The organism is Pseudomonas trivialis, assembly GCF_001439805.1.
Classification (GTDB): domain Bacteria; phylum Pseudomonadota; class Gammaproteobacteria; order Pseudomonadales; family Pseudomonadaceae; genus Aquipseudomonas; species Aquipseudomonas trivialis.
Genome location: NZ_JYLK01000005.1, coordinates 230,687 through 287,808, shown reverse-complemented (window position 1 = coordinate 287,808; position 57,122 = coordinate 230,687). Strand labels below are relative to the sequence as shown.

General features: G+C 62.0%; 54 protein-coding genes and 1 pseudogene (2 of these 55 running past the window's edge). 31 read left to right on the top strand and 24 right to left on the bottom strand.

Annotated features, from left to right (window positions below; genetic code table 11):
• Positions 1-620, top strand: partial view of a PAAR domain-containing protein gene (locus TU79_RS10200; protein ID WP_057007869.1) — the end only. The gene continues 796 nt to the left of window position 1, outside the view; the window shows 620 of its 1,416 coding nt (coding positions 797-1,416); its start codon lies off the left edge, out of view; it ends in the stop codon at positions 618-620.
• Entirely contained in the window at positions 617-1,006 is a 390-nt protein-coding gene (locus tag TU79_RS10195; protein WP_057007868.1) for a hypothetical protein, read from the top strand. Before TU79_RS10200 ends, TU79_RS10195 begins: the two co-directional genes overlap by 4 nt.
• A gap of 65 nt (positions 1,007-1,071) precedes the next feature.
• On the opposite strand, the gene TU79_RS10190 is transcribed toward TU79_RS10195, so the two are convergent.
• Together TU79_RS10190 and TU79_RS10185 are read right to left on the bottom strand one after the other, a co-directional pair.
• Positions 1,072-1,386 (bottom strand): hypothetical protein, encoded by a 315-nt coding sequence (locus tag TU79_RS10190; RefSeq protein WP_057007867.1) that lies wholly within the window; start codon positions 1,384-1,386, stop codon positions 1,072-1,074.
• Complete coding sequence (locus tag TU79_RS10185) at positions 1,383-2,456, bottom strand: serine hydrolase domain-containing protein (protein ID WP_057007866.1); 1,074 nt, start codon at positions 2,454-2,456, stop codon at positions 1,383-1,385. The genes TU79_RS10190 and TU79_RS10185 overlap by 4 nt, the downstream gene beginning before the upstream one ends.
• A gap of 184 nt (positions 2,457-2,640) precedes the next feature.
• On the opposite strand from TU79_RS10185, the gene olsB reads away from it, so the two are divergent.
• Positions 2,641-3,396: an L-ornithine N(alpha)-acyltransferase gene (olsB, locus tag TU79_RS10180; protein ID WP_003233840.1), complete on the top strand. Its 756-nt coding sequence runs from the start codon at positions 2,641-2,643 to the stop codon at positions 3,394-3,396.
• Positions 3,396-4,187 (top strand): lysophospholipid acyltransferase family protein, encoded by a 792-nt coding sequence (locus tag TU79_RS10175; protein ID WP_057007865.1) that lies wholly within the window; start codon positions 3,396-3,398, stop codon positions 4,185-4,187. The genes olsB and TU79_RS10175 overlap by 1 nt, the downstream gene beginning before the upstream one ends.
• A 109-nt stretch (positions 4,188-4,296) precedes the next feature.
• Here TU79_RS10175 and TU79_RS10170 read toward each other — a convergent pair whose 3' ends face one another.
• Positions 4,297-4,881 carry an acyl carrier protein phosphodiesterase gene (locus TU79_RS10170; RefSeq protein WP_057007864.1) on the bottom strand — a complete coding sequence of 195 codons (585 nt, stop codon included), beginning with the start codon at positions 4,879-4,881 and terminating at the stop codon, positions 4,297-4,299.
• Positions 4,882-5,035: 154 nt separating this feature from the next.
• Between TU79_RS10170 and TU79_RS10165 the strand changes: the two genes are divergently transcribed.
• Genes TU79_RS10165 through TU79_RS10155 form a run of 3 tightly spaced genes read left to right on the top strand, consistent with a single transcriptional unit; the run spans position 5,036 to position 7,633 of the window.
• Positions 5,036-5,350 (top strand): ArsR/SmtB family transcription factor, encoded by a 315-nt coding sequence (locus TU79_RS10165; protein ID WP_057007863.1) that lies wholly within the window; start codon positions 5,036-5,038, stop codon positions 5,348-5,350.
• A gap of 14 nt (positions 5,351-5,364) precedes the next feature.
• Positions 5,365-6,531, top strand: coding sequence for an MFS transporter (locus tag TU79_RS10160; protein WP_057007862.1), 1,167 nt, complete (start codon positions 5,365-5,367; stop codon positions 6,529-6,531).
• Between the two features lie 46 nt (positions 6,532-6,577).
• Complete coding sequence (locus TU79_RS10155; RefSeq protein ID WP_057007861.1) at positions 6,578-7,633, top strand: alkene reductase; 1,056 nt, start codon at positions 6,578-6,580, stop codon at positions 7,631-7,633.
• A 288-nt stretch (positions 7,634-7,921) separates the two neighbouring features.
• On the opposite strand, the gene TU79_RS10150 is transcribed toward TU79_RS10155, so the two are convergent.
• On the bottom strand, positions 7,922-8,554 hold the full coding sequence (locus TU79_RS10150; RefSeq protein ID WP_057007860.1) for a TetR family transcriptional regulator: 633 nt from the start codon (positions 8,552-8,554) through the stop codon (positions 7,922-7,924).
• Positions 8,555-8,837: 283 nt separating this feature from the next.
• Between TU79_RS10150 and TU79_RS10145 the strand changes: the two genes are divergently transcribed.
• From TU79_RS10145 to TU79_RS10120, 6 genes are all read left to right on the top strand, one after another.
• Entirely contained in the window at positions 8,838-9,983 is a 1,146-nt protein-coding gene (locus TU79_RS10145; protein WP_057007859.1) for an efflux RND transporter periplasmic adaptor subunit, read from the top strand.
• 3 nt (positions 9,984-9,986) lie between these two features.
• Positions 9,987-13,148 carry an efflux RND transporter permease subunit gene (locus tag TU79_RS10140; RefSeq protein ID WP_057007858.1) on the top strand — a complete coding sequence of 1,054 codons (3,162 nt, stop codon included), beginning with the start codon at positions 9,987-9,989 and terminating at the stop codon, positions 13,146-13,148.
• Positions 13,145-14,602, top strand: a complete 1,458-nt coding sequence (gene adeC, locus TU79_RS10135) for an AdeC/AdeK/OprM family multidrug efflux complex outer membrane factor (protein WP_057007857.1) — start codon at positions 13,145-13,147, stop codon at positions 14,600-14,602. The genes TU79_RS10140 and adeC overlap by 4 nt, the downstream gene beginning before the upstream one ends.
• A 183-nt stretch (positions 14,603-14,785) precedes the next feature.
• A complete protein-coding gene (locus tag TU79_RS10130) occupies positions 14,786-16,036 on the top strand; it encodes an OprD family porin (protein ID WP_057007856.1) in 1,251 nt (416 codons plus the stop codon).
• A 259-nt stretch (positions 16,037-16,295) separates the two neighbouring features.
• Positions 16,296-16,934: a calcium-binding protein gene (locus tag TU79_RS10125; protein WP_231986785.1), complete on the top strand. Its 639-nt coding sequence runs from the start codon at positions 16,296-16,298 to the stop codon at positions 16,932-16,934.
• 267 nt (positions 16,935-17,201) lie between these two features.
• Positions 17,202-18,086 (top strand): polysaccharide deacetylase family protein, encoded by an 885-nt coding sequence (locus tag TU79_RS10120; protein WP_057007942.1) that lies wholly within the window; start codon positions 17,202-17,204, stop codon positions 18,084-18,086.
• 66 nt (positions 18,087-18,152) lie between these two features.
• On the opposite strand, the gene pcaC is transcribed toward TU79_RS10120, so the two are convergent.
• The 11 genes from pcaC to pcaR all read right to left on the bottom strand — a co-directional run bounded on the left by pcaC (position 18,153) and on the right by pcaR (position 29,037).
• Complete coding sequence (pcaC, locus tag TU79_RS10115; RefSeq protein WP_057007855.1) at positions 18,153-18,557, bottom strand: 4-carboxymuconolactone decarboxylase; 405 nt, start codon at positions 18,555-18,557, stop codon at positions 18,153-18,155.
• Positions 18,558-18,734: 177 nt separating this feature from the next.
• Entirely contained in the window at positions 18,735-19,526 is a 792-nt protein-coding gene (gene pcaD / locus TU79_RS10110) for a 3-oxoadipate enol-lactonase (protein ID WP_057007854.1), read from the bottom strand.
• Between the two features lie 10 nt (positions 19,527-19,536).
• Complete coding sequence (locus TU79_RS10105; RefSeq protein ID WP_057007853.1) at positions 19,537-20,901, bottom strand: 3-carboxy-cis,cis-muconate cycloisomerase; 1,365 nt, start codon at positions 20,899-20,901, stop codon at positions 19,537-19,539.
• A gap of 10 nt (positions 20,902-20,911) precedes the next feature.
• Positions 20,912-22,207, bottom strand: a complete 1,296-nt coding sequence (locus TU79_RS10100; RefSeq protein WP_057007852.1) for an MFS family transporter — start codon at positions 22,205-22,207, stop codon at positions 20,912-20,914.
• Positions 22,208-22,395: 188 nt separating this feature from the next.
• Complete coding sequence (gene pcaG / locus TU79_RS10095) at positions 22,396-22,962, bottom strand: protocatechuate 3,4-dioxygenase subunit alpha (RefSeq protein WP_057007851.1); 567 nt, start codon at positions 22,960-22,962, stop codon at positions 22,396-22,398.
• Between the two features lies 1 nt (position 22,963).
• Positions 22,964-23,668 carry a protocatechuate 3,4-dioxygenase subunit beta gene (gene pcaH / locus TU79_RS10090; RefSeq protein WP_057007850.1) on the bottom strand — a complete coding sequence of 235 codons (705 nt, stop codon included), beginning with the start codon at positions 23,666-23,668 and terminating at the stop codon, positions 22,964-22,966.
• Between the two features lie 17 nt (positions 23,669-23,685).
• On the bottom strand, positions 23,686-24,888 hold the full coding sequence (gene pcaF / locus TU79_RS10085) for a 3-oxoadipyl-CoA thiolase (protein ID WP_173670292.1): 1,203 nt from the start codon (positions 24,886-24,888) through the stop codon (positions 23,686-23,688).
• On the bottom strand, positions 24,885-25,664 hold the full coding sequence (locus TU79_RS10080; protein ID WP_057007848.1) for a CoA-transferase subunit beta: 780 nt from the start codon (positions 25,662-25,664) through the stop codon (positions 24,885-24,887). Before TU79_RS10080 ends, pcaF begins: the two co-directional genes overlap by 4 nt.
• A complete protein-coding gene (locus tag TU79_RS10075) occupies positions 25,664-26,521 on the bottom strand; it encodes a CoA transferase subunit A (RefSeq protein ID WP_057007847.1) in 858 nt (285 codons plus the stop codon). Before TU79_RS10075 ends, TU79_RS10080 begins: the two co-directional genes overlap by 1 nt.
• Positions 26,522-26,708: 187 nt before the next feature.
• Positions 26,709-28,049, bottom strand: a complete 1,341-nt coding sequence (gene pcaK, locus TU79_RS10070) for a 4-hydroxybenzoate transporter PcaK (RefSeq protein WP_057007846.1) — start codon at positions 28,047-28,049, stop codon at positions 26,709-26,711.
• Positions 28,050-28,194: 145 nt separating this feature from the next.
• The gene (gene pcaR, locus TU79_RS10065) at positions 28,195-29,037 is read right to left on the bottom strand and encodes a pca regulon transcriptional regulator PcaR (protein WP_057007845.1); all 843 of its coding nucleotides are present in this window, start codon (positions 29,035-29,037) and stop codon (positions 28,195-28,197) included.
• Positions 29,038-29,558: 521 nt separating this feature from the next.
• On the opposite strand from pcaR, the gene TU79_RS10060 reads away from it, so the two are divergent.
• Together TU79_RS10060 and TU79_RS10055 are read left to right on the top strand one after the other, a co-directional pair.
• Positions 29,559-29,759: a hypothetical protein gene (locus tag TU79_RS10060; protein WP_057007844.1), complete on the top strand. Its 201-nt coding sequence runs from the start codon at positions 29,559-29,561 to the stop codon at positions 29,757-29,759.
• Between the two features lie 260 nt (positions 29,760-30,019).
• Complete coding sequence (locus TU79_RS10055; RefSeq protein WP_057007843.1) at positions 30,020-31,495, top strand: inorganic phosphate transporter; 1,476 nt, start codon at positions 30,020-30,022, stop codon at positions 31,493-31,495.
• Between the two features lie 460 nt (positions 31,496-31,955).
• Here TU79_RS10055 and TU79_RS26285 read toward each other — a convergent pair whose 3' ends face one another.
• Together TU79_RS26285 and TU79_RS10050 are read right to left on the bottom strand one after the other, a co-directional pair.
• Positions 31,956-32,117 carry a hypothetical protein gene (locus TU79_RS26285; protein ID WP_169793792.1) on the bottom strand — a complete coding sequence of 54 codons (162 nt, stop codon included), beginning with the start codon at positions 32,115-32,117 and terminating at the stop codon, positions 31,956-31,958.
• 70 nt (positions 32,118-32,187) lie between these two features.
• Complete coding sequence (locus TU79_RS10050) at positions 32,188-32,529, bottom strand: hypothetical protein (protein ID WP_057007842.1); 342 nt, start codon at positions 32,527-32,529, stop codon at positions 32,188-32,190.
• Positions 32,530-32,748: 219 nt separating this feature from the next.
• On the opposite strand from TU79_RS10050, the gene rapA reads away from it, so the two are divergent.
• Positions 32,749-35,595 carry an RNA polymerase-associated protein RapA gene (gene rapA / locus TU79_RS10045; protein ID WP_057007841.1) on the top strand — a complete coding sequence of 949 codons (2,847 nt, stop codon included), beginning with the start codon at positions 32,749-32,751 and terminating at the stop codon, positions 35,593-35,595.
• A gap of 174 nt (positions 35,596-35,769) precedes the next feature.
• Here the strand turns inward: rapA and TU79_RS10040 are convergent, their stop codons facing one another.
• Positions 35,770-37,113 (bottom strand): spinster family MFS transporter, encoded by a 1,344-nt coding sequence (locus tag TU79_RS10040; protein WP_057007840.1) that lies wholly within the window; start codon positions 37,111-37,113, stop codon positions 35,770-35,772.
• 255 nt (positions 37,114-37,368) lie between these two features.
• Between TU79_RS10040 and TU79_RS10035 the strand changes: the two genes are divergently transcribed.
• Complete coding sequence (locus TU79_RS10035) at positions 37,369-37,737, top strand: YkgJ family cysteine cluster protein (protein WP_057007839.1); 369 nt, start codon at positions 37,369-37,371, stop codon at positions 37,735-37,737.
• Between the two features lie 141 nt (positions 37,738-37,878).
• Positions 37,879-40,122, top strand: a complete 2,244-nt coding sequence (locus tag TU79_RS10030) for a putative bifunctional diguanylate cyclase/phosphodiesterase (protein ID WP_057007838.1) — start codon at positions 37,879-37,881, stop codon at positions 40,120-40,122.
• Between the two features lie 331 nt (positions 40,123-40,453).
• Here the strand turns inward: TU79_RS10030 and TU79_RS10025 are convergent, their stop codons facing one another.
• Positions 40,454-40,759, bottom strand: coding sequence for a DUF2288 domain-containing protein (locus tag TU79_RS10025; RefSeq protein ID WP_057007837.1), 306 nt, complete (start codon positions 40,757-40,759; stop codon positions 40,454-40,456).
• Between the two features lie 338 nt (positions 40,760-41,097).
• Here TU79_RS10025 and TU79_RS10020 point away from each other — a divergent pair, with 338 nt between their 5' ends.
• From TU79_RS10020 to TU79_RS09980, 9 genes are all read left to right on the top strand, one after another.
• Positions 41,098-42,225, top strand: a complete 1,128-nt coding sequence (locus tag TU79_RS10020; RefSeq protein ID WP_057007836.1) for a branched-chain amino acid ABC transporter substrate-binding protein — start codon at positions 41,098-41,100, stop codon at positions 42,223-42,225.
• 229 nt (positions 42,226-42,454) lie between these two features.
• On the top strand, positions 42,455-43,378 hold the full coding sequence (gene livH, locus TU79_RS10015; RefSeq protein WP_003231100.1) for a high-affinity branched-chain amino acid ABC transporter permease LivH: 924 nt from the start codon (positions 42,455-42,457) through the stop codon (positions 43,376-43,378).
• Positions 43,375-44,628 (top strand): high-affinity branched-chain amino acid ABC transporter permease LivM, encoded by a 1,254-nt coding sequence (locus TU79_RS10010; RefSeq protein WP_003231103.1) that lies wholly within the window; start codon positions 43,375-43,377, stop codon positions 44,626-44,628. The genes livH and TU79_RS10010 overlap by 4 nt, the downstream gene beginning before the upstream one ends.
• Positions 44,625-45,392, top strand: a complete 768-nt coding sequence (gene livG, locus TU79_RS10005) for a high-affinity branched-chain amino acid ABC transporter ATP-binding protein LivG (RefSeq protein WP_057007835.1) — start codon at positions 44,625-44,627, stop codon at positions 45,390-45,392. The genes TU79_RS10010 and livG overlap by 4 nt, the downstream gene beginning before the upstream one ends.
• A gap of 1 nt (position 45,393) precedes the next feature.
• Positions 45,394-46,095, top strand: coding sequence for an ABC transporter ATP-binding protein (locus tag TU79_RS10000; RefSeq protein ID WP_057007834.1), 702 nt, complete (start codon positions 45,394-45,396; stop codon positions 46,093-46,095).
• 180 nt (positions 46,096-46,275) lie between these two features.
• Complete coding sequence (gene bufA1, locus TU79_RS09995) at positions 46,276-46,560, top strand: BufA1 family periplasmic bufferin-type metallophore (RefSeq protein WP_057007833.1); 285 nt, start codon at positions 46,276-46,278, stop codon at positions 46,558-46,560.
• A gap of 21 nt (positions 46,561-46,581) precedes the next feature.
• The gene (gene bufB / locus TU79_RS09990; RefSeq protein ID WP_057007832.1) at positions 46,582-47,460 is read left to right on the top strand and encodes an MNIO family bufferin maturase; all 879 of its coding nucleotides are present in this window, start codon (positions 46,582-46,584) and stop codon (positions 47,458-47,460) included.
• Positions 47,457-48,212 carry an HvfC/BufC N-terminal domain-containing protein gene (locus TU79_RS09985; protein WP_057007831.1) on the top strand — a complete coding sequence of 252 codons (756 nt, stop codon included), beginning with the start codon at positions 47,457-47,459 and terminating at the stop codon, positions 48,210-48,212. Before bufB ends, TU79_RS09985 begins: the two co-directional genes overlap by 4 nt.
• Positions 48,209-48,694 carry a DoxX family protein gene (locus TU79_RS09980; protein WP_057007830.1) on the top strand — a complete coding sequence of 162 codons (486 nt, stop codon included), beginning with the start codon at positions 48,209-48,211 and terminating at the stop codon, positions 48,692-48,694. Before TU79_RS09985 ends, TU79_RS09980 begins: the two co-directional genes overlap by 4 nt.
• Here TU79_RS09980 and TU79_RS25185 read toward each other — a convergent pair.
• Positions 48,691-48,861, bottom strand: a pseudogene (locus tag TU79_RS25185) (LysR family transcriptional regulator); the annotation flags it as partial. The gene TU79_RS09980 and the pseudogene TU79_RS25185 sit on opposite strands and share 4 nt — an antisense overlap.
• A 176-nt stretch (positions 48,862-49,037) precedes the next feature.
• Here TU79_RS25185 and TU79_RS09970 point away from each other — a divergent pair.
• Positions 49,038-49,709 carry a COG3650 family protein gene (locus tag TU79_RS09970; protein WP_057007828.1) on the top strand — a complete coding sequence of 224 codons (672 nt, stop codon included), beginning with the start codon at positions 49,038-49,040 and terminating at the stop codon, positions 49,707-49,709.
• A 106-nt stretch (positions 49,710-49,815) separates the two neighbouring features.
• A complete protein-coding gene (locus TU79_RS09965) occupies positions 49,816-51,429 on the top strand; it encodes an NAD(P)/FAD-dependent oxidoreductase (protein ID WP_057007827.1) in 1,614 nt (537 codons plus the stop codon).
• A gap of 198 nt (positions 51,430-51,627) precedes the next feature.
• On the opposite strand, the gene TU79_RS09960 is transcribed toward TU79_RS09965, so the two are convergent.
• Positions 51,628-52,725: a PLP-dependent cysteine synthase family protein gene (locus TU79_RS09960; RefSeq protein WP_173670291.1), complete on the bottom strand. Its 1,098-nt coding sequence runs from the start codon at positions 52,723-52,725 to the stop codon at positions 51,628-51,630.
• A 213-nt stretch (positions 52,726-52,938) separates the two neighbouring features.
• Here TU79_RS09960 and nhaA point away from each other — a divergent pair, with 213 nt between their 5' ends.
• The gene (gene nhaA / locus TU79_RS09955) at positions 52,939-54,114 is read left to right on the top strand and encodes a Na+/H+ antiporter NhaA (RefSeq protein ID WP_057007825.1); all 1,176 of its coding nucleotides are present in this window, start codon (positions 52,939-52,941) and stop codon (positions 54,112-54,114) included.
• A gap of 297 nt (positions 54,115-54,411) precedes the next feature.
• Positions 54,412-54,747 carry a hypothetical protein gene (locus TU79_RS09950; protein ID WP_057007824.1) on the top strand — a complete coding sequence of 112 codons (336 nt, stop codon included), beginning with the start codon at positions 54,412-54,414 and terminating at the stop codon, positions 54,745-54,747.
• Between the two features lie 90 nt (positions 54,748-54,837).
• Here TU79_RS09950 and TU79_RS09945 read toward each other — a convergent pair whose 3' ends face one another.
• The 3 genes from TU79_RS09945 to TU79_RS09935 all read right to left on the bottom strand — a co-directional run.
• Positions 54,838-55,302 carry an outer membrane lipoprotein gene (locus TU79_RS09945; protein ID WP_057007823.1) on the bottom strand — a complete coding sequence of 155 codons (465 nt, stop codon included), beginning with the start codon at positions 55,300-55,302 and terminating at the stop codon, positions 54,838-54,840.
• 263 nt (positions 55,303-55,565) lie between these two features.
• Positions 55,566-56,213, bottom strand: a complete 648-nt coding sequence (gene pdxH, locus TU79_RS09940) for a pyridoxamine 5'-phosphate oxidase (RefSeq protein ID WP_057007822.1) — start codon at positions 56,211-56,213, stop codon at positions 55,566-55,568.
• Positions 56,214-56,240: 27 nt separating this feature from the next.
• Positions 56,241-57,122: the 3' portion of an OmpA family protein gene (locus TU79_RS09935; protein ID WP_082638449.1), read on the bottom strand. The gene runs 303 nt beyond the window's last position; only the last 882 of its 1,185 coding nucleotides appear in the window; its start codon lies off the right edge, out of view; the stop codon is at positions 56,241-56,243.

The window sequence follows — 57,122 nt, the reverse complement described above, 5'->3', positions numbered from 1 at the left end:
TAGAACGCTTGCATCAGGAGAGCTATCGCCAGCAGGGTCATCTTAAATCGCCGCAGTTCTTCGCCGAACGCCAGCGCCTGCTCGCTCAGTTGGACGCTCACCTGATGAACTCCACTCGTCTGCGCGGCCACACCACATTGGGCGATCATCCCAAGCTGAAAACGGCCCTCGGAATTTCCAGCCGAAGTCTGGTGCATCACTGGGACAAGGCCGGTGCGCCAGGGCAGATTCCGGGGTATTGCGCCCATGTGGAGGCGGTCAGTCGTGCTACCAAATATATGAAGATGGGGGGCTATCTCGCCATTGGCATTGGCGGTGTTTCTTCGGTGCTGGCTATTCAGCAGGTGTGTGGCGGCGACACAAGGGCGGCCTGTGAGAACATCACGTTTACTGAAGGCGGGAAATTCATTGGGTCCACTGGTGGTGGCGTTGCGGGTGGTGTGATAGCCGGTTCTGCCAGTGGTCCGATCTGCTTGGGAATTGGCGTAGCGACAGGAGGTATCGGAGGCGTTGTCTGTGTCGCGGCCATAGTGGGGACTGGCGCATGGGTGGGCACGACTGTCGGAGGGAGGGCTGGTGAAACTATCGGTGAGAAACTTTACGAAGTTACTCAACCATGACCAGTATCGACAATTGGCACCCTTGGGTTGCGATCATTTTTATGGGATGTCCAATTTTGCTTGCCTATCTAACTCTTGCATACAGCCTGTACCTGAGCCGCTGTCACCTGGACGCCATAAAGGATGCCTTAAAAAACAGCCGTTATATTTATCTCTGGGGGCCAAGTCTTGGGAAGCGAGGTTTGATTTGGTCGCTCCTGGAAATATCGAAAATCACTGGAATGGTGGCGTGGCCAAAGGCTTCGATCCAAGTCGGAGAACTGGATCCGGTTGATCTTGAAAACTTCCCACCCCATCTGAAACGTCGCCTGATCATCAACTTGACGGTGATGACCATCGGCTTTATTTGGATGATCGTCATAGCCGTTTTATTGGAGTTCAGGTGATCCAGACCGGGCCTCACCAGAGGCCCGTCTATTGGGTTAATTAAGTGGAAGTGCCCAATGGGCCCTCACGGCAACAACCGACACCCCTGCCTCTCCCCCAACCACCGTGCACTGTGCGTGCGCCCCAACCCACTCGCCGTCACCTCACTGCGCTCCGGGTTGTCACGAAACGCACTGGTGGGCACGTATTGTTTCACGTAGCCCCGGCAATACTGCGCAGGGTTATTCGCCACATAGCGGCACGAGCAATATTCCTTGGCGGTGTAGGCCGCAATGATGTCGGGGAAGGCTTGCAGATTGACGCGCTCATGCCACACCCAGCCGAGCAGGACGAGCAGCAGCACGGCAAAGAGGCTGAGAATCGGATGACGACGGATCATGGCTGCACCGCCGCAAGCACGCGTTTGAGCAGTTCGTTGTGGCCGTAGGTGCCGTCGCGGTCGTCGCCGTAGCGCACGATCACCAGGTGTGCGTCGGGCAGGACGAACAGCGCCTGGCCCCAGTGGCCCAGTGCGGCGAAAGTGTCGGCGGGGGCGTCAGGCCAGGGGCGTGGCGTGCCCTGGTTGAGCCACCACTGACCACCCGGTACGGCTTCATCCTGGCCGGCTTTATAGCCGTCGAACGGTTTGCGGTTGAACGCCACCCAGTCCTTGGGCAGCAGTTGTTCATCGCCCCATCGCCCCTCGCGTGCCATCAGCAGGCCGACCCGCGCCAGATCGCGGGCGGTGAGGTAGGCATAGGAGGAGGCAACGAAGGTTTCATCGGCGTCGGTTTCCCAGGTGGCCGAGCGAATGCCCAGCGGCTCGAACAGCGCATCCCACGGGTAACTCATGTACGCCTTGTGGCCCAGCATGCCCCTGAGCGCGGCGGAGAGAATATTGCTGTCGCCGCTGGAGTAACGAAAGGCCTTGCCGGGTGCCACGGCGGCATCGGTTTCAGCGGCGAACTCGGCCATGTCGCCATGGCCACGGGTGTAGAGCATCGCCACCACCGAGGACTTCAGCGGCGCGTATTCGTAGTCTTCCTGCCAGTCCAGGCCCGAGGCCCAGTGCAGCAAATCGGCCAGGGTCACCTTGGGGTGCTGTTTCATCGGCGGGTAAAAACGTGCGGCGGGGTCGCTCAGCTTGAAGCGATTTTGCCCGTAGGCCACGCCGAGCACCGTGGCCATCAGGCTCTTGCTGATGGACCAGGTCAGGTGCGGCGTGCTGGCGCTGGTGGGTGCGGCGTAGCGTTCATAGACGATCTGGCCATCGCGGATCACCAGCAGCGCGTCGGTGCGAACGCCCTGACGGGTCGCGTCGTCGCGCGCGGGAAATGCGTAGGCCTCCAGGGCCTCGACGGCGGGCCCGGCCAGTGGCTCACCTCTGGCCCACTCCTTGCCGGGCCAGGTTTCTGCATGGGCGGCAGCGGTGACTAACAGCAGGGCAACACACAACAGGCCTCTGACCATGGACGCAGACTCAAGGGGGCATTCAAGCCCGCGAGGCTAGCCCAGGCCCATGACAGTTTGGCGACACGGGGCGTGTCACCCAACCGTCACCGTAGCTTCATGGAGATGACACCGAGCCTACATAGCCTGAGTTTGGACAAACAAGTCGACCGGCCGAAACGTGGCTGGCACTCGGAGATTCGCCATGACTCAGATCGCCCGCATCAGCGACACCGGCAATGAACGCCGTCTGCAAGCCGAACGCCTGGTTGGCGCACAGGCTTTGCAGGAAGCACAGGCCCTGCGGTTCAACGTGTTCAGCGGCGAATTCAACGCCAAGCTGAAAGGCGCGGAACTGGGCCTGGACATGGATGACTATGATGTTCACTGCAGCCACATCGGCGTGCGGGATTTGAACAGTGGTCGACTGGTCGCCACCACCCGCCTGCTCGATCACCAGGCCGCCAGCACCCTGGGTCGGTTCTACAGTGAAGAAGAGTTCAGTCTGCATGGCCTGCTGCACCTGCAGGGCCCGATCCTGGAAATCGGCCGAACCTGCGTCGACCCGGCCTACCGCAACGGCGGCACCATCGCCGTGCTCTGGGGCGAGTTGGCCGAAGTGCTCAACCAGGGCGGCTACAGCTACCTGATGGGCTGCGCGAGCATTCCGATGCACGACGGCGGCATCCAGGCCCACGCCATCATGCAGCGCCTGCGCGAACGCTACCTGTGCAACGAACACCTGCGCGCCGAACCGAAAAAACCGCTGCCGGCGCTGGACCTGCCGTCCAACGTCATCGCCGAAATGCCGCCGCTGCTCAAGGCCTACATGCGACTGGGCGCGAAGATCTGCGGCGAACCCTGCTGGGATGAAGACTTCCAGGTGGCCGATGTATTCATCCTGCTCAAGCGCGACAACCTCTGCCCGCGTTATGCGCGCCACTTCAAGGCGGCTGTGTAATGGGCCGCCTGCGGGTGTACGGGCGCATTGCCCGGGTGCTGCTGGTGGTGGCGCTGGGGTTGAGCATGGCCAGTGTGTTCGGCCTGTTCGAGCGCCTGGGCGTGGCCAACTCGATGGTGCGGCGCCAGCGTTGGTCGCGGTTTTTCATGGCGCGCTTGAGCAATGCCCTGCCCTTTCGCGTGACGGTGCACGGCGAACTGCCGCGCACGCCGATGCTGTGGGTGAGCAATCACGTGTCGTGGACCGATATTCCGCTGCTGGGCATGGTCACGCCATTGTCGTTTCTGTCCAAGGCCGAAGTGCGCACCTGGCCGGTGGCCGGCTGGCTGGCAGCCAAGGCCGGCAGCCTGTTCATTCGCCGGGGCTCGGGCGACAGTCAGTTGATTCGCAAGCAGATGACCCGTCATCTCGAGCAACAGCACCCACTGCTGATGTTCCCCGAAGGCACTACCACCGACGGGCGCAGCCTGCGCACGTTCCACGGGCGTTTGCTGGCCAGTGCGATCGATGCCGACGTGTCGCTGCAACCGGTGGCGATTCGTTACCTGCGCAACGGTCAGGTGGACCCGCTGGCACCGTTCATTGGCGATGATGACCTGCTGTCGCACCTGATGCGCCTGTTTGCCAACGACCAGGGCGACGTCGAGATTCATGTGCTCAAGCCGATTGCCTGCGCCGGGCAGGAACGCGCGGCACTGGCGTATCAGGCACAGCAGGCGGTGCAAAAGGCGTTGTTTGGGCCGTTGCCGGAGGCTGAGCACGTGGCGGCGCGACCTGCTTATGCTGCCTGAAGCGGGCACGATCAAAAATGTGGGAGGGGGTTTGCCCCCGATGGCGGCGTGTCAGTCACTGCATGTGCTGGCTGAACCCTTGCTATCGGGGGCAAGCCCCCTCCCACATTTAGTCTTGTGTGGTCAGTTGAGACTGTGCAAACACCTGCAATTGAGGGTAGAAGCGCCGGAAGTCGTCACTCAACGGTTCGTATAACGTGCGCAACTCCTGCATGGCATGGCTCAGCTCTTCGGGCTGCGTCAGCCGCCGCGAAATCCCGCGCAATACCTGGTCCATCACCGCAAATTCGCGGTACGAACCCAACCAGTCATCCGCTGCCATCCAGGGCGCAATCTGCGCCAGCCGCCCCGGCAGTTGCGGTTCAGCCGCCAGCACGCGGTACACCTGGGCAGTGAAATGCTCCAGCGGCTGGTCGGCATACAACGCCCAATCCCGCGCCAGGCAGTGATCGAAAAACACATCGAGGACGATCCCGGCATAACGCCGACGGGTGAGGCTGAAGCGCGACAACGCCTCCCCTATTAACGGATGGCTGTCGGTGAAACGGTCGATGGAACGATGCAACTGGATCGCCGCTTCGATTTGCGGACTGTACTGGCCCTGCAGGCGGCCTTTGACAAAATCGCCATAGAGGCTGCCCAGCAGTTGCGCAGGAAGTTGGCCGCCCAGGTGCAGATGTGCGAGATAATTCATGGCGCGCAGTCTAGCACTGCCGTCAACGTATCGTTATAACCCGATATACCGATTTGAGCTGACCTCAGAGCAAAATCATATTGGTATATCGGGTTATAACGATTTAAGGTTCGCCTCATCGCGATATAACGCTGCACGACACCGAGCACCTTCCATGTCCATCGACCTCGACGAAATAATAAAAGCCCTGGCGCACCCGGTACGACGAGACATCCTCACCTGGCTCAAAGACCCGAAAGTGCAGTTCCCCGAGCAACTGCACAACCACGAATACGGCATCTGTGCCGGGCAGATCGACCAGCGCTGCGGCTTGTCCCAGTCGACCGTGTCGGCCCACCTGGCCACCTTGCAACGGGCGGGTTTGATCAGCAGCCAGAAGGCCGGGCAGTGGCACTTTTTCAAACGTAATGAGGAAGTGATCCAGGCTTTCCTCACGGCGCTCATCGCTGAACTCAGCGCAGCGCACTAACCAAGGACACCCCAATGCCCCTCTCGCTACTCATCCTGGCCCTGAGCGCCTTCGCCATCGGCACCACCGAATTCGTCATCATGGGCCTTCTGCCCGATGTGGCGGCGGACCTCGGCGTATCGATCCCCGGTGCCGGCTGGCTGGTGACCGGCTACGCCCTCGGCGTGGCCATCGGCGCACCGTTCATGGCGCTGGCCACCGCCAGGCTGCCGCGCAAGGCGGCGCTGGTGGCGTTGATGGGCATCTTCATTGTCGGCAACCTGCTCTGCGCCCTGGCCAGCGACTACAACGTGCTGATGTTCGCCCGGGTGGTCACGGCGCTGTGCCACGGCGCGTTCTTCGGCATTGGTTCGGTGGTGGCGGCCAACCTGGTGCCAGCCAACAAGCGCGCTTCAGCGGTGGCCCTGATGTTCACCGGCCTGACCCTGGCCAACGTACTCGGCGTGCCGCTGGGCACCGCGCTGGGCCAGCAGGCCGGCTGGCGCTCGACCTTCTGGGCGGTGACGGTGATTGGTGTGGTGGCGCTGATCGGCCTGATCCGCTTTCTGCCGGCCAGGCGTGACGAAGAAAAACTCGACATGCGCGCCGAACTGGCCGCCCTCAAGGGCGCCGGCATCTGGTTGTCGCTGAGCATGACCGCGCTGTTCGCCGCCTCCATGTTCACCCTCTTTACCTACGTTGCCCCGCTGCTGGGCGATGTCACCGGCGTCTCGCACCACGGCGTGACCTGGACCCTGCTGCTGATCGGCCTGGGCCTGACCCTGGGCAACATCATCGGCGGCAAGCTGGCGGACAAGCGTCTGGCGGCCACCCTGATCGGCGTGTTCATCAGCATGGCGGTGGTCTCCACGGCACTGACCTGGACCAGCGTCGCGCTGATCCCCACCGAAATCACCCTGTTCCTGTGGGCCACCGCCTCATTTGCCGCGGTACCCGCGCTGCAGATCAACGTGGTGACGTTCGGCAAGGCGGCGCCAAACCTGGTGTCCACCCTCAACATCGGCGCCTTCAATATTGGCAATGCCCTGGGCGCCTGGGTCGGCGGCAGCGTGATCGCCCACGGTTTCGGCCTCACCAGCGTGCCCCTGGCGGCTGCGGCCCTGGCGATCCTCGCGCTGCTGGTGACCCTGCTGACTTTCCGTCAGAGCGGCGATGCCGACCTGGCCCCTGCGACTCATTGATCCACTTGAACAGACTGATCCACTTAAACAGAAAGGTATTTTCCCGATGACGACTATTTTCGATCCGATCAAACTGGGCGACCTGGAACTGTCGAACCGCATCATCATGGCGCCGCTGACCCGCTGCCGCGCCGATGAAGGCCGTGTGCCCAATGCGATGATGGCCGAGTACTACGTGCAACGCGCCTCCGCCGGGCTGATCCTCAGCGAAGCGACGTCCGTGGCTCCGATGGGCGTGGGTTACCCGGACACGCCAGGCATCTGGTCCAACGACCAGGTACGCGGCTGGGCCAATGTGACCAAGGCGATTCACGGCGCGGGCGGCAAAATTTTCCTGCAACTGTGGCATGTCGGCCGCATTTCCCACCCGTCCTACCTGAACGGCGAAGCTCCGGTGGCGCCGAGCGCCGTACAGGCGGCGGGCCACGTCAGCCTGGTGCGTCCACTGGCCGATTACCCGACTCCGCGCGCCCTGGAAACCGCTGAAATCGCCGACATCGTCGACGCCTACCGCACCGGCGCCGAGAACGCCAAGGCCGCAGGCTTTGACGGCGTCGAGATCCACGGCGCCAACGGCTACCTGCTCGACCAGTTCCTGCAGAGCAGCACCAACCAGCGCACCGACCAGTACGGCGGCTCCCTGGAAAACCGCGCACGCCTGCTGCTGGAAGTGACCGACGCGGCCATCGACGTGTGGGGCGCCGGCCGCGTGGGCGTGCACCTGGCACCGCGCGCCGACGCTCACGACATGGGTGACGACAACCCTGCCGAGACCTTCACCTACGTGGCTCGCGAATTGGGCAAGCGTGGCATCGCGTTCATCTGCTCCCGCGAAAAGGAAGCCGGCGACAGCCTCGGCCCGCGCCTGAAGGAAGCCTTCGGCGGTGTGTACATCGCCAACGAACGCTTCACTAAAGAGAGCGCCAATGCCTGGCTGGCGTCGGGCAAGGCCGACGCGGTGGCGTTCGGCGTTCCGTTCATCGCCAACCCGGACCTGCCGGCGCGCCTGAAAACCGACGCACCGCTGAACGAAGCGCACCCGGAAACCTTCTACGCCAAGGGCCCGGTCGGCTATATCGATTACCCAACCCTGGCGCTGTAACCAAATAGGAGGGGGCTTGCTTGCGATAGCCGTGTGCCCGTCAGCTGATTTACTGCGGGTATACCGCCATCGGGAGCAAGCCCCCTCCCACATTTTTAAACCTGATGTGTCCTTTTGGAAACATTGCTTCACAGAACCGAAACAATAACGCTACAAAATACTTAGCCGGCTACCTATCAACTGCGCGCCAGCCCGTATATAAAGTCACCCCACGAATCAGGCAGAGGGACGATTGACCGCCCCTGCGCTTTACTGTTGACACAACCTGATGCAATTACGCATTTTGTCTCAATTGCGCAGGCTGGGGCTCAGGCGCAGCATGTCCAGCCCTGCATCGACCCAACGCTCGGCGTCCTGATGCAGCTGAAAACTGTCAGGCACCAACAACCATTGACCGATCAAGCCGTGAATATAGGCGTGGATACACACCGCGCCGCGCGCCGTGTCGAGGTTTTCCGGGAGCTGCCCGCGATGCACCGCGTTACGCAATGTGAGGCCGATGCGCAGGTTGCATTCGAGCGTGTGCGTCTGGCGCTGGCGGCGCATGTCGCACATCTCGTCGGTGAACTCGCATTTATGAAACAGGATTTCGTTGATACGCCGGGTTTTCGGGTCCAGAGCCACTTGATGATAAAGACGAATCAGCAACTTGCGCATGCAGCCCAACGGGTCGAGTTCATCCTCGCTTTCACTGGCCCGGGCCAAGTCATCCAGGGGTTCGTGCAGCGTGTCGAGCAGCGCCTGCAGCAGGTCGGATTTGTTGCTGAAATGCCAGTAAATGGCGCCCCGCGTGACACCCGCCAGCGAGGCGATATCCGCCAGCGTGGTGCGCGCCACGCCTCGCTCGTAAAAAGCGTGTTCGGCGGCGTCGAGAATCTGGCTGCGCGTTTCCTGAGCTTCCTCTTTGGTGCGACGAACCATGGCAGTAAAACCTCAATCAGGGCACTTCAGACTATCGTTAATGCGCAATTAATAGACGCTAACGATCATCCGTATATTTTTGGGACGACACCGTCATGGGCACCGAACGTAATGAAATCGAGGCTTCGCACGTTGCTTTGTCAACATTTCACGAAGCCTGTCAAGAGTTTACAAACAACCATGAACGTAAGTATATTGCGTAGCAAGCTACTTATCCACTCACTTGTTTTCCACCTTTCCACACTTCTTGTGCGCACTTTGCGCGCCTGACCCGAGGATCTTCATGCAACTTAAGCCAGCTGTTACCGCTCTGGTCACTGCCGTCGCCCTGGCATCGCTGCTCAGCGGATGTAAAAAGGAAGAGGCGGCGCCGCCCGCTCAACCCCCTCAGGTCGGCGTGGTCACTATTCAACCGCAAGCCTTCACCTTGACCACCGAACTGCCAGGCCGCACCACGGCCTACCGCATCGCGGAAGTTCGGCCACAGGTCAACGGCATCATTCTCAAGCGCCTGTTCAAGGAAGGCGCGGACGTGAAGGAAGGCCAGCAGCTTTATCAGATCGACCCGTCGGTGTATGAGGCCACGCTGAAAAGCGCCCAAGCCAAGTTGACCCAGACCAGGTCGATCACCGACCGCTACAAGCAGTTGGTCGATGAGCAAGCCGTCAGCCGCCAGGAATACGACACTGCCCTGGCCAACCGCATGACCGCCGAAGCCGATATGCAAACCGCGCAGATCAACGTGCGCTACACCAAGGTGTTGGCGCCGATCTCCGGGCGCATTGGCCGTTCCGCTGTCACCGAAGGCGCGCTGGTCAGCAATGGTCAAGCCGACGCCATGGCTGTGATCCAGCAACTGGACCCAATCTACGTCGACGTCACCCAGTCTTCGGCCGAAATGCTGAAACTGCGCCGCGACCTGGAAAGCGGCCAGCTGGAAAAAGCCGGCGCCAACGCTGCCAAGGTCAAGCTGACCCTCGAAGACGGCAGCGACTACGGCCATGACGGCAAGCTGGAATTCTCCGAAGTATCGGTCGACCAGACCACGGGTTCCGTGACCCTGCGCGCCGTGTTCCCCAACCCTGACCACACCCTGCTGCCCGGCATGTTCGTGCACGCCCAGTTGCAGGCCGGTGTGAACAGCAAGGCCATCCTCGCGCCGCAACAGGGCGTAACCCGTGACCTCAAGGGCATCCCGACCGCGCTGATCGTGAACAAGGACAACAAGGTCGAGCAACGCACCCTGGTCGCCAACCGCACCGCCGGCGCCTACTGGCTGGTGGAAAAAGGCCTCGACGCCGGTGACCGTGTGATCACCGAAGGCCTGCAGTACGTCAAGCCGGGTGCCGAGGTGAAGGTCAAGGAGGCTGACAACGCCAAGCCTGCCGGCGCTGCCACTCCTGCCGCCGCAGCCGGCAAAGGGGAGTAATCCATGTCGAAATTTTTTATCGACCGTCCCATTTTCGCCTGGGTGATCGCCCTGGTGATCATGCTGGTCGGGGCGCTGTCGATCCTGAAGCTGCCCATCAACCAATACCCGGCCATCGCGCCAACCGCCATCGACATCCAGGTGACCTACCCGGGCGCGTCCGCACAAACCGTGCAGGACACCGTGGTGCAGGTCATCGAGCAACAGCTCAACGGTATCGACAACCTGCGCTATGTGGCCTCGGACAGTAACTCCGACGGCAGCATGACCATCACTGCGACGTTCAACCAGGGTACTAACCCGGACATCGCCCAGGTGCAGGTGCAGAACAAGCTGAACCTGGCGACCCCATTGCTGCCGCAGGAAGTGCAGCAGCAGGGTATCCGCGTGACCAAGTCGGTGAAGAACTTCCTGATGGTGATCGGTCTGGTGTCCGAAGACGGCAGCATGACCAAGGACGACCTCTCCAACTACATCGTGTCCAACATCCAGGACCCGATTTCGCGTACTTCGGGCGTCGGTGACTTCCAGGTGTTCGGCTCGCAATACGCGATGCGCATCTGGCTGGACCCGGCCAAGCTGAACAACTTCCAGCTCACCCCGGTTGACGTCAGCAACGCCATTGGCGCGCAGAACGTGCAGGTGGCCACCGGCCAACTGGGCGGCCTGCCTGCCCTGCCCGGCACCCAGCTGAACGCGACGATCATCGGCAAGACCCGTCTGCAAAACGCCGAGCAGTTCGGCAATATCCTGATGAAGGTAAATGCCGACGGCTCCCAGGTGCGCCTGCATGACGTGGCCCGCATCGAACTGGGCGGCCAGAACTACAGCATCAGCGCGCAGTTCAACGGCAACCCGGCATCCGGCATGGCGATCAAGCTCGCCTCGGGCGCCAACGCCCTGGACACCGCCAAGGCCATCCGCGCCACGGTGGCGTCGCTGGAACCGTTCTTCCCGCCAGGCATGAAGGCAGTGGTGCCGTATGACACCACGCCAGTGGTCACCGAATCGATCTCCGGTGTCGTGCACACCCTGATCGAAGCGATCGTGCTGGTGTTCCTGGTGATGTTCCTGTTCCTGCAGAACTTCCGCGCCACCATCATCACCACCATGACCGTACCGGTGGTATTGCTGGGCACTTTCGGCATCCTCGCGGCGTTCGGTTTCACCATCAACACCCTGACCATGTTCGGCATGATCCTGGCCATCGGCCTGCTGGTGGACGATGCCATCGTGGTGGTGGAAAACGTCGAGCGGGTGATGGCCGAGGAGCACCTGTCGCCCAAGGAGGCGACGGTCAAGTCCATGGGCCAGATCCAGGGCGCTCTGGTGGGTATTGCCCTGGTGCTCTCGGCGGTACTGCTGCCGATGGCATTCTTCGGCGGCTCCACCGGTGTGATCTACAAACAGTTCTCCATCACCATCGTCTCGGCCATGGCGCTGTCGGTACTGGTTGCGCTGATCTTCACCCCGGCGCTGTGCGCCACCATGCTCAAGCCGATCGATCCCGAAAAACACGGCCAACCCAAGCGCGGTTTCTTCGGCTGGTTCAACCGCACCTTCGACCGTGGCGTACTGAGCTACGAGCGCGGCGTGGGCAACATGATCAAGCACAAGATCCCGGCGTTCCTGGTGTACCTGCTGATCTTCGCCGGCATGATCTGGCTGTTCATGCGCATCCCGGCCGCGTTCCTGCCCGACGAAGACCAGGGCGTGATCTTTGCCCAGGTGCAGACCCCGGTCGGCTCCACGGCTGAACGCACGCAAAAAGTCATCGACGACATGCGTATCTACCTGCTCAACAACAAGGAAGGCGAGCCGGGCGAAGGCAAGGGCGTGAAATCGGTGTTTACCGTGAACGGCTTCAACTTCGCCGGTCGCGGCCAGAGCTCGGGCCTGGCCTTTGTGATGCTCAAGCCGTGGGATGAGCGTGACGATTCCACCTCGGTGTTCGAAATCGCCAAGCGCGCCCAAGGTTACTTCATGCAGACGTTCCAGGACGCCATGGTGTTTGCCATCGTGCCGCCGTCGGTACTGGAGCTGGGTAACGCCACCGGTTTTGACGTGTTCCTGCAGGACCAGGGGGGTGTCGGCCATGAGAAGTTAATGGCCGCACGCAACCAGTTCCTGGGCATGGCCGCCCAGAGCAAGATCCTCGCCGGTGTGCGCCCCAACGGCGTGAACGATGAGCCGCAGTACGAGCTCACCGTCGACGACGAGAAGGCCAGTGCCCAGGGGATCACGCTGTCGAACATCAACCAGACCCTGGCGATTGCCCTGGGTGGCAGCTACGTCAACGACTTCATCGACCGTGGCCGTGTGAAGAAGGTGTACGTGCAAGGTGAAGCGGCCAGCCGCATGTCGCCTGAAGACCTGAACAAATGGTACGTGCGCAGCGACTCCGGAAAGATGGTGCCGCTGTCGGCCATCGCTTCGGGCAAGTGGATCTACGGCTCGCCGAAACTGTCGCGCTATAACGGCGTGGCGGCGATGGAAATCCTCGGCACCCCGGCACCGGGCTACAGCACCGGTGACGCGATGACCGAGGTCGAGCGCATCGCCAAGCAATTGCCGGCCGGTATCGGCTACGCATGGACCGGCCTGTCGTATGAAGAACGCCTGTCCGGCTCCCAGGCGCCTGCGCTGTACGCGCTGTCGCTGCTGGTGGTGTTCCTGTGCCTCGCGGCGCTGTACGAAAGCTGGTCGATCCCGATAGCGGTGGTCCTCGTGGTGCCGCTGGGTGTGGTGGGGGCGTTGATCGCCACCAGCATGCGCGGCTTGTCCAACGACGTGTTTTTCCAGGTGGGCTTGCTGGTAACGGTGGGCCTGGCGGCGAAAAACGCCATCCTGATCGTGGAGTTCGCCAAGGAACTCCACGAACAGGGCAAGGGCATCGTCGAGGCGGCCATCGAGGCCTCCCGCATGCGTCTGCGCCCGATCATCATGACCTCCATGGCGTTCATCCTCGGCGTACTGCCGCTGGCGATCTCCTCGGGCGCAGGCTCAGGCAGCCAACATGCCATCGGTACCGGCGTGATCGGCGGTATGATCACCGCCACCGTGCTGGCGATCTTCTGGGTGCCACTGTTCTTCGCAACCGTGTCGGCCATCGGCAAGCGCAAAAAGACTGAAACCACGCACACTCCTAACGAGGCTGGTCAATGAGCAAGTCGCTACTTTCCCTAGCCGTCACCGCCTTCGTGCTCAGTGGCTGCTCGCTGATACCTGACTATCAGCGCCCCGAAGCACCGGTGGCCGCGCAGTACCCGCAGGGGCCGGCGTATTCGTCGGCCCAGGCGCCGGGCCAGGCGGCTGCCGAACAGGGCTGGAAGCAGTTTTTCCATGACCCTGCCCTGCAGCAGCTGATCCAGACCGCCCTGGTGAACAACCGCGACCTGCGCGTCGCGGCGCTGAACATCGACGCGTATGCCGCGCAGTACCGCATCCAGCGTGCCGACCTGTTCCCGGCCGTGTCGGCCAACGGTGCCGGCAGCCGCCAGCGCACCCCGGCACGTATGTCGCAGACCGGTCAATCGGGCATCACCAGCCAGTACTCGGCCACCCTCGGGATCAGCGCCTACGAGCTGGACCTGTTCGGCCGCGTGCGCAGCCTGAGTGAAGAGGCCCTGCAAAAATACTTCGCCACCGAAGAAGCTCGGCGCAGCACGCAGATCAGCCTGGTGGCCAGCGTGGCCAACGCCTACCTGACCTGGCAGGCCGACAAGGAACTGCTCAAGCTCACTCAGGACACCCTGGGCGCGTTCGAACAGAGCTTCAAGCTCACCTCGCGCAGCAGCGAAGTCGGCGTGGCCTCGGCCCTCGACCTCAGCCAGGCGCGCACCTCGGTGGAAAACGCCCGGGTGCAACTGGCACGCTACACGCGCCAGGTGGCCCAGGACGAAAACAGCCTGACCCTGCTGCTGGGCACCGGCCTGCCGGCGAATATCGCCAGCAAGCCACTGTCCGATGACCTGCTCGCCGAAGTGCCGGCCGGGTTGCCCTCGGACCTGCTGCAACGTCGTCCCGACATCGTGCAGGCCGAATACAACCTCAAGGCGGCCAACGCCAATATCGGCGCAGCCCGCGCGGCGTTCTTCCCGAGCATCAGCCTGACGGCCAACGCCGGCACCCTGAGCCCGGACCTGGGCGGCCTGTTCAAGGGCGGCTCGGGTACCTGGTCGTTTGCCCCGCAGATCAACATCCCGATCTTCAATGCCGGCAGCCTGCGCGCCAGCCTGGACTACTCGAAGATCCAGAAAGAAATCAACGTGGCCAACTACGAGAAGGCCATCCAGACCGGCTTCCAGGAAGTGTCCGACGGCCTCGCCGCGCGTGAGACCTACAAGCAGCAACTGGACGCCCAGCGCGGCTTCGTCGCGGCCAACCAGGATTACTACCGCCTGGCCGAGCGTCGCTACCGCATTGGCGTGGACAGCAACCTGACCTTCCTCGACGCCCAGCGCCAACTGTTCAGTGCCCAGCAATCGCTGATCACCGATCGCCTGGCGCAGCTCACCAGCGAGGTCAACCTGTACAAGGCCCTCGGCGGTGGCTGGAACGCGCAGACCGCGCAGAACGAGCCCGTGAAAGAAGAAGCCCCGACGTTGAAGCTGTTCTGACCGCCCGGGTGTAATCAAAAACCGCTTCCGTCATCGGAAGCGGTTTTTTTTGCCCCTCTTTTAACCGCGGCAACTTGCGTTCGATCATCGCCCAAAACCCGCCCTGCCCCACTTTCATCGCTCCCGCACCGCCCCGCACCATGCGCGCACCTGCATAACCCCAATAACAACAGGTCCTACGCCATGAGCACATTTCGCCCGCGCCAGCTATTGCTGGCAACCGCTGTCGCAAGCCTTGCCCTGCCCGTCTGCGCCGAGGAGCACGGCTTTCTCGAAGACGCCAGCGCCAACCTCAACTTGCGCAACTTCTTCTTCAACCGCAATTTCACCAACCCGACCAGGGCCCAGGGCGGCGCGCAGGAGTGGACGCAGAGTTTCATCCTCGATGCCCGCTCCGGCTTCACCCAGGGCACAGTCGGCTTTGGCGTGGATGTGCTGGGCCTGTACTCGCTCAAGCTCGATGGCGGGCGCGGCACTGGCGGCACCCAGTTGCTGCCGCTGGACCGTGATGGCCGCCCGGCGGACGACTTCGGGCGCTTGGGCGTGGCGTTCAAGGCACGCATTTCCAAAACCGAAGTGAAGGTCGGCGAATGGATGCCGGTGCTGCCGATCCTGCGCGCAGACGATGGCCGCTCCCTGCCGCAGACCCTGCGCGGCGGGCAGATCACCGCGAAGGAAATCGACGGACTGACCCTGTATGGCGGCCAGTTCCGCGCCAACAGCCCGCGCGACGACAGCAGCATGACCGACCTGTCGATGGTCGGCAGAACCGCATTTACCTCCGACCGCTTCAACTTTCAGGGCGGCGAATACGCGTTCAACGACAAACGCACCCAGATCGGCCTGTGGAATGCCCAGCTCAAGGACATCTACAGCCAGCAGTTCATCAACCTGATCCACAGCCAGCCCCTGGGCGACTGGACCCTGGGCGCCAACCTCGGTTTTTTCTACGGCACCGACGACGGCAGCGCCCGCGCCGGCAAGCTGGACAACAAGACCTGGTCCGGCCTGTTCTCCGCACGCTACGGCGGCAACACCTTCTATGTGGGCCTGCAAAAACTCAGCGGCAACAGCCAATGGATGCGCGTCAACGGCACCAGCGGCGGTACCCTGGCCAACGACAGCTACAACTCCAGCTACGACAACGCCGAGGAAAAATCCTGGCAGGTGCGCCACGACTACAACTTTGCCGCCCTCGGCGTGCCAGGGCTGACCTTGATGAACCGCTACATCAGCGGCAGCAACGTGCACACCGGCAGCGTGACGGACGGCAAGGAATGGGGCCGCGAAAGCGAATTGGGCTACACCGTGCAAAGCGGCGGCCTGAAAAACCTGACGATGCGCTGGCGCAACTCCAGCATGCGGCGTGACTACAGCAACACTGAGTTCGACGAAAACCGCTTGATTGTCAGCTACCCCATCAGCCTGTTGTAAACAAATCCGTGACAGCCACGAGCTGATGGATCGTGGCTGTTTTCGTCGCAAATTGGCTCATTTAAGGCATGAACGCTTCCTGCCATTGCACGACTGAAGGACATGCGTCGCAAGACGACGCTGCACATCACTTTCAGACACACAGGTACAGGTAATGACAACAGTCACGTCTCATCACAACTACGCCATGGCGCCCAGGCAACCGTCGGCCAACACACCGTCCGGCCCCCCGCCTGTTCAGACCTATAGAAGAGTGTGGGTGGATGATGGAAATCTGCGCGCCGGTCAGGCACTCACCCTGGGCCTGAAAAACCCTGAGCGTCCAGAGACGCTGGCGAATGTTCTGTTCCTCGAAACAGGTGAACGCGCCGACCGGATTCATATCAGCCAACGCCCTGATGGCCAGCTGTACGCTCAGGTGAACGGTCGTGATTACCTGCTCGATACCCCAGACGGACGCTCGAACATTCCAACCCTGCTCCACATCAAGTCCGCCGCGGGCGACGACCGTATTACCATTGCCCCCAACGTCAACGTACGTGTCGAGATCGACGCCGGAGACGGCAATGATGTGGTCCAGGCGGGCGGCGGCAAAACCTGTGTATATGGCGGACGTGGCGATGACGATATTACCCTCGGCAGCGACACCGGCTACGCCGAAGGCAACGACATACTCAAAGGTGGCCGGGGCCACGCGGTCATGTACGGCAATGCCGGCAATGCCGGCAATGATCGCCTGTACGCCGGCAGCGGGCCAGCCGACAAACAAAGCCACCTCGATGGCGGCGCCGGTAACGACCAGCTGTACGCAGGCAATGGGCACACGGTGCTCAACGGTCACCCGTGTGACACCTACCGACGCAGGCCGACAAGCCTTCAGTATCCAGGGGCCACCTGACTTCGTTGCGCGGGTCGAAGACGATCTGACCTTGCTTCGCGCATCGCCACGAGGGCAAAAGATGCTGACCCGCCCCGTTTACCGAAAACACGCTAAACGCAGAAATGGGCCTGCCACTACGAACCCGCTACGCCTGAATCAGACTCGCCCAGCCAGGTGGGCATTTATACCGGTGATCGCGGCGTGCGCATGCTGTATCGTGCACGCGCCCTCACCCGGTACAGGGACCTCAACGACACGGACGCCTACCTCTTCGCCAAGGCCGCCATGAAATACCTCATTGTCCTTTTGTCGGTTCTGCTCAGCGGCTGCATCGGCCCGCCTATCGCCCTCACGCCGCAGACGGCGCAGCGTTTGCAGGCCCAGGCGCCGATCCGTTTTCTCATCACCTTCGATGACGGACCCAGCGCCTCGGGCTACAACAACCCGAGCCGTTCGGTGCTGGCTGACTTGGCGCATAACCCGATTTTGCCGGGCATCAAGGCGGTGTTTTTCGTGCAGACCGAAGGGGCGCGTTCCGGTGGCAGTGCGCGCGGGCGCAAAACCATGGTGCGTGAATATGCCGCCGGCCATGTGCTGGGCTTCCACACCGCCACCGCGTTCCACACCAACCACCGCTGGTTGAGCGATGCCGAACTGCAGCGCACCCTCAGCCTGGGCGCGGCGGACATTGCCGGGATCACCGGCACACCGCCCGTGCTGGTGCGTCCGCCGTTCTGGAATTACGACAAGCGTACCTTCGCCGCCTACCAGCGCCATGGCATGGGCGTGTTGCTCACCGACCTGAGCGCCAACGACGGCAAGATCTGGGGCTTCAACGCCAGCCCCCGGCGGCGCGCCAACCTGTACCGGCAGTTGTCGGTGGTGCGCGAACACATTGCCCTGGGCGAGCTGCCGACAGTGGATGGGGTGATTCCGGTGGTGGTGACCTTCCATGACATCAACCGCTATACGGCGCGGCACATGCAGGAATATCTGCAGATCCTGCTCGACAGCGCGCGAATCAATGGCATGAGGACCGCCGCCGAGCCGTTCTACACCGACACCGCCGCCCTGCAACGCGCGGCGCTGGCACGCACGGTCAAGGATGTGAATGCGCCGGTGCACCTGCCAGGGGTGTGGAATTGGGTGTGGGATGCAGATTCACACTGATGTGTTGAGCATGTGAGGATCACCTGTGGGAGGGAGCAAGCCCCCTCCCACCTTTCTGAGCGTATTTCACGTCGGATCTTGTTGGCGAGACTCAACCCCCAACTCATCCCACACCGACTCGGCCAGGTGAAACGTTGCATTCGCCGCCGGAATACCGCAGTAGATCGCGCTCTGCATCAGCACTTCCTTGATCTCGGCACGGGTCACACCATTGCTCGCGGCGGCGCGCAGGTGCAGTTTCAACTCTTCACTGCGGTTCATGCCGATCAGCATGGCGATGGTGATCAGGCTGCGGGTATGCCGAGGCAGGCCCGGGCGGGTCCAGATATCGCCCCAGGCGTGACGGGTGATCATCTCCTGGAACTCGCCGTTGAACTCGGTCAGGGCATTGAGGCTGCGATCGACATGGGCATCGCCCAACACTTCGCGGCGCACCTTGAGGCCCTCGGCATAACGTTGTTTCTCGTCCACAAAAAGCTCCTCTGAACAGGAAATATGGCGCGCGTTTTTTTTGTGGCGAGCGGGCTTGCCCCGCGTCGGGCTGCGCAGCGGCCCCAAAAATCCTGGGAGCGCTGCGCACTCCAACGCGGGGCAAGCCCGCTCGCCACAGCGATACCGCTCGCCATTGCAAGACCAGCCATCACTGGGTCAGTGGGCCAGCAGAAATGCGCTAACGCGGTCGCTGAACGCGGCGCCCGCTTGAACGTTGGACAGGTGCGCCGCATAGAACTCGGCGTACTCGGCACCCTGCACATGGTTCTGGATAAAGTGGCCGCCGGCGGGCGGCGTCACGGCATCTTCGGTACCGGCGATCACCAGGGTAGGCACCTTGATCGAGGCCAGTTGCGCACGGAAATCCGCGTCGCGCACGGCGGCGCAGTTGGCGGCGTAGCCCTCGGGCGAGGTGTCGGCGAGCATGTCGGTGATCTGTTGCGCCTGGTGCGGATTCGCCGCCGCAAAATCAGCAGTGAACCAGCGGGCAATCGACGCATCACGCAAGGCCACCATCGCCGCCGCGCCGTCACGCAGCACGGTCTCGATGCGCGGGTCCCACACCTCGGGGGTGCCGATCTTCGCGGCGGTGTTGCACACCACCAGGCGCTGCAGGCGCGCGCCAGCGTTGATGCCCAGCCATTGGCCGATCAACCCGCCCATGGACAGACCGCAAAAATGCGCGCGCTGAATACCCAGCCCATCCAGCAGCGCCAGCACGTCGCGGCCCAGTTGCTCGATGCTGTAGGGCCCCGGCGTGACCAGTGACTTGCCATGGCCACGGGTGTCGCAGCGCAGCACGCGAAAATGCCGGGTAAACGCCGGCATCTGGATATCCCACATATGCAGGTCGGTGCCCAGGGAGTTGGACAGCACCAGCACGGGTGCATCGGCAGGCCCGTCGAGTTGGTAATGCAGTTCGCCGTCGGCGAGTTGGACAAAGGGCACGGCAGCCTCCTCAGGCGTTCAAGGCAAAATGTTCGGTGACGGCGCGGGTGACCCAGGTGTGTGCCTGGCCCAGGTAGTGCGCCGGATCGAGCAAGCGATCCAGTTCGGCCGCTGACAGCTCGGCGGTGATCTGCGCTTCATCGGCCAGCACTGCACGCAAATGCCGACCCTCGGCGACCGCACGCTGGCAGCATTGCTCCAGCAGATGATGCGCGGTGTCGCGGCCCAGGCGCTGGGCCAGTACGATGCTGACCGCTTCGGCCAGCACCAGGCCCTGGGTGAGGTCAAGGTTGCGCGCCATGCGTTGCGCGTCGACCTCCAGGCCCTCACTCACCAGCAACGCCTGCTTCAGCGCACCGGACACCAGCCGGCAGATGTCCGGCAGGGTTTCCCATTCGGCGTGCCACAGGCCCAGGCTGCGTTCGTGTTCCTGGGGCATGGCACTGAACATGGTCGCCACCAGCCCCGGCACGCGGGTGGCGGCACTGATCAGCACGGCGGCGCCCACTGGATTGCGTTTGTGCGGCATGGTGGATGAACCGCCCTTGCCCGGCGCCGACGGTTCGAAGACTTCAGCGGCTTCGGTCTGCATCAGCAGGCTGATGTCGCGGCCCAGCTTGCCGAGGCTGCCGGCGATCAGGCCAAGCACCGCAGCGAACTCCACCAGACGGTCACGCTGGGTATGCCAGGGCTGTTCGGGCAGACTCAATTGCAACTCTGCCGCCAGCGCCTCGGCCACTGGCATGGCCTGCTCACCCAGCGCCGCCAGGGTGCCGGACGCCCCGCCGAACTGCAGCACCAGCAAGCGCGGCTTCAACTGCGCCAGACGCTGGCGACTGCGAGTCACCGCGCCCAGCCAACCGGCGATTTTCATCCCCAGGGTGACCGGTGTGGCGTGCTGCAGCCAGGTGCGCCCGGCCAGTGGCACCGCTGCGTAGCGCTGGGCCTGGGCGGCGAGGACGTCACCCAGACGCGCCAGGTCCACGTCGATCAGTGCCAGCGCCTGGCGCACCTGGAGAACCAGACCAGTGTCCATCACGTCCTGACTGGTCGCGCCCAAATGCACATAACGCTCAGCCCCGGCGTCCTCGCTGGCGATCAACTTGCCCAGCGCCTTGACCAGCGGAATCGCCGAGTTGCCCGCCGTGGCAATCGCCACGCTCAGCGCATCGACGTCGTACAGCGAGGCCAGGCACGCCTGGGCAATCGGCGCGACGGCGGCCTGCGGAATCAACCCGACCCGGGCCTGCGCGCGGGCCAGCGCCGCCTCGACATCCAGCATGCCCTGCAAGCGGCCCTGGTCGCAGAACACCTCGGCCATGCTGTCGGCGGTGAAGTAAGCGTCGAACAATTGGTTGCTCGTGCGCAGCGTCATAACGGATCCCTTACAAATCGTGGTGCAGGTACTCTGCCTGTTTCGGCAGGCGCAGGCTGAACAGGAACGCCACCGCCATCATGGCGGTGACGTACCAGTAGAAGGTGTTTTCCATGCCCATGGACTTGAGGCCCAGCGCGACGTACTCCGCCGAGCCGCCGAAGATCGCGTTGGCCACGGCGTAGGCCAGGCCCACGCCAAGGGCGCGCACGTGGGGCGGGAACATCTCGGCTTTGACCAGCCCGCTGATCGAGGTATAGAAGCTGACGATAGCAAGCGCCAGGGTGATCAGCACAAATGCCAGAAACGGGCTTGTCACGGTTTTCAGGGTCAGCAGGATCGGCACCGTGCACAGGGTGCCAAGGGCGCCGAACCAGAGCATCGAATTGCGCCGGCCGATCCGGTCCGAGAGCATGCCAAACAGCGGCTGCATGCACATGTACACGAACAGTGCGCCGGTCATGATGTAGCTGGCGGTCTTGGCATGCAGGCCGGCAGTGTTCACCAGGTACTTCTGCATGTAGGTGGTGAAGGTATAGAAAATCAGCGAGCCGCCGGCGGTGTAACCGAGCACGGTGATGAACGCCGCTTTATGGTGGCGAAACAACGCGCCGATGCTGCCGGCGTCCTTGTCCTGACGCATTTCCTTGCTGGTGGTTTCCTTGAGGGTGCGGCGCAGCAGCAGGGAGATCACCGCCGCAATGGCGCCGATCACGAACGGAATCCGCCAGCCCCAGGCGCGCAGCTCTTCTTCGCTGAGAATCTGTTGCAGGATCACCACCACCAGCACCGCCAGCAGTTGCCCGCCGATCAGGGTCACGTACTGGAACGAGGCGAAGAAACCGCGCTGGCCCTTGAGCGCGACTTCACTCATGTAGGTCGCGGTGGTGCCGTATTCCCCCCCCACCGACAAACCCTGGAACAGCCGCGCCATCAACAACAGCGCCGGCGCCCAGGCGCCGATGTCCTTGTAGGTGGGCAGGAACGCAATGACCAGCGAGCCGGCGCACATCATCAGCACCGAAATCATCATTGAGTTCTTGCGCCCGTGCTTGTCGGCCACCCGACCAAACAGCCAGCCGCCGATGGGCCGCATCAGGAACCCGGCGGCGAACACACCGGCGGTGTTGAGCAGTTGCACCGTGGGGTCGTCCGAGGGGAAAAACGCCGGGGCAAAGTAGATGGCGCAGAAGGCGTAGACGTAGAAGTCGAACCATTCGACAAGGTTGCCGGAGGACGCGCCGACGATTGCGAAAATACGTTTGCTGCGCTCTTCTCCGGTGTAGTGACTGGCTTTTGTTGTCATGGTTTTTTACTCAGTGGGAGCGGGTATCGCCTAGACATACTTTGCAATATCCATGTCTTGCAAGCAGAGTTTGAAGATGTTTTGACACAAAGGGCCTCATCGGGAGCAAGCCCCCTCCCACATTTTGATTTGTGAATACATTCAAAAATGTGGGAGGGGGCTTGCTCCCGATTGGATTTCAGGCCAACTCAATAATCGAAAAACACCGTTTCCTTGTCGGTGCCCTGCAAAATCACATTCCACTGGTACACACCTGCCGCGTCCTGCTCGGCAATCAACGTCCCGCGCCGTTCAGCCGGCACACAGGCCAGCAACGGGTCGTCTCCATTCAACGCCTCACCCGCAAAATAAATCCGCGTAAGCAAGTGCTTCACCAGGCCCCGCGCGAATACCAGCACTACCAGGTGCGGCGCCTGGGTTGTGCCCTTCAGCCCCGGCACGCTGCCCGGTTTGATGGTGGTAAAGCGAAACCGCCCCTCGGCATCCACCGGCACGCGGCCAAAGCCTTCGAAGTTGGGGTCGACGGGCTTGGCCTGCTCATCCTCCGGGTGGTCGTACTTGCCGGCGGCGTTGGCCTGCCAGACCTCCAGCATGGCGTCGTTGACGACATCGCCGTTGCCGTCCACCACTTGCCCGCTGATCGCCACGCGGTCGCCCAGCGTGGCGGCGACGGTCAAGTCCTCGCGGTTCAGCCAGGTCAGGCCGATGTGGTAGTAAGGCCCCACCGTGTGGGACGTGGTTGCATACAGGCTCATCTCATTTCTCCATCGGCGTGGCGTCGCGGCCGCGCAGGACGATGTCCCAGCGGTAGCCGAGGGCATAGGAAGGAATGGTTTTTTCCAGGTCGAAGCTGGCGATCAGGCGCTGCTTGGCCGAGGTGTCCGGCACGCAGTTGTAGATCGGGTCGTATTCCAGCAGCGGGTCGCCGGGGAAGTACATCTGCGTCACCAACCGGGTCAGCACGCTGGGGCCGAACAGCGAAAAGTGGATATGCGCCGGGCGCCAGGCATTGTGGTGATTGCCCCACGGGTAGGCACCGGGCTTGATGGTCTGGAACTGGTACCAGCCATCGGCGTCGGTGACGGTGCGGCCGGTGCCGGTAAAGTTGGGGTCCAGCGGCGCATCGTGCAGGTCGCGCGGGTGGTTGTAGCGGCCGGCGGCGTTGGCCTGCCAGATTTCCACCAGGATGCCTGGCACCGGCAAACCGTTTTCATCCAGCACACGGCCATGGATGATGATGCGTTCGCCTTGCGGCTCGCCGTCATGCTGGGCGGTGAGGTCGTTGTCGGTCTCATTGACCCGCTCGGCGCCGATGTTCGGGCCGGTGATTTCCGACAGGGAATGGGGCAGGAACACCAATGGCCGGGACGGCGAACGCAGGTTCGTCGACTGGTAGGCCGGGTGCAGGTAATCAGGTTGAGTGCCCGCTTGCGGGCGCCGGTAACCGGGCTTGTCACTCATGGAGCCATCCTCTCTTGTTAGACGCGTTCAATCGCCAGGGCCAAACCTTGGCCGACGCCCACGCACATGGTCGCCAGGCCTTTATGGCCTCCGGTTTTTTCCAACTGATGCAGGGCTGTCAGTACCAACCGCGCACCGCTCATGCCCAACGGATGGCCAAGCGCAATGGCGCCGCCGTTCGGATTGACCTGCGGCGCGTCGTCGGCGATCCCCAGCTCGCGCAGTACCGCCAGACCCTGGCTGGCAAAGGCTTCATTGAGTTCGATCACATCGAAGTCGCTGACGGCAAGGCCCAGGCGTTCCACCAGTTTGCGCACCGCCGGCACCGGGCCGATGCCCATCACGCGCGGCGCTACACCGGCGCTGGCCATGCCCAGGACGCGTGCGCGGGCCGTGAGGCCGTGTTTTTTCACCGCTTCGGCGGACGCCAGAATCAGTGCCGCCGCACCGTCATTCACACCTGACGCGTTGCCGGCGGTGACGGTCTTGTCGGGGCCGTTGACCGGCTTGAGTTTGGCCAGGGCCTCAAGGGTGGTGTCCCGTGGATGCTCATCGTGTTCCACCAGGGTTTCGCCTTTTTTATGGGCAACCCGCACCGGCACGATTTCTTCGGCAAAGAAACCGGCAGCCTGGGCAGCGGCCGTGCGTTGCTGGCTGCGCAGGGCAAAGGCGTCCTGATCGGCGCGGGACACGTTGTAGTCGTCGGCGACGTTGTCGGCGGTCTGCGGCATCGCGTCCACGCCGTACTGGGTTTTCATCAACGGGTTGATAAAACGCCAGCCGATGGTGGTGTCTTCAAGCTTCATGTTGCGCGAAAACGCGGCGTCGGCCTTGCCCATCACGAACGGGGCACGGGACATCGACTCGACGCCGCCGGCAATCGCCAGCTCCATTTCGCCGCTGGCGATGGCGCGAAACGCGGTGCCGATGGCGTCCATGCCCGAGGCGCACAAACGGTTGAGGGTCACGCCGGGAATGCTCGGCGGCAGGCCGGCCAGCAACAGCGCCATGCGCGCGACGTTGCGGTTGTCTTCACCGGCCTGGTTGGCGCAGCCGAGGAACACCTCGTCCACCGCACTCCAGTCCACCGACGGGTTGCGCTCCATCAGCGCCTTGATCGGGAGCGCGGCCAGGTCATCGGCGCGCACCGTGGACAGGCCACCGCCAAAGCGGCCGATGGGGGTGCGAATGGCATCACAGATAAAGACGTCGCGCATCAGGCTTCTCCAGGCGCTTGGCCGTGGGCGGCGGCCGTGCGGGCTTCAAGGTCACGCAGGGCGGTCAGCTCCACCTCTGTCGGTTCGGCACTGGTGTCGACCTGATCGGCAAAGCGAACCGCCCAACCGGTGGCAGCCACCACTTGCTCGCGGGTGACCCCGGGGTGCAGCGCCGTGACCACGAACTCGTGGGTGCCCTCTTCCGGCTCCATGATGCACAGGTCGGTAATAATGCCCACAGGTCCGGCACCCGGCAGGCACAGGCGCGTGCGTGAATCACCGCCTTCGCCGTGACCGACCGAGGTAATGAAGTCCAGCTTGTCGACAAACGAGCGCGCCGACTGCTTGAGGATGATCAGCACGCTTTTGGCGGAGCCGGCGATTTCCGGCGCGCCACCGGCACCCGGCAGGCGTACTTTGGGCTGGTGATAGTCACCGACCACGGTGGTGTTGATGTTGCCGAAACGGTCGACCTGGGCCGCACCGAGAAAGCCGACGTCGATGCGTCCGCCTTGCAGCCAGTAGCGAAAGATTTCGCCGGTGGGCACCACGGTGTCGGCGGTTTCCGCCAGTTCGCCGTCGCCGATGGACAGCGGCAACACGGAAGGCTTGGCGCCAATCGGGCCGGACTCGTAGATCAGCACCACATCGGGCGATGAGGTCAGGCGCGCCAGGTTGGCGGCCTTGGACGGCAGGCCGATGCCGACAAAGCATACCGAGCCGTTCTTGAGGCGGCGCGCGGCGGCGACGGTCATCATTTCATTGGTCGAGTAAGCCATTACTTGGCCTCCTGCGCGGTGGCCAGCTTGGCCTGGAATTCACTGAAATCAGCAGTGCCGTGGATGTATTCGTCGATCCAGGCGGTAAAGGTCCCACGGTCGCGGGCAATCGGGTCCCACGCCTGATAGAAACGGTTGTCGCGCTCGTTGTAGCCGTGGGCGTAGGACGGATGTGCGCCGCCAGGTACATGGCACACGGCGGTCAGGGCCCAGGTCGGCAGCACGCAGCTGTTCATCGGCGCATTCAGGTCGTCGACGACTTCCTCGACGGTCACGATGCAGCGCTTGGCCGCCAGGGCCGCTTCCTTCTGCACACCGAGAATGCCCCAGAGCAGCACGTTGCCCTTGCGGTCGGCTTTCTGCGCATGGATCACCGTGATATCCGGGCGCACCGACGGCACCGCCGCCAGCACTTCGCCGGTAAATGGACAGGTCACGGTCTTGATCAGCGGGTTAACCTTGGGCAGGTCGGAACCGGCGTAGGCGCGCAGCACCGCGAAGGGCAGCCCGGAGGCTCCTGCAACGTAGGCGTTGGCCAGGTCCGCATGGCTGTGTTCTTCGATCTCCAGCGGCTGCGGCCACTGTTTTTCCACCGCGTCACGCAAGCGGTGCAGAGAGCCCACACCCGGATTGCCGCCCCACGAGAAAATCAGCTTGCGCGCACAGCCGGCACCGATCAACTGGTCATAGATCAGGTCGGGCGTCATGCGCACCAGTGTCAGGTCTTTCTTGCCCTGACGAATGATTTCATGGCCTGCGGCCGTAGGGATCAGGTGGGTGAAACCTTCGAGCGCGACGGTGTCACCGTCGTTCACGAAGCGTTTGACCGCATCACGCAGGGTGAGAATGTCAGCCATGGGGGTGGGGCTCCCGGTATGGATCGAAGAAGGCGCTGAAGTGGCGCCGAAGTGCCTGAAGATTAAGCCGAGGGCATGGCGCCAAACAATCCGATAATCGACTAACCGTTCGATAATCGAACATTTGTTAGCGAGCTAACTCTTGGCCAATGTGGGAGGGGGCTTGCTCCCGATAGCGGTGTATCAGTCAGGTGGCATCCGCATGGCTGACCATGCCCTTGATGAGCACCGCCGCAGTGGCCAGCGCGGCAGGGATCACCAGCGCAGTCAGCACCTGCTCGAAGTTCCAGCCCAGGCCCAGCAGCGTGGCGCCCATCCATGCACCGAGGATCGCGCCGAACCGGCCAATGCCGAGCATCCACGACACCCCCGTGGCGCGGCCCTGGGTCGGGTAGAAACGCGCGGCCAGGGACGGCATCGCCGATTGCGCGCCGTTGACGCACATCCCGGCAATCAGCACCAAGGTCGCCAGCAGGGTGATATTGCCCAGGCTCTGCCCCACTGCGTAGGCAAACACCCCCGCCAGCAGGTAGAAGGTGCCGATGACCTTGTGCGGATTGAAGCGGTCCATCGCCCAGCCCACACCGACCGCACTCAACACGCCGCCGAACTGGAACAGCGCACCGATGAAGGCGGCCTGTTCCATGCTGGCGCCGCTGTCGCGCATCAGGGTCGGCAGCCAACTGGTGAGCAGGTACACGATCACCAGGCCCATGAAGTAGGTAAGCCACAGCAGCAAGGTGCCGGCGCTGCAGGTGCCGGAGAAGATCACCGCGAACACGTTGCGCGCCTTGACGGTTTTTTGCTCGGGCACGCTGAAGGCGCTGGCCTGGGCGATCACGGTCGGTTCGATGGGGGACAGCGCTGCGCGCACCCTGTCGGTGCCGCGATTGCGCACCACCAGGTAGCGCGCCGATTCGGGCAGCCACAGCATCAGTACCACCACCAGGATCAACGGCAGGATGCCGCCGATCATCAACAAGGCGTGCCAGCCGAAGGCCGGAATCAGCGTGGCCGAGACAAACCCGCCACCGGCCATGCCCAGGTTGAAACCGCAGAACATACTGGTCACCAGCAGCGACTTGTGGCGCTCAGGGGTGTATTCGGACAACAGCGTGGTGGCATTCGGCATGCCGGCGCCCAGGCCCAGCCCGGTCAGAAAGCGCAGCACCAGCAGCTGCTCGACATTCGAGCTGTACGCCGACGCCAGGCTGAAGGCGCCGAACACCAGCACCGCCCCCACCAGCACCACCTTGCGTCCGAAGCGATCCGCCAGCGGCCCGGAGCCAAGGGCGCCGAACACCATGCCGATCAACGCGGCGCTCATCACCGGGCCGAGGCTGGCGCGGTCGATGCCCCAGTCCTGGGACAGCGCGGGTGCGATAAAGCCCATGGCGGCCGTGTCGAGGCCATCGAGGAAGACAATCAGGAAACACAGGACCACCACGCGCCACTGGTAGCGTGACAGTGGCTGGGCATTGATGAAGGACTGGACGTCCAGGGAGGTGCCGACAGAAGGTTGCGTCATTATTGTTATTCCACACCGATGGCGGGCCAACGACCTGAGGTCGTCATTATTATTTGGGTGCGCCCGGGAGCGCTGCCGCACATTAATAAGCGCGGGCAAATAGCGTCAATTCACCCCGTGCGGATCTGTGCGGTCACCGAACAGCTTAGGCAAACAGCTGCGTACTCAGCTCGCGGCTGGCACTGAGCATGCTCGGCAGGAAACGCTGCTCCAGCTCACTGCGACTGACCCGTCCGGCATGGGTGCTGACATTGAGCGCGGCCAATACCTGGCCGGAGGCGTCGTACACCGGCACGGCGATGGAACGCAGGCCCTGCTCGAGTTCCTGATCGACGATGCACCAGCCCTGCTGACGCACCTGTTGCAGGCATTCGAACAAGGCCTCGGGTGTGGTCAGGGTGCGGCTGGTCTTGGTGGGCAGGTCGGCATGGTCGAGGTAATCCTGCAGCGAGGCGTCGTCCAGCGCCGCCAGGAGGATGCGGCCCATGGAGGTGCAGTACGCCGGCAAGCGTCCGCCCACCGACAGGTCTATCGAAATCAGGCGTTGCGTGGTGGCGGAACGGGCAATGTAGAGAATGTCGTCGCCTTCGAGCGTGGCCATGTTGCAGGCTTCGTGCAGTTGCTCGCTCATGCGGTCCAGGTACGGCTGGGCAGACACGGCCAGCGGGGTCGACGACAAATAGGCGTGGCCCAGGGTCAGCACTTTGGGCAGCAGCGAATAGGTGCGCCCATCGGTGGTGGCGTAGCCGAGCTTGATCAGCGTGTGCAGACAACGCCGCACGGCGGCGCGGGGGATTTCGGTGCGATGGCTGATCTGGGCGATGGTCAGGTGGCGCTTGCGCTCCTGGAACGCCTGCACCACCGCCAGGCCGCGGGCCAGGGAGGTCATGAAGTCCGGATCGCCGGTGAACGCCTGGATGCGCTTGGCCGGTGAAGCCACGATTGGCGGCGCCACCGATGCGAAGGCGTTACGCAATTGGTCGTTCATTTCGGGTCCTTTTTCTTGTTCTGCACGCGCAGGGAGGGCTGCTTGCCATTACAAACCGCACCGACCCGGCAGACAAGGCGAGGCTGGCGTCATTGGGCGATTATCGGACGAGCAGTCGATTATCGCAATTTGCCTTGATATGACGCCTCACATCGACCCGTCTTCGTTTTCCGCGAAAACAACTAGTCATGACGTCAGCTTTTTCAGCCAATACTGACTCGTGTGTAACAAAACCCTCACGCGAAGTTAGGGCTTTTTAACTTTATGCCAGTAGTGTTATTCAAATGCGCCGCTATAATGCAGGCTGTGCAGAGGTCAGCCCGGTATCACTATCGGCTTTGGAGCTCGCCAGGCGGCACAAACCGAGTGCATAGCCGGTTACACGCAGGGATTTAAACCACGTCATCTCGGGCCTTAATGTTCAACTTGAAGGGTTCAACTGTTCAATGTGGAACCTTCGATCGCGAGTTTCTGCTTTATCGCTGCACGTTAATTAACTTCAACTCAATTAGGTAACAACTGTGACGAAAGACGAACTGCGCGCGGAACTTGAGCGCCAGGAACAACGTTACAAGGACGTTTACGGCGGGGAAATCACCACCTACGCCGCGCAGCCCGAGCCAGAGCGCAAGCCTTGGCGCAAGCGTGCCAGCTTGCTTGATCAGGCCTTCGCCCAGGAAATCGAGAAGATTGAACAGGAACTCAAGGCCGAAGAGTCATAAGCCCTTCGGCGTGAGCGCCTACAGCCCCCTGGGAAATTTCATACAAATGTTTCAGAAGTGACGATTTTGTGACAAAACCGCGTCATTGCGGCCCCGCGCGTTATAAATCAACGACTTGTCAAAGCCCCGGAAACGCTGGGATGCGTGCATTTCCCACAGATTTTTTCCGGGAAGATTGCTACCGATGAGCAGCTAGTGCATCGATTACCGAGGTTTTCTGGCATAATCGCGCCCCCTTACGACCGGGTCAGAAAACCTTCATGATCGATTTATTCAGCGGACTGGATGCGTGGGTTCTAGTGAGCCTGTTGCTCGCCCTGGCCTTTGTCCTCGCCTTCGAGTTCATCAACGGCTTTCATGACACTGCTAACGCGGTGGCCACAGTCATCTATACCAAAGCCATGCCGCCACACCTGGCCGTGTTCTTCTCCGGGGTGTTCAACTTCCTCGGCGTGCTGCTCGGGGGTGTGGGTGTCGCCTATGCCATCGTGCATCTGCTGCCGGTGGAGTTGCTGATCAATGTGAACACCGGCCACGGTCTGGCCATGGTCTTCTCCTTGTTGGCCGCGGCGATCACCTGGAACCTGGGCACCTGGTACTTTGGTATTCCGGCCTCCAGTTCCCACACGCTGATCGGCTCGATCCTCGGCGTCGGCCTGGCCAACGCCCTGATCAACGATATTCCGCTGGCGGACGGTGTGAACTGGCAGAAGGCAGTCGATATCGGCGCCTCGCTGGTGTTCTCGCCGATGGCCGGTTTCATCGTCGCAGCCCTGGTGCTGATCGGCCTGAAGTGGTGGCGGCCGCTGTCGAAGATGCACAAAACCCCGGACCAGCGCCGCAAGCTCGACGACAAGAAGCACCCGCCGTTCTGGAACCGCCTGGTGCTGGTGATCTCGGCCATGGCCGTGAGCTTTGTGCACGGCTCCAACGATGGTCAGAAAGGTATCGGCCTGATCATGCTGGTACTGATCGGCATCGTGCCGGCGCAGTTCGTTCTCGACCTGGGCAGCACCACCTACCAGATCGAACGCACCCGCGACGCCACCGTGCATTTGAGCCAGTTCTACCAGCGCAACAACGCCACCCTTGGCGAGTTCCTGGCGCTGGGCAAAAGCGTGAAAGGCGACCTGCCGGGCAAGTTCCAATGCAACCCGCAGCAGACCGAGCCAACCATCAATGCGCTGGTTGACACCTTGAAAGGCGTGTCCGACTACCATTCGCTGAGTGCCGACCACCGCATCGAAGTGCGTCGCTACCTGCTCTGCCTGGACGACACCGCGAAGAAAGTCGGCAAGCTGCCGGGCCTGGATGCGCGTGAGAAGTCCGACCTCGACAAGCTGCGCAAAGACCTGACCGCCACCACCGAATACGCGCCGTTCTGGGTGATTCTGGCGGTCGCCCTGGCCCTGGGCCTGGGCACCATGGTGGGCTGGAAGCGGGTGGTGCTGACCATCGGCGAAAAAATCGGCAAACAGGGCATGACCTACGCCCAGGGCATGTCGGCGCAGATCACCACCGCCACCATGATCGGTTTCGCCAATATCTTCGCCTTGCCGGTGTCGACCACCCACGTCTTGTCGTCGGGTGTGGCGGGCACCATGGTCGCCAATAAAAGCGGCCTGCAAGGTGGCACGGTCAAGACCATTCTGATGGCCTGGGTACTGACCCTGCCGGCGACCGTGGCCCTGTCGGCCGGGTTGTTCTGGCTGGCATCCAAGGCGCTGGGCAGTTGATAAGCCGCCCGCAATAAAAAAAGGTGCGATCCGCGAGGGTCGCACCTTTTTTATTGGCGGCACCGAATCCTGTGTGCAGAGCGAACTCATTGTGGCGAGCGGGCTTGCCCTAATGCCGTTCAGTTACGCGCAGATCCCCTGTGGCGAGCAGGCTTGTCCTGCGTTGGGCTGCGCCGCAGCCCCAAAACCAGGCGCTGAGCCGTATCAGGTACACCGCGTTTTGCTGGATTGGGGGCGCTTCGCGCCCCAACGCGGGGCAAGCCCGCTCGCCACAGGGATGGGGCCACCCCGCAAATACTCGGCAGCTGAATTTCAGGCAAAAAAAAGGCGACCGAAGTCGCCCAAAATGCCTTGCGTGCCCTGTAATCCGCAAAGACCATTGCGGATAAACATCAATAGGACCACGTTAACGGAGAATCTGGAGCGGGGAATTGACCAGGATCAATGGACGCACGCTGTTTCAGCGTTTTTTCGGCTTGCTCTTCGGTTTCTTCTTCGGCTTGGCCAGGGGCATTGCCTGTTCAAACGCCTGACGCACTTCATTCAGGCGCTTGTCATTGAGGTCATGCACGCGCTTGGCGCGTTCGGCATTCAAATCGATCAGCTTGTCATCGTCACTCATGGCTTGGCTTACGTGGTGGCAGGGGATGGCGCAATAATGCGGCCTGCCCCGCGTGACCGCAAATACACCTTCACACCTCGACGTCCACCCACAGCCCCTGACGTGGCTCATCCTCGATCAGGGGGATGACGGGCACGGTGTTGTCGGCATTGAGCACATCGCCGGGAATCGCGAGGTGCTGCTCCGGGTCCTGGTCCGCTTCTCGACGGCGTTTCTGTTGTTCCTGCTGACGGCGTTGTTCCTCGCGCAGCAGAAAAGTCGACCGTTCGGCATCGCCCTTCTTCAGGTCGATGGTGCTTTCATTAGAGCCCGGTTGCACTGGCACCACGGGCGGTATATCCGGCTTGGGCCGTACCGGGTCGAGTTGCGACGTGACCGGTACGACGCTGACGGGCAGCATGGGTGGCAGCATAATAGTTACTCTCCTGATCTTCAGGCTGTCGGCGCGCTGCGCACCGACTTGAGCGCAGCGTCGCCAACCTGTGACTCAGTCGACACTCACAAGTGCCCGCCACCCGTCGACTCACGACGCGCGCGCCCACCCAAACAGAGTAGTTTTCGTCAGAGTCCTTGGGGGTCGGACCTTGTTCCGTTAAGATAGTCGGCTTTTTCACGGCGGGAGTCAGGCAGCATGGCGCAGCAGTATCAACCGGGGCAACGCTGGATTAGTGACAGCGAAGCAGAGCTGGGGTTAGGCACCGTTCTGGCACAGGACGGACGCTTGTTGACCGTGCTCTATCCGGCCACTGGCGACACACGCCAGTATGCGCTACGGAATGCGCCCCTCACCCGCGTGAGGTTTTCGCCGGGTGACTCCATCACCCATTTCGAAGGCTGGAAAATGACCGTACAGGAAGTCGACGACGTCGACGGCCTGCTGGTGTACCACGGCCTCAATGGGCAGAACGAGCAGGTCACCCTGCCGGAAACCCAACTGTCGAACTTCATCCAGTTCCGCCTCGCCAGCGACCGCCTGTTCGCCGGGCAGATCGACCCACTGGCCTGGTTCTCGCTGCGCTACCACACCCTGGAACACACCAGCCGCCAATTGCAGTCCTCGCTGTGGGGCCTGGGCGGCGTGCGTGCGCAACCCATCGCGCACCAGTTGCACATCGCCCGTGAAGTCGCCGACCGCATCGCGCCACGGGTCTTGCTGGCCGACGAAGTGGGCCTGGGCAAGACCATCGAAGCAGGCCTCGTCATCCACCGCCAGTTGCTGTCGGGCCGCGCCAGCCGCGTGCTGATCCTGGTACCGGAGAACCTGCAGCACCAATGGCTGGTGGAAATGCGCCGCCGCTTCAACCTGCAGGTGGCCCTGTTCGACGAAGAGCGCTTTATCGAAAGCGATGCCACCAACCCGTTCGAGGACACCCAGCTCGCGCTGGTGGCGCTCGAATGGCTGGTGGACGACGAAAAAGCTCAGGACGCGCTGTTCGCCGCCGGCTGGGACCTGCTGGTGGTCGACGAAGCGCACCACCTGGTCTGGCACGAAGAAAAGGCCAGCCAGGAATATTCACTGGTCGAACAACTGGCTGAAGTGATCCCGGGCGTGCTGCTGCTCACCGCCACCCCGGAGCAACTGGGCCAGGACAGCCACTTCGCGCGCCTGCGCCTGCTCGACCCGAACCGCTTCCACGACCTGCACGCCTTCCGCGCCGAGAGCGAGAACTATCGCCCGGTGGCCGAAGCCGTGCAGGAGTTGCTGGACAAGGGTCGTCTGTCACCCAAGGCGCACAAGACCATCCAGGGTTTCCTCGGCAACGAAGGCGAAGCGCTGCTCACCGCCGTCAACGATGGCGACAGCGAAGCCAGTGCGCGCCTGGTGCGTGAGCTGCTCGACCGTCACGGCACCGGCCGCGTGCTGTTTCGCAACACCCGCGCCGCCGTGCAGGGTTTCCCGGAGCGCACGTTGCACGCCTACCCGCTGCCCAACCCGGACGAATACATGGAGCTGCCGCTGGGCGAACACGCCGAGCTGTACCCGGAAGTCAGCTTCCAGTCGCAGCCGGACGTCGAGGAAGAACAACGCTGGTGGCGCTTCGACCCGCGCGTCGAGTGGCTGATCGACCAGCTCAAAATGCTCAAGCGCACCAAGGTCCTGGTGATCTGCGCCCACGCCGAAACCGCCATGGACCTGGAAGACGCCCTGCGCGTACGCTCCGGCATTCCGGCCACGGTGTTCCACGAGGGCATGAACATCCTCGAGCGCGACCGTGCCGCGGCCTATTTCGCCGATGAAGAATTCGGCGCCCAGGTGCTGATCTGCTCGGAAATCGGCAGCGAAGGCCGCAACTTCCAGTTCGCTCACCACCTGGTGCTGTTCGACCTGCCGTCCCACCCCGACCTGCTGGAGCAGCGCATCGGCCGTCTGGACCGGATCGGTCAGAAGCACATCATCGAACTGCACGTGCCGTACCTGGAAACCAGCCCGCAGGAGCGCCTGTTCCAGTGGTACCACGAAGCGCTGAACGCCTTCCTCAACACCTGCCCCACCGGTAACGCCTTGCAGCATCAGTTCGGCCCGCGCCTGCTGCCGCTGCTGGAGAGCGCCGACGACAGCGAGTGGCAGGCCCTGATCGACGAGGCCCGTGCCGAGCGCGAGCGTCTGGAACAGGAACTGCACACCGGTCGCGACCGCCTGCTGGAGCTCAACTCCGGTGGCGCGGGTGAAGGCGATGCGCTGGTGGAGGACATTCTGGAACAGGACGACCAGTTCGCCCTGCCGATCTACATGGAAACCCTGTTCGACGCGTTCGGCATCGACAGCGAAGACCATTCGGAAAACGCGCTGATCCTCAAGCCCAGCGAAAAAATGCTCGACGCCAGCTTCCCCCTGGGCGACGACGAAGGCGTGACCATCACCTACGACCGTAACCAGGCACTGTCGCGCGAAGACATGCAGTTCATCACCTGGGAACACCCGATGGTGCAGGGCGGCATGGACCTGGTGCTGTCGGGCTCGATGGGCAACACGGCGGTGGCGCTGATCAAGAACAAGGCACTCAAGCCGGGCACCGTGCTGCTGGAACTGCTCTACGTGAGTGAAGTGGTCGCGCCGCGTGCGCTGCAACTGGGTCGCTATCTGCCGCCGGCGGCCTTGCGCTGCCTGCTGGACCCCAACGGCAACGACCTGTCCGGGCGCGTATCGTTCGAGACCCTCAACGACCAGCTCGAAAGCGTGCCTCGGGCCAGCGCCAACAAGTTCATCCAGGCCCAGCGCGATCAACTCACGCCGCGTATCAACGCCGGCGAAGAGAAGATCACCCCGCGTCATGCCGAGCGAGTGGCCGAAGCCAAACGTCGCCTGGCGGCGGACACCGACGAAGAGCTGGGGCGTCTGACCGCGCTGCAGGCCGTCAACCCGACGGTACGCGACAGCGAGCTGGTGGCGCTGCGCAATCAGCGCGAGCAAGGCCTGGCAATGCTGGACAAGGCCGCGCTGCGACTCGAGGCGATCCGGGTGCTGGTGGCGGGTTAATCTCCACACTGCCCTGCTGACAGGAAGGCCCGCACCGTGCGGGCCTTTTTTATTCACTTGGGAATATCAGGGACTTTGATGGCCGCATCGGGAGCAAGCCCCCTCCCACATTTTGAACGGTGAACACCTATAAAATGTGGGAGGGGGCTTGCTCCCGATAGAGTCAACCCGGTCTCAAGCCACCACCGCATCCGGCACCTCAACAGCCCTCAGCCCCTCCTTCATCTTTTTGGCATCGCGCACAAAACTGCGCGATGCCTGAAACAGAAACAGCAGGGTCAGAAACAACGCCACCGGAATCAGGTACATGGCGTCATGCAACCCGACCGCCTTGTACGCCTCGGTCATCTGCTGCGCCCCCGCCGCATACATCGCCGAGTGCGCAAAGTGATCGGACAGCCCGCCCACCACAATCGGCCCCATCCCACCGCCCAGCAGGTACAGGCCGGCGAAAAACAACGCCATCGCCGTGGCGCGCAAACGGGGTTCGACCACGTCCTGAATCGCCGTGTACACGCAGGTGTAGAAGTTATACGCAAACAACCAGCCCACACTGAACAGCGCCACGAACACGCCAATCTCGATGCGCCCGGCGTGCAACGCCCAGGCAGTGGTGACGGTGGAAATGACCAGGCTGAACGCCGCAAACAACAGCCGCCCATTGGCGACCCGCTGGTGAATCTTGTCGGCCACCCAGCCCCCCAGCGTCAAACCCACCAGCCCCGTCAGGCCGACGATTACGCCGGTGGCCACTGCGGCCTCCTGCAGCGGCAGCAGAAAATAGCGCTGCAGCATCGGCACCAGAAACGAGTTGCACGCATAGGTGGCGAAGTTAAAGCACAGCCCGGCCAGCACCAGCCAGAGGAAGGTCGGCACCGCCAGCACACGGCGAATCGGGCGGTCGACGCGTTCCTGGGAGACGTGCACGGTTTCCGCCGCGCCGCGCTTGGGTTCCTTGATGTAGAACATGAACACCGCAAGGATCATCCCCGGCACCGCCGCAATGAAGAACGGCGCGCGCCAGCTGTCGAACGCCTTGACCATCCAGCCGATGGTAAAAAACGCCAGCAACAGGCCCAGCGGCAGGCCGAGCATGAAAATGCCCATGGCCCGTGCACGGCGGTGCGCCGGAAACAGGTCGCCAATCAGCGAGTTGGCGGCCGGGGCATAACTGGCTTCGCCGATCCCGATGCCCATGCGCACCAGCAGGAAGGTCCAGAAGCTGCCGACCAGACCGTTAACAGCCGTCAACCCGCTCCAGGCAAACAGGCCCCAGCCCATGAGTTTGCTGCGTGAGCCGGTGTCGGCCAGGCGCCCGAGCGGCAGGCCGGCAATGGCATACACCAGCGTGAACGCGGTGCCGATAATGCCGAGCTGGAAGTCGCTGAGGTGCCATTCCATGCGAATGGGCTCGATGATGATCGCCGGAATGGTGCGATCGAAGAAGTTGAACAGGTTGGCCAGGAACAGCAGGAACAGAATGCGCCAGGCATTCGCCGCTTGGGTCGAGGTCTGCATGGGTCCGTCTCTTTTTATTGTTATGAGCGCTGCGATGCCCGATGCATCCTGCTCAGGTCACTGCAACATAGTCAGCCGAGCGGCGCTTGTCTGTAATGATTCGTAAAGCTGATAGGGCATGATGTGACCCGGCATTCCGGGACTTTTCCTACAAAAAATATAAATACCTCCCCCTCTTCCCAACGGCCACGGCCCGGATAGAATGGCGAGCCTTCCCGTTGTACCTCCCCCTTACCTTCCTTATCGATGACGCCCATGTCCGAAGCCAGTCCGTGTCTGAATTGCGGTGCCTGCTGTTCATACTTTCGTGTGTCTTTCTTCTGGGGTGAGTGCGCCTCATCCGGCGGCACGGTGCCCGATGACCTGGTGGTACAGATCAACCCGACCCGCGTGGCGATGATCGGCACCGACCAGAAGCCCGCGCGCTGCTGCAGCCTGGAGGGCGAAGTGGGCAAAGGCACCAGCTGTTCGATTTATGAATTGCGCTCAAGCCCCTGCCGCGAGTTCGACGCGTCCTGGAGCCAGGGCGAGCAGAACGTCGATTGCGATGCGGCCCGCGCGGCGTTCGGCCTGTTGCCACTGGAAGCGCCCCCCTTCGAACTGCCGCTGCCTATCAGCGCTTAGCATCAAACGCTATGCCCGGCATGCCAAAATCAAAGACATCAATGTGCCATTACGGCTTGCGAATTCCGTGAGCCTTCTATACTCGTCCTCATAGGTCATCGCCGTAGGCCGTGACGCAACTGCGCAATGACGGGACATGCTATGGAATGGCTGGGTCTGCACTTTTTCACCGACCTTCCGCACAACGGGCACTTATTACTCAATTGCAGTCATAACCCTTTTCTGGTGCTGCTGGCTTACCTGGTCGCCTGTGCGGCCGGTTTCGGCACGCTGGACATGGCCGAGCGCGTCGGCCACGTCGAAGACCCCACCGCGCGCCGCCACTGGCGCTGGCTGGGCGCCGGGTGCCTGGCGGGCGGCATCTGGTCCACCCACTTCATCAGCATGCTGGCATTTCAGGTGCCGATCGCCATTCACTATGAATTGATCATGACGTTCGTCTCGCTGCTGATCGCCTTGATCGCGTCGCTGTTCGCCATGAAAACCCTCAGCCACGCGACCCTGCGCTTTGACCAGTACCTGCTGGCGTCACTGTGGATGGGCATGGGCATTGCGCTGATGCACTACGTGGGCATGGCGGCCATGCGCTCCCAGGCGCAGTTGTATTTCGGCGCCGGGCTGTTCACGGCGTCGGTAGTCATCGCCATCGGCGCCAGCCTCGCGGCCCTGTTGCTGTCGAGTTACCTGCGCAACGGCGCGGGGGTGTTTCACCAGTTGCTTAAATACGCCGCCAGCCTGGTGCTTGGCGCCGGCATCATCAGCATGCATTTCACCGGCATGGCCGCCATGCAGATGGTGGTGCCTGCCGGGGCTGACCTGTCCGCACCTTCGGACAATAATCCAATCCAGATGGGCCTCTCGGTGGCAGTGATCACGCTGCTGGTGATCGGCAGCAGCATCAGCGCCGCCCTGGCCGACAAGAAGCTGCAGCACAAGGAGCGCGATCTGCGCCGGGTCAATGCGCTGCTCAGCGAGCTGGACCAGGCACGTGCCTCCCTGCAGCAGGTGGCCCACTACGACGCACTCACCAGCCTGCTCAATCGTCGGGGTTTCAATCAGATCTTCGCGGAGAAGCTTGCGGAGAAAACCGCTGCCAGTGGCATGATGGCGGTGATTTTCCTTGATATTGACCACTTCAAGCGTATCAACGACAGCCTTGGGCATGACGCAGGCGATCAACTGCTGACCGTGCTGGCCAGCCACATCAAGAGTTCGGTGCGCAGCCATGCCGATGTGGTGGCGCGCTTTGGCGGCGACGAATTCTGCATCCTCATCAGCATCCACCACCGCGACGAAGCGCGGCACCTGGCCCAACGCATCATGCAGCAGATGAAAGAGCCCATCGAACTCGCCGGGCGGCGCATGGTGATGACCACCAGCATTGGTATCAGCCTGTTTCCAGATGACGGCGTCACCTGCGAAGAACTGCTGAAAACCGCAGACCTGGCGCTCTACCAGTCCAAGGATGCGGGCCGCAACAGCTTGAATTTCTTCAGCGCCAACCTGAAAACCCGCGCCTTCCTCGAACTGCAGTTGGAGGAAGAGTTGCGCGCAGCCTTGCGCGAGCGCACAGGGCTGGTGCTGTTCTATCAACCGATCTTCGACATGAAACTGGGCAAGGTCACCCGTATGGAAGCGCTGGTGCGCTGGCAGCACCCAACACACGGCTTGCTGGCACCTGATCGCTTTATCGGGATCGCCGAGAGCAACGGGCTGATTGCCGAACTGGATAACTGGGTATTGCGCCAGGCCTGTCACGACTTGAGCGTTCTGTCTGACAAGGGCTACAGCGAACTGAACATGACCGTCAACTGCTCGGCGTTGAACCTGGCACGTGATGAGTTGGCCGATGAAGTCGAGGACGCCCTGCGTTTCAGCGGGATCGCTGCTACCCGCCTGGAACTGGAAGTCACGGAAAATGCGTTGATGGGCAATATCAGCAGCACGCTGGCACTGCTGCGGCACATTCGTGCGCTGGGGGTATCCCTGGCCATCGATGACTTCGGCACCGGTTATTCGTCCCTGGCGTACCTCAAGCGACTGCCGCTCAACACGCTGAAGATTGACCGCTCATTTATCCAGGACCTGCCCAAGTCAGCCGCCGACATCGAGATTGTCCAGGCCATTATCGGAATGGCGCACACCCTGCATCTGAACGTGGTGACCGAGGGCGTGGAAACCCAGGCGCAGTTCGACTTGTTGCACAAGCACGGTTGCGATTTTATCCAGGGCTATCTGCTCAGCCCGGCGGTGCCTGCGAACGAGGTGATTGGGGTGATTCAGGGGATTCACCTGCGTAATCCGCTGGCGCCCGAGGCTTCAGCGGCCAAGGAGCTGGCGCCGAGCCAGCCGGGACCTGCTGCCCTGGTCAGGCCGATTCGGTGACGCTGCGGGTATTCAATGAGAACTGTGGCGCCGTTGATATTTTTCGCGAGCAAGCCCGCTCCCACAATTTGACCGTGCTCATTCGGCAGGAATGTGATCACGTGTGAGCGGGCTGCTCGCGAAGACAATCTGACAGCCGAGCATTAATGATCGCTCTGCCACATTCTGAAACAATCTCTACCGACCGCCCTCCCGCTCAAAACTGTTCCCGTGACGTTAACGTCACCCTATCTGTGACCTTTCGCCACGGCAAGGTGCCATCACCGCCGCAGCGGTTACTCCGCTACACACTTCACCCGCGAAAAATAACGCACCTTTTCTGTGCGGCTACTTATTGGGCCGCCCTTTCCTGGATCAGAATCCACGGCGAGACCACCACCGCCCACAGGCTCGGGTCGCGCTCCACCAGGTCCAGCGCCCGCGTCGCAGACACTTCGCCAAGGTGACCTGCGGCCAGCCAGGCGGCGACTTTGTCGCGGTTATCCTCGGCCATTCCCTCGGCGGCCTCGATCAAATCCAGGCCGGCATCGACCCACAATAGGGCACCCTTGGCAAAGAACGGCTCAAGCTCCTTCCAGGATATTTCGGCGGTTTCACCGAGCAGCTTGGCATAGAGGGTGCTAGGTTCTTGCGTCATGGGAGTTCACCTGAAGAAAAATCGGCGCAATCATAACGTTGAGCTTCAGTCAGAAAAACCCAGTTGCAAATGCGTTACCGAAATTATGTGTCAGGAAAGCCAGGGATTGCCCGGAACGCTGGCATTACCCCGCCGCAATTCTGTCTTTTACTTTCATTTAAGCGACACCCCCTGGATTTGCCCCCGGCCCCCAGCTTTTCAAGCGATCAACCGGCGCTCTACACTGTACCGGTACAGTTGCCAGGGCACCGCCGGGGGATATCCGCATATCCGATCCGGTTCTGCAGCCCACAAGGCCGCTGGAACTATAAAAAATACAACAGCATGAGTGGAGCACTATGAATAAGGCTACTAAGCAGATTTCCAAACTGTTTGCCGCTATGGTCCTGGCTGGGGTTGCCGGCCATTCGTTCGCAGCCGACACCATCAAGATCGGCATCGCCGGTCCCAAGACCGGTCCTGTGACGCAGTACGGCGACATGCAATTCATGGGTGCCAAGCAGGCGATCGCCGACATCAACGCCAAAGGCGGCGTCGATGGCAAAATGCTTGAAGCCAAGGAATACGACGACGCCTGCGACCCTAAACAGGCCGTGGCGGTCGCCAACAAAGTGGTCAACGACGGCGTCAAGTTCGTGGTCGGTCACCTGTGCTCCAGCTCCACTCAGCCGGCATCGGACATCTATGAAGACGAAGGCGTCATCATGATTACCCCGGCCGCCACCAGCCCGGAAATCACCGCCCGTGGCTACAAGCTGATCTTCCGCACCATCGGCCTGGACAGCGCCCAGGGCCCGGCGGCCGGCAACTACATCGCCGACCACGTAAAACCGAAAATCGTCGCCGTATTGCACGACAAGCAGCAATACGGTGAAGGCATCGCCACTGCCGTTAAACAGACCCTCGAGAAGAAAGGCGTGAAAGTGGCCGTTTTCGAAGGCCTGAACGCCGGCGACAAGGACTTCTCCTCGGTGATCCAGAAGCTCAAGCAAGCCAACGTCGACTTCGTCTACTACGGCGGCTACCACCCGGAGCTGGGCCTGATCCTGCGTCAATCCAAAGAGAAAGGCCTGAACGCCAAGTTCATGGGGCCGGAAGGCGTGGGCAACGACTCCATCTCGCAGATCGCCCAAGGCGCTTCCGAAGGCCTGCTGGTCACCCTGCCGAAATCCTTCGACACCGACCCTGCCAACAAGGCCATTGTTGACGAGTTCGCCAAGAACAAGCAGGACCCGACCGGTCCATTCGTGTTCCCGGCCTACTCGGCAGTTGAAGTGATCGCCGGCGGTATCACCGCCGCGAAGAGCGAAGACACCGCCAAAGTGGCCGAAGCCATCCACGCGGGCACCTTCAAGACCCCTACCGGCGATCTGAGCTTTGATGCCAAGGGCGACCTGAAGGACTTCAAGTTCGTGGTCTACGAATGGCACTTCGGCAAACCAAAAACCGAAGTTTCCCCTCAGTAAGCCAGGCGTTACTGCCCCAACAAGCCCACTGTGAGAGCAGTGGGCTTTGTTTTACGAGGTTTATGGGCCTGTCACCCGCGATCCGGGCGCTGGCTCACCTGAAAATCTTAAAACCGTCACCAGCGGTTCGCTGGCAAACGCTTTGTGCAAATGTGCTCACAGAACACAGCGCAAGGCCGGAACATGACTCCACCAGTGAAATGCGTATCGGGTTTTTAGGAGCGCTGTAATGCCTGAGATCTATCATTTTTTCCAACAGCTGGTTAATGGCCTGACCATTGGCAGCACCTATGCCTTGATAGCCATTGGTTACACCATGGTTTACGGCATCATTGGAATGATCAACTTCGCCCATGGCGAGGTGTACATGATTGGTTCCTATGTGGCCTTCATCGCCCTTGCCGGGCTGGCCATGATGGGTATCCACTCACTGCCGCTGTTGATGACCGCTGCGTTCCTGGCATCGATCGTCGTGACCAGTGCCTATGGCTACAGTATCGAGCGCGTTGCCTACCGCCCCCTGCGTGGCAGCAACCGTCTGATCCCGCTGATTTCCGCCATCGGCATGTCGATTTTCCTGCAGAACACCGTATTGCTGTCCCAGGACTCCAAGGATAAATCCATCCCCAACCTGATTCCGGGGAGCTTCTCCTTCGGTCCGGGTGGCGCACAGGAAGTGCTGATTTCCTACATGCAGATTCTGGTCTTCGTGGTCACCCTGGTGGCCATGCTGGGCCTCACGCTGTTCATCTCCCGCTCCCGTCTGGGCCGCGCCTGCCGGGCCTGCGCCGAAGACATCAAGATGGCCAACCTGCTGGGCATCAACACCAACAACATCATCGCCCTGACCTTCGTGATCGGCGCCGCGCTGGCGGCCGTTGCGGCGGTGCTGCTGAGCATGCAGTACGGCGTGATCAACCCCAACGCCGGTTTCCTGGTGGGCCTCAAGGCCTTTACCGCAGCGGTATTGGGCGGCATCGGCAGCATTCCGGGCGCGATGCTCGGTGGCCTGGTGCTGGGTGTGGCCGAGGCGTTTGGTGCCGATATTTTTGGCGACCAATACAAGGACGTCGTGGCGTTCGGCCTGTTGGTTCTGGTGCTGTTGTTCCGTCCGACCGGCATTCTGGGCCGTCCGGAGGTTGAGAAAGTATGAGCAGATATCTTAAATCGGCGTTTTTCAGCGCCTTGCTGGTGTGGGCAGTGGCCTTTCCGGTGCTCGGCCTCAAGCTGAGCATTGTCGGCATCAACCTGGAAGTGCATGGCACCGGGCCCGTGACGCTGACCATCATCGCCCTGTGTTCGGTGCTGATGTTCCTGCGCGTGCTGTTCACCCAGCAGGTCGGTGCCTTGTTCAAGGGCAACCGTGGGCCGCTGGTGTCGCCCAAGGTCAGCCAGTTCCTGACCCTGCCGCGCACCCAGCGCTACATCATCATCGGCCTGATCGTGGCCGCGCTGATCTGGCCGTTCTTCGGCTCGCGCGGCGCGGTCGATATCGCCACCCTGATCCTGATCTACGTGCTGCTGGGCCTGGGCCTGAACATCGTGGTGGGCCTGGCCGGCCTGCTCGACCTGGGTTATGTGGGCTTCTACGCCGTGGGTGCCTACACCTACGCGCTGCTCTCGCATTACCTGGGCTGGAGCTTCTGGATCTGCCTGCCACTGGCCGGCATGGCGGCCGCCACGTTCGGCTTTTTGCTGGGCTTCCCGGTGCTGCGCCTGCGCGGTGACTATTTGGCGATTGTGACCCTGGGCTTCGGCGAAATCATCCGCCTGTTCCTGCGTAACCTTACCGATATCACCGGCGGCCCCAACGGCATCAGCAGCATCCCCAAGCCGACGTTCTTCGGGCTGTCGTTCGACCGCACCGCCGCCGAAGGCATGCAGACCTTCCACGAGTACTTCGGGATCGCGTACAACCCGGTAAGCAAAGTGGTGTTCCTCTACCTGGTGGCGCTGTTGCTGGCACTGGCGGCACTGTTCGTGATCAACCGCCTGCTGCGCATGCCAATCGGTCGCGCGTGGGAAGCCTTGCGCGAAGATGAAATCGCCTGCCGCGCACTGGGCCTGAACCCGACCATCATCAAGCTTTCCGCGTTCACCCTAGGCGCCGCATTTGCCGGTTTTGCCGGCAGCTTCTTTGCCGCGCGCCAGGGCCTGGTAACGCCGGAGTCGTTCACCTTCATCGAGTCGGCGATCATCCTCGCCATCGTCGTGCTGGGTGGCATGGGCTCGCAACTGGGCGTGATCCTTGCGGCCATCGTGATGATCCTGCTGCCGGAAATGATGCGTGAGTTCAGCGAATACCGCATGTTGATGTTCGGCGCCATGATGGTGCTGATGATGATCTGGCGCCCGCAAGGCCTGCTGCCCATGCAACGTCCACACATGGAGCTGCGCAAATGAGCCGCGAGATCCTGAAAGTCGAAAACTTGAGCATGCGCTTCGGCGGCCTGCTGGCGGTCAACGGCGTGGCCCTGACCGTGAAAGAGAAACAGGTGGTGGCGCTGATCGGCCCCAACGGCGCCGGCAAGACCACGGTGTTCAACTGCCTCACCGGTTTCTACAAACCGAGCGGCGGCAGCATCCTGCTGGACGGTCAGCCGATCCAGGGCCTGGCCGGTCACGAGATCGCCCGCAAGGGTGTGGTGCGCACCTTCCAGAACGTGCGCCTGTTCAAGGACATGACGGCAGTCGAGAACCTGCTGATCGCCCAGCACAGGCACCTGAACACCAACTTCTTCGCCGGCCTGTTCAAGACCCCGGCGTTCCGCAAAAGCGAACGCGAGGCCATGGCATACGCGGAGTACTGGCTGGACAAGGTCAACCTGACCGAATTCGCCAACCGCCCCGCCGGCACCCTCGCCTATGGCCAGCAACGTCGCCTGGAAATCGCCCGCTGCATGATGACCCGTCCGCGGATCCTCATGCTCGACGAGCCGGCCGCCGGCCTGAACCCCAGGGAAACCGAAGACCTCAAGGCGCTGATCAGCGTGCTGCGCGAAGAACACAACGCCACGGTGCTGTTGATCGAACACGACATGAAACTGGTCATGAGCATTTCCGACCACATCGTGGTGATCAACCAGGGCACGCCCCTGGCCAACGGCACGCCGGAGCAGATCCGCGACAATCCTGAAGTGATCAAAGCCTATCTGGGGGAAGCGTAAAATGCTGCAATTCGAAAACGTTTCCACTTTCTACGGCAAGATCCAGGCCCTGCACAGCGTCAACGTGGAAGTGCGCCAGGGTGAAATCGTCACGCTGATCGGCGCCAACGGTGCCGGCAAGTCGACCCTGCTGATGACCCTGTGCGGATCGCCCCAGGCCCACAGCGGCAGCATCCGCTACCTGGGTGAAGAGCTGGTGGGTCAGGAATCGTCGCACATCATGCGCAAGAGCATCGCGGTGGTGCCCGAGGGCCGTCGCGTGTTCTCACGCCTGACCGTCGAAGAGAACCTGGCCATGGGCGGGTTCTTCACCGACAAGGGCGACTACCAGGAACAGATGGACAAGGTGCTGCAGCTGTTCCCGCGGCTCAAGGAGCGCTTCAGCCAGCGTGGCGGCACCATGTCCGGCGGCGAGCAGCAAATGCTCGCCATCGGGCGGGCACTGATGAGCAAGCCAAAACTGTTGCTGCTGGACGAACCCTCCCTGGGACTGGCGCCGATCATCATCCAGCAGATCTTCGACATCATCGAACAGCTGCGCAAGGACGGGGTAACGGTGTTTCTGGTGGAGCAGAACGCCAACCAGGCGCTGAAAATCGCCGACCGCGCCTACGTGCTGGAAAACGGCCGGGTGGTGATGCAGGGCACGGGTGAACAGTTGCTCACTGATCCGAAAGTGCGTGAGGCCTACCTGGGCGGCTAGCCCGCATTCGCTGGCGAAACCGGTTCTGAACGGTGGGAGGGAGCTTTGCTCCCTCCCACATTGGTTTTGGGCAACAGCCAGTTTTTTTGAATGCCCTTGTAATGAATATCGTCCTGCCGCCTCTAGTGGTGCAGGCAGGCAATCGAGCCTGCTACTTCAACCCACTGCTGGAGACACACCATGACCACAAAATTGTCTGCCACCTCCCTGGTACTGGCTCTGAGCCTGTCCGCCCTCACTGCCCCTGCCTTTGCCGCCGATGACATGCAGAAATGCTTCGGCGTCGCAGAAGCCGGCAAGAACGATTGCAGCGCGGGCGCCGGCACAACCTGCGCCGGCACCTCCAAAACCAAGGACCAGGCCAACGCCTGGAAACTGGTCCCGGCCGGCACCTGCGGCCAGATCCCCAGCACCACCTCGCCAACCGGCTTCGGCCAGGAAAAGGCGTTCACCGCCAAGTCCTGATCCCCGCCAACCCGAGGGCCGATGATGACGCATTTACCCCACCACACGGTCTCACCGGCTCAGGTGCCCGGCTTGCCTTTGCGGGCCGGGCTGGGACTGAAAAGCGAGCACTTCATTGAAGTGCTCGAAACCCGCCCTGACATCGGTTTTTTTGAAGTGCATGCCGAAAACTACATGGTGGCCGGCGGACCGTTTCATCATTACCTGGGCTTGATTCGCGAACAATATCCGCTGTCGCTGCATGGGGTAAGCCTGTCCATCGGCGGCGAAGGCCCGCTCGATTGCGAGCACCTGGCCCGCCTGGCCACGCTGATCGAACGCTATCAGCCCCAGTCCTTTTCCGAACACCTGGCCTGGTCCAGCCATGGCCCGGTGTTCCTCAACGATTTGCTGCCCCTGACCTACGACGCCACCACCCTCAACAGGGTGTGTGCGCATATCGATCAGGTACAAAGCACGCTCAAGCGGCCAATGCTGCTGGAAAACCCGTCGACCTACCTGCTGTTCCAACGCGCCACCCTGGACGAGCCCGACTTCATCAGCGAGGTCGTCCGCCGCACCGGCTGCGGCCTGCTGCTGGACGTCAACAATGTCTACGTGTCCTGCATCAACCACCAGCGCGACCCAGTGGCTTATATCGACGCTTTGCCCCTGCAGGCGGTGGGCGAGATTCATCTGGCCGGTTTTGCCGAAGACACTGACAGCCTGGGCGACCGGCTGCTGATCGATGATCACGGCGCACCCATCGACAACGCAGTGTGGCAGTTATACGAGCAAGTGCTGGTACGCACGGGCCCGGTCGCCACGTTGATCGAGCGCGATAACCAGGTGCCGGCCTTCAACGTACTGCAGGCCGAGGCGCAGCAGGCCGAACGGCTTTTATCGCAGGTGACGGCATGAGTACCCAGCACGCGTTTTGCGCCGCCCTGCTCGCCCACGAACCGGGTTGCCCCGAGGGCGTGTTCAGCAGCAACGGCGCCGACCCGGCCAGCCGTTTTGCGGTGTATCGCAATAATGTGCACAGCTCGTTGATCAATGCGCTGGCGACCAGTTACCCAGTGACGCGGCAGTTGGTGGGCGATGAATTCTTCCGCGCCATGGCCGGCCTCTACGTGCAGACATGCCCGCCCGGCAGCCCCTTGATCAGCGAGTACGGCGGCACGCTGGCCGATTTTATCCAGGCATTTGAGCCGGCCCAAAGCGTGCCCTATCTGGCGGACGTCGCAAGACTTGAGCGCCTGCGCGTGCGCGCCTATCACGCAGCGGACATCCCGCCCCTGGATCAATCGCGCATGCTTGCGCAACTCAACGGCCAGTCGCGCCTGCAACTGCACCCGTGCGTCGCCACGCTGCACTCGCCCTACGCAGCCGTGACGATATGGGCCGCCCACCAGACCGAGGGCGCCATCGCCAGCGTAAACCCGTGGCAGGCGCAAAGCGCACTCGTGCTGCGCCACGGGCTGGCGGTCAAGGTCTTCAGTATCGACAGCGGCTCGGTGGCGTTTATCAACAGCCTGCGCCGAGGCAAGGCGCTTGAAACGGCCTTGGAGCATGCCCTCCAAGCCTCAAGCGAATTCGACCTGCATCAATGCCTCGGGCTGTTGATCAGCCTCGGCGCCATCACTGACCTGGACCAGAAGGTATCGCCATGAACACGCCTGCACCCTGCCCGATAAAGCGCGCCATTGCCCTGTTCGAACACATCCCCTACAGCCTGATCGCGTTCCTCGCGCGTTTCTCGATAGCGGCGGTGTTCTGGAAGTCCGGGCAAACCAAGGTTGAAGGCTTTGCCGTGGACCTGATCAGCGGCACCTTTGAACTGGGCACGCCCAAACTCGCCGCGTCGACCGTGCCGCTGTTTCGCAGTGAATATGCGGTGCCTCTGCTGTCGCCGGAAGTGGCCGCCCATATGGCGGCGTTCGCCGAGCATCTCTTCCCGGCACTGATCCTGATAGGGTTCGCCACGCGCCTTTCGGCCCTGGCGCTGATCGGCATGACACTGACCATTCAACTGTTCGTCTACCCCGACGCCTACCCCACACACGGCACCTGGATCGCACTGTTGTTGCTGCTGGTCGCCAAGGGGCCGGGCTGGCTTTCCATCGACCACTTGATCACCCGTCGCTGCCGTTAAAGGCGATTCACCGCCTCGCCGCCGCGCCTGAACCACTCCACCAGATAATCGGCCAATACCTGAGTGCGCCTTGGCAAGCCGCCCTGGCGGGGATGAACCAGGTACATCGGCATGCTCCGCGTCTGATAATCACGCAGGAGCCAGCGCAATCGTCCGTCAGCCAGTTCCGCCGGGGTCTACGGTTCGCCGTACTGCTCGAGGTAGGCGGGCCTGCGTGTCAACTCGATCAGCCCGACTCGCAGGTTGAATTCAAAGTCGGCAAGACACACCTGAAGCTCGGCATCGGGCTTGTGGTGCAGGGTCAGTCTGCGTAACGTGGCGGCACTTGTCAGGAGACCCGAAAATGCGTGCCGCCCGTACCTTTGCTTTGTGTGCCTTGCTCCCCCTGTTCGCCGCCTGCCAGATGTTCGAGAGCGAGCCTGCGAAACCGTCCACCGTCGGGCTGACCCGCATGCAAGGTGAACTCACGGCAGTGGGCGGCAAGCTGTTGTTCCAGCCATGTCGCGACCAGCGTAACTACGTGGTCAAGGACACCGGCGGCACCAGCATCCTGCAGGAGGCCGCGTCCCTCGCCGGCCAGCAAGGCGCGCTGTTTGCCGACCTGCGCGGCAAGTTTTCCGGGGTGGCCACCGGCACCCAGGGCGAGGTCGAACTGCAGCAGCTGTACCGCGTCGAGCGCTCGACCTCGGCCTGCGATGACCCCGACTTCAAGCGCATGATCCTGCGCGCCAATGGCCACAAGCCGGCGTGGGCACTCAACGTTACCGCCAAGGGCATGGTGCTGGAACGCGAAGGCCAGCCGCCGCTGCCGGTGCCCTATGTTGAAGAGCAACTGGGCGATGGCCGTTTCAACCTGATGACCGAGGCCAACAACCAGCACATCGAACTGTGGGTGGCCCCGCAACGCTGCGTCGACCCGGTCAGCGGCAGCCTGCAACACATGACCGCCGAATTGCGGATCAACGGTCAAGTCCAGCGTGGCTGCGCCGCTTTCGGTGGTTCGCGGGACGACTGATGGGTGCCTGCGCTGTTTTAGCATGACGGGACACCGTGGTTGGGGCTTATAATCGCCGGTTTGCAAAACAGCCGGCCTGTTTGCCCGCCGCCTACCGGATCCTGTCATGTTACGAATCACCGAACTCAAGCTGCCCATCGACCATCCCGAAGAAGACCTGCGGCCCGCCATCGTGCAGCGCCTGGGGATCGCCAGTGATGACCTGCTCGATTTCACCCTGTTCAAGCGCAGCTACGACGCCCGCAAGAAAACCTCGGAGCTGTGCTTCATCTACACCATCGACCTGAACGTGGTGGGCGAAGCCGCCCTGCTGCTCAAGTTTGCCGATGACCGCAACGTCAACCCGGCACCGGACGTCAACTACAAGGTGGTGGGCCAGGCCCCGCAGGGTTTGACCGAGCGGCCGGTGGTGGTCGGCTTTGGCCCGTGCGGCATCTTTGCCGGGCTGTTGCTGGCACAGATGGGTTTCAAACCGATCATCCTCGAACGCGGCAAGGAAGTGCGCCAGCGCACCAAGGACACCTGGGGCCTGTGGCGCAAAAACGTGCTCAACCCTGAATCCAACGTGCAGTTTGGCGAAGGCGGTGCCGGGACCTTTTCCGACGGCAAGCTCTACAGCCAGATCAAGGACCCGAAATTCCTCGGCCGCAAGGTTTTGCACGAGTTCGTCAAGGCTGGTGCGCCGGAAGAAATTCTCTATGTCAGCAAACCGCACATCGGCACCTTTCGCCTGACCGGCGTGGTGGAAAACATGCGCCAGCAGATCATCGCGCTGGGCGGTGAAGTGCGTTTCGAGCAGCGCGTGACTGACGTGCTGATCGAGGACGGCCAGTTGCACGGCGTGGTCATCGACGGCGGCGAGCAGCTCCTCTCCCGGCATGTGATCCTCGCCCTGGGCCACAGCGCCCGCGACACCTTCCGTATGCTGCATGGTCGTGGCGTGTACATGGAAGCCAAGCCGTTCTCGGTGGGCTTTCGAATCGAACACCCGCAATCACTGATCGATGCCGCGCGCCTGGGCAAGTACGCCGGGCACCCGAAACTCGGCGCCGCCGACTACAAGCTGGTGTACCACGCCAAAAATGGCCGTTCGGTCTACAGCTTCTGCATGTGCCCAGGGGGCACGGTGGTTGCGGCGACCTCCGAGCCCAATCGCGTGGTTACCAACGGCATGAGCCAATACTCGCGTAACGAGCGCAATGCCAACTCCGGCATCGTGGTCGGTATCACGCCGGACGTGGATTACCCGGGTGGTCCGTTGGCGGGCATCGAGCTGCAGGAGCGCCTGGAGTCCCATGCCTATGTGCTCGGCGGCAGCAACTACGAAGCACCGGCGCAACTGGTGGGCGACTTCATCGCGGGCAGACCGTCCACCGCCATCGGCAGCGTGGAGCCGTCCTACAAACCTGGCGTGTCACTCGGCGACCTGGCCTTGGCCCTGCCTGAGTTTGCCATCGAGGCCATTCGCGAAGCATTGCCGGCGTTTGAAAAGCAGATCAAGGGCTACTCACTGCACGATGCCGTGCTGACCGGGATCGAAACGCGCACCTCTTCGCCACTGCGCATCACCCGTGACGATTCGCTGCAAAGCATGAATGTGAAAGGCCTGTTCCCGGCCGGCGAAGGTGCCGGTTATGCCGGTGGCATCCTGTCGGCGGGCGTTGACGGGATTCGGATCGCCGAGGCGCTGGCACGGGATATGTTGGGTATCGAGGCCTGATTGTATTGCTGTAGCAAGCAGGCTTGCTGTGGCGAGCGGGCTTGCCCCGCGTTGGGGTGCGAAGCAGCCCCAGAACCAGGCTCTGAGCAGTATCAGGTACACCGCACTTTCCTTGATTGGGGGCGCTTCGCACCCCAACGCAGGGCAAGCCTGCTCGCCACAGGGATGCAGTTGCCTGCGCAGAGTGTGGGGGTGGTGTCAGATATTGGCGCGCCGGATGCTGTCCGGTAACGGCTCGCCCTGTTCAACACTCGCCGCCACACTCGCGATCAGACCTTCCAGGGCGTACCCCTGGGCCGCCAGCCAGGTCTCGTCATAATAAGTTGTGGCATAACGCTCCCCACCATCACACAAAATAGCCACGATCGAGCCCGACTCCCCCGCCGCTTTCATCTGCTGCGCGGCCATCAGTGCGCCAATCAGGTTGGTCCCGCTGGACCCGCCTACCCGGCGTCCCAGCCGCCCCGCCAGGTAGTGCATGGCCGCCAACGACAGCGCGTCCGGCACCTTGACCATCGCATCAATCACCTTGGGCAGAAACGACGCCTCGACCCGTGGCCGACCAATGCCTTCGATCCGCGAACCGCAGTCCAGCCGCAAGCCGGCATCGCCGTTCAGGTAATAGTCGAAGAACACCGAACGCTCGGCATCGGCGCACAACACGCGGGTGCAATGCTGGCGATAACGCACGTAACGCCCCAGCGTCGCGGTGGTGCCCCCGGTGCCGGGGCTGGAAATCAGCCAGCTCGGCTCCGGGTGCTGCTCAAAGCGCATCTGCTGGAAGATCGATTCGGCGATGTTGTTGTTGGCACGCCAGTCGGTGGCCCGCTCGGCGAACGTGAATTGATCCATGAAGTGCCCGCCGCTTTCCTGCGCCAGCCGTTCGGACTCGGTATAGATCTGCATCGGATCATCGACCAGGTGGCTCTGACCACCATAGAAGGCAATTTGGGCAATCTTTTCCCGCGACGTGGTGCTCGGCATCACCGCAATAAACGGCAGCCCGAGCAGGCGCGCAAAATAGGCCTCCGACACCGCCGTCGACCCGCTGGACGCCTCGATCACCGGTGCGCCGGGTTTGAGCCAGCCGTTGCACAGCGCATACAGAAACAGTGACCGCGCCAGCCGGTGCTTGAGGCTGCCGGTGGGGTGGCTGGACTCATCCTTGAAGTACAACTCGATACCTGGCAAGCCCGGCAATGGCAAAGGGATCAGGTGCGTGTCGGCGCTGCGCTGGAAGTCCGCTTCAATGATGCGAATGGCTTCGCGGGCCCAGGTACGGTGGTCGCTCATCAGGAGGTTCTCAAAGGATTTCAACCAGGATATTAGGGGGTTTCCTACGCATCACACAGATACAGTGACGACTCAATTGGACACACAATTGCTAGGCTCAGCTGCAACCCTGACTCAGCCCTCCCCTTATAACAAATAAGAATATAACTTTTGTTTTAACAACTAACGGTACGGGTTAGGGTAGCCGCCTATTGACTCTGGATTGGAGAGCATCCCTTGCCTCTGCGTAGCTCGTTTACCCGTTTTTTCCAGCTGGAAGCCGCCAGTGGCCTGCTGCTGATCGCGGCCGCCGCCTTGGCGCTGATCATCAACAACTCACCGTTGTCGCACCTGTACGGCGCGTTTCTCGATGTGCCGGTGGTGGCGCAGATCGGCGCGCTGAAAATCGCCAAACCGGCCCTGTTGTGGATCAACGACGGCCTGATGGCACTGTTCTTCCTGCTGATCGGGCTGGAGGTCAAGCGCGAACTGCTTGAAGGCCACCTGTCCAAACCGTCCCAGGTGGTGCTACCGGGTGCCGCCGCCATTGGCGGCATGGTGGTGCCGGCGCTGATCTACTGGGCGATCAACAAGGACTACCCCGCCGCGCTTTCCGGCTGGGCGATTCCGATGGCCACCGACATTGCCTTTGCATTGGGCGTGCTGGCGCTGCTGGGCAAGCGCGTGCCGGTGTCGCTGAAACTGTTCCTGATGACCCTGGCCATCATCGATGACCTGGGGGCGATCATCGTCATTGCATTGTTCTACTCGGCCGAGCTGTCCAGTGTTGCGCTGGCCGGTGCGGCCGCCTGCCTCGTGGCCCTGATCGCGATGAATCGGCTGGGCGTGGTCAAGCTTGGGCCGTACCTGATCATCGGTCTGATTCTGTGGATCTGCGTGCTCAAGAGCGGGGTGCACGCCACCCTCGCCGGGGTAACGCTGGCGTTCTGTATTCCGTTGCGCACCAAAAACGCCGAAACTTCACCGCTGCTGAGCCTGGAGCACGCGCTGCATCCGTGGGTGGCCTATGCCATCCTGCCGCTGTTCGCCTTCGCCAATGCCGGGGTTTCCCTCACCGGCGTCACCCTGGACAGCTTCACCCACCACGTGCCCATGGGTATCGCAGCCGGCTTGCTGATCGGCAAGACCATTGGCGTGTTCGGCCTCACATGGCTGTCCATCAAGACCGGCCTCGCCGCCCTGCCCGCCGGTGCCAACTGGGGGCAGGTGTTCGGCGTGGCGATCCTGTGCGGTATCGGGTTCACCATGAGCCTCTTCGTCGGCTCGCTGGCGTTTGTGCCGGGCGCCAGCGAGTTTGCCGGGGAGGATCGAATGGGGATCCTCACCGGGTCGATACTCGCGGCGTGTATTGGTTATGGGGTGACGGCGGTGGCAAGTCGCAAAAAGGCCTGACTTTTAGCAGGAGCCGGTGAGCCGGCTCCTGCTTCATCCAAGTCCCCCTTGTTTCGCAGTTCCGTCCTACATCCACCCTCCTCGGCTTGCTCTAACGTCGGCACCCGGCTTCTATGCCGGATCTCGTTAAGCACCGGGACCGGCGGGTATCGACACTTGAGCTCATGAGTGAAGCTGAGTTAGCGGCCCGGACAGCAGTGGCGTATTCGCCAAGTCATGCAACTTGCCGGACGCACTCATCGATTATCACCATCCGACCGGTTATGTCCCTCTGGGAAAACTATTGGGAGATACCAAATGACTATGCGATACCACGATCCATCATTGGATCACGATAAAGCAGTCCGTTATTTAGCAACGACGGATAGAAGCAAGGTAACAGAGGCATTAATCTCGATTGGGCTGAATGAAATGGACGGAGGATGGGCACAAAACACGTGCTTCCAGTTTATCGGGCACCCTGACGATGACATCGCATCAGCCGCTATCGTAGCGATAGGTCACATCGCACGTCGATTCGGAGAGATAGACATGACGAAAATCATCCCGGCGTTCGAACAAGCAAGAAGAAGGGGCACCGCGCTATCCGCATCCGTGAATGATGCGATGGATGACATCGAGATGTTTACCTGACGCCCGGAAATAAACGCCGCGAAAAGCATCAGAAACGAAAAAACCCCAACCAGTCACCCGGTTGGGGTTTTGTGTTTCCACGACCGACGTTTAGCGCGTAACGCGGCTGGTGCCATCAACCGTCATGATGCGCACGCGATCACCGATACGGAAGATTTCATTTTCCTGCACGGCCTGCACATAAGCGCGGGTGCTGCCGTCGTCTTCGCGAACGGTGATTTCCACACCCTGGGTGCGGGTCAGGCCTTCTTCGGTGGCCGAGCCTAGCAGGCCACCGGCGACGGCGCCGATGACGGCGGTGACGATGCTGCCACGGCCGCCGCCGATGGCGCTGCCGCCCACGCCGCCGATGACTGCGCCTGCAGCGCCGCCGATTGGGGTCTTGGTGCCTTCGATTTTCACCGGACGCAGGGATTCGATGGTGCCCATGCGAACGGTCTGCACACGACGTGCTTCGTCACGGGAGTACGAGTCGCCGGTCAGACTCGAGGCGCAGCCACCCAGCAGCAACGACAGGGTGGTAAAGCAGGCAGCCAGTAAAACGGACTTACGCATAGCATCAACTCCAAAGGACAGGTATTCATTAGACGCCGCCACTTGCCGCCTGTCACGACACGCGCGGCAGAAAATTGCTTTCATTCAGCCAGAGTACAGACTGCCATCACCCGAAAACTCGACGAACGGTGTTCCCGTCCCTCTGCGGATAAAATCCGACAGCGCTCCATCAGTGTAGTCGCACGGCCGAAAGCGCCCGGAATCTGTCGAGTAAGACTCCAGCGCAGCGGGCATTATTCAAGTGGAGTGACGGAAGGTGAAGCTCAGGGCGCAAGGCGCTCGCGTGTCCAGTCGGTGCCTTGCAGGCGGTAGTTCAGCCGATCATGCAGGCGGCTGGAACGGCCTTGCCAGAACTCGATACGCTCCGGCAGCAAGCGATAGCCTCCCCAGTGCTCGGGGCAGTCGGGCCGGGTATCGCTGAAGCGTTCTTCGGTGGCCTTGAGCAGCGCCTGCAGTTCTTCACGGTCACGAATGACCTTGCTCTGCGGCGAAGCCCAGGCACCCAGCCGGCTGCCCAAGGGACGAACCTGATAATAAGCATCCGATTCCTCGTGCGAAACCTTGACCACCCGTCCCTCGATGCGCACCTGGCGCTCAAGGGTCGGCCAGAAAAAGGTCATGGCCGCGAACGGACGCGCCGCCAGTTGCTCGCCCTTGGCGCTCTGATAGTTGGTAAAGAAGGTAAAGCCCTGCGCATCCAGGCCCTTGAGCAACAGGATGCGGCAGTGCGGGCGACCATCCTCGTCGACCGTGGCCAGGGTCATGGCATTGGCCTCGACCGGGGCCTGCTCGGTGCTCACCGCATCGGCAAACCACTGGCGGAACAAGGCAAACGGCTCGCTCGGGGCGTGGGCCTCGCTCAAACCGTCCCGTGTGTAATCACGGCGCATATCGGCCAGTGCCTGGGTCATGCGGCTTTATCCTTGTGGTTCAACGACTCAGTTTTTCGCCTGATCAGCCGCAGCGGGGGCATCGGCCTTGGCCTTGGCCGGAGCGGTTTTCTTCGCAGCCGGTTTGGCCGGGGCCTTTTTGGCGGCTGGCTTGGCAGCGGCTTTTTTGGTGGCAGCCTTTTTCGCTGGAGCCTTGGCCGCAGGTTTGGCAGCCGGCGCCGGTGCAGGAACATTCTGCACGGCGACCATTTCAGCCACAGGCGGGGTCTTGCCCGAGTTGTACTTGCTCAGCAGCGCCAACATGGTTGTACGCTGGGTGAACATGATTTCCATGCGACGGTTCAGCGCACGGCCCTGGTTGCTGTCGTTGGCCGCACGCGGCATCAGGTCACCCATGCCGCGCAGCATCAGGCGGTCCTGCTTCAGGCCGCTGAGGCTGAAGATCGAAGCGATGGACTGTGCACGTTCCTTGGTCAGTGCCTGGCTCGCCGGAGCGGTGCCGGTGGCATCCACGTGACCGAGCACCAGTACAGCGGTTTTTGGATCGGCTTCAACGGCCTTGGCCACCCGAGTGAACGGGCCCAGGGTCACCGGCAGCAGCATGGCCGGACGCTTGGGGTTATAGGAGCCGTCAACCGGGGCGATCACCACCAGTACATTGTCGCGACGTTCCAGTTGCAGGTTGCTGTCCTTGATCGCTTCACGCAGGCGTGGCTCGTAGTCGTCCAGCCAGGCCTGGGTAATTTTCGGGTCAGGCATCTGCACGTTGCTGACGTCGACCTTGGCCAATGGCTTGGGCTTGCTTTCGAACGGCCACCACCAGTGGGTTTCGGTGTCGGTCTTGGCGACGGCAGGCGCAGCGTCCGAAGCCGGCGTGGCGGCTTTGACGTCAGCTTTCAGATCAGCCTTGTCGGCGGCGGCCTTGTCGTC

Coding starts and splice junctions, on each gene's coding strand:
- TU79_RS10195 (WP_057007868.1), top strand. CDS start 617: ATGACCAGTATCGACAATTGGCACCCTTGGGTTGCGATCATTTTTATG.
- TU79_RS10190 (WP_057007867.1), bottom strand. CDS start 1,386: ATGATCCGTCGTCATCCGATTCTCAGCCTCTTTGCCGTGCTGCTGCTC.
- TU79_RS10185 (WP_057007866.1), bottom strand. CDS start 2,456: ATGGTCAGAGGCCTGTTGTGTGTTGCCCTGCTGTTAGTCACCGCTGCC.
- olsB (WP_003233840.1), top strand. CDS start 2,641: ATGACTCAGATCGCCCGCATCAGCGACACCGGCAATGAACGCCGTCTG.
- TU79_RS10175 (WP_057007865.1), top strand. CDS start 3,396: ATGGGCCGCCTGCGGGTGTACGGGCGCATTGCCCGGGTGCTGCTGGTG.
- TU79_RS10170 (WP_057007864.1), bottom strand. CDS start 4,881: ATGAATTATCTCGCACATCTGCACCTGGGCGGCCAACTTCCTGCGCAA.
- TU79_RS10165 (WP_057007863.1), top strand. CDS start 5,036: ATGTCCATCGACCTCGACGAAATAATAAAAGCCCTGGCGCACCCGGTA.
- TU79_RS10160 (WP_057007862.1), top strand. CDS start 5,365: ATGCCCCTCTCGCTACTCATCCTGGCCCTGAGCGCCTTCGCCATCGGC.
- TU79_RS10155 (WP_057007861.1), top strand. CDS start 6,578: ATGACGACTATTTTCGATCCGATCAAACTGGGCGACCTGGAACTGTCG.
- TU79_RS10150 (WP_057007860.1), bottom strand. CDS start 8,554: ATGGTTCGTCGCACCAAAGAGGAAGCTCAGGAAACGCGCAGCCAGATT.
- TU79_RS10145 (WP_057007859.1), top strand. CDS start 8,838: ATGCAACTTAAGCCAGCTGTTACCGCTCTGGTCACTGCCGTCGCCCTG.
- TU79_RS10140 (WP_057007858.1), top strand. CDS start 9,987: ATGTCGAAATTTTTTATCGACCGTCCCATTTTCGCCTGGGTGATCGCC.
- adeC (WP_057007857.1), top strand. CDS start 13,145: ATGAGCAAGTCGCTACTTTCCCTAGCCGTCACCGCCTTCGTGCTCAGT.
- TU79_RS10130 (WP_057007856.1), top strand. CDS start 14,786: ATGAGCACATTTCGCCCGCGCCAGCTATTGCTGGCAACCGCTGTCGCA.
- TU79_RS10120 (WP_057007942.1), top strand. CDS start 17,202: ATGAAATACCTCATTGTCCTTTTGTCGGTTCTGCTCAGCGGCTGCATC.
- TU79_RS10105 (WP_057007853.1), bottom strand. CDS start 20,901: ATGACGCTGCGCACGAGCAACCAATTGTTCGACGCTTACTTCACCGCC.
- TU79_RS10100 (WP_057007852.1), bottom strand. CDS start 22,207: ATGACAACAAAAGCCAGTCACTACACCGGAGAAGAGCGCAGCAAACGT.
- pcaG (WP_057007851.1), bottom strand. CDS start 22,962: ATGAGCCTGTATGCAACCACGTCCCACACGGTGGGGCCTTACTACCAC.
- pcaH (WP_057007850.1), bottom strand. CDS start 23,668: ATGAGTGACAAGCCCGGTTACCGGCGCCCGCAAGCGGGCACTCAACCT.
- TU79_RS10080 (WP_057007848.1), bottom strand. CDS start 25,664: ATGGCTTACTCGACCAATGAAATGATGACCGTCGCCGCCGCGCGCCGC.
- TU79_RS10075 (WP_057007847.1), bottom strand. CDS start 26,521: ATGGCTGACATTCTCACCCTGCGTGATGCGGTCAAACGCTTCGTGAAC.
- pcaK (WP_057007846.1), bottom strand. CDS start 28,049: ATGACGCAACCTTCTGTCGGCACCTCCCTGGACGTCCAGTCCTTCATC.
- pcaR (WP_057007845.1), bottom strand. CDS start 29,037: ATGAACGACCAATTGCGTAACGCCTTCGCATCGGTGGCGCCGCCAATC.
- TU79_RS10055 (WP_057007843.1), top strand. CDS start 30,020: ATGATCGATTTATTCAGCGGACTGGATGCGTGGGTTCTAGTGAGCCTG.
- TU79_RS26285 (WP_169793792.1), bottom strand. CDS start 32,117: ATGAGTGACGATGACAAGCTGATCGATTTGAATGCCGAACGCGCCAAG.
- TU79_RS10050 (WP_057007842.1), bottom strand. CDS start 32,529: ATGCTGCCACCCATGCTGCCCGTCAGCGTCGTACCGGTCACGTCGCAA.
- rapA (WP_057007841.1), top strand. CDS start 32,749: ATGGCGCAGCAGTATCAACCGGGGCAACGCTGGATTAGTGACAGCGAA.
- TU79_RS10040 (WP_057007840.1), bottom strand. CDS start 37,113: ATGCAGACCTCGACCCAAGCGGCGAATGCCTGGCGCATTCTGTTCCTG.
- TU79_RS10035 (WP_057007839.1), top strand. CDS start 37,369: ATGTCCGAAGCCAGTCCGTGTCTGAATTGCGGTGCCTGCTGTTCATAC.
- TU79_RS10030 (WP_057007838.1), top strand. CDS start 37,879: ATGGAATGGCTGGGTCTGCACTTTTTCACCGACCTTCCGCACAACGGG.
- TU79_RS10025 (WP_057007837.1), bottom strand. CDS start 40,759: ATGACGCAAGAACCTAGCACCCTCTATGCCAAGCTGCTCGGTGAAACC.
- TU79_RS10020 (WP_057007836.1), top strand. CDS start 41,098: ATGAATAAGGCTACTAAGCAGATTTCCAAACTGTTTGCCGCTATGGTC.
- livH (WP_003231100.1), top strand. CDS start 42,455: ATGCCTGAGATCTATCATTTTTTCCAACAGCTGGTTAATGGCCTGACC.
- TU79_RS10010 (WP_003231103.1), top strand. CDS start 43,375: ATGAGCAGATATCTTAAATCGGCGTTTTTCAGCGCCTTGCTGGTGTGG.
- livG (WP_057007835.1), top strand. CDS start 44,625: ATGAGCCGCGAGATCCTGAAAGTCGAAAACTTGAGCATGCGCTTCGGC.
- TU79_RS10000 (WP_057007834.1), top strand. CDS start 45,394: ATGCTGCAATTCGAAAACGTTTCCACTTTCTACGGCAAGATCCAGGCC.
- bufA1 (WP_057007833.1), top strand. CDS start 46,276: ATGACCACAAAATTGTCTGCCACCTCCCTGGTACTGGCTCTGAGCCTG.
- bufB (WP_057007832.1), top strand. CDS start 46,582: ATGATGACGCATTTACCCCACCACACGGTCTCACCGGCTCAGGTGCCC.
- TU79_RS09985 (WP_057007831.1), top strand. CDS start 47,457: ATGAGTACCCAGCACGCGTTTTGCGCCGCCCTGCTCGCCCACGAACCG.
- TU79_RS09980 (WP_057007830.1), top strand. CDS start 48,209: ATGAACACGCCTGCACCCTGCCCGATAAAGCGCGCCATTGCCCTGTTC.
- TU79_RS09970 (WP_057007828.1), top strand. CDS start 49,038: ATGCGTGCCGCCCGTACCTTTGCTTTGTGTGCCTTGCTCCCCCTGTTC.
- TU79_RS09965 (WP_057007827.1), top strand. CDS start 49,816: ATGTTACGAATCACCGAACTCAAGCTGCCCATCGACCATCCCGAAGAA.
- TU79_RS09950 (WP_057007824.1), top strand. CDS start 54,412: ATGACTATGCGATACCACGATCCATCATTGGATCACGATAAAGCAGTC.
- TU79_RS09945 (WP_057007823.1), bottom strand. CDS start 55,302: ATGCGTAAGTCCGTTTTACTGGCTGCCTGCTTTACCACCCTGTCGTTG.
- pdxH (WP_057007822.1), bottom strand. CDS start 56,213: ATGACCCAGGCACTGGCCGATATGCGCCGTGATTACACACGGGACGGT.